We start from the raw sequence: 57,671 nt of genomic DNA, 5'->3' as shown, positions 1-57,671 counted from the left end.
CGCACCAGCCGCACCCTGCTCGCCTCGCTGCTGGCGGACCGCGGCCAGCTCGAGGCCGCCGTGCGCGAGTACACCCAGCTGCTCTCGCTCTACCCCTTCGACAACGGCTCGCGGTTGAAGCTCGCCGAGCTGCGCGCCGCCAATGGCCAGCTCGACGCGGCCACCACCGGCTTCGCCGAGGCGCGCGCCCTCTCCCCGGACGAGCCCGAGCTGTACGAGCGCGAGGGCCGCGCGCTGCTCGCCGCCAGCCACCGCGAGGAGGCCATGGCCGCCTTCGAGCGCTCGCTCGCGCTGCGCCCGCAGAACCCCACCCTCAAGGATGCCCTGCGCGCCCTCAAGGGCGAGGCCGCCAGCGCCGGCGCCCAGTACCTCCTGGACCCCAAGGCCCTGGTGCGCGAGGCCGACGGCTACACCAACGAGGACGCCGTCTACCTCACGGAGACCACCTTCGTGCGCGTGCAGAAGAGTGGCCTGTCCGGCCGGCTGCACCAGTTCGCCGTGAAGGTGCTCAACGCCCGCGGCGTGGACGCCTTCCGCACCTACCCCGTCACCTACTCGCCGGACCGGCAGGAGGTGCGAATTCTCCGCGCCCGCATCACCAAGCCGGACGGCTCCGTGGTGGACAGCTACGGCGAGAGCGACCGCAACATCAACGAGCCCTGGACGGGCATGTACTACGACGCGCGCGCCAAGATGCTCTCCTTCCCCGCGCTCGCCGCCGGGGACGTGCTGGAGTTGCAGTACCGCGTGGACGACACCGCCCAGGACAACCTCTTGTCCGACTACTGGGGCGACGTGGAGAGCGTGCAGGGCGTCTATCCCAAGGTGAGCTACCAGTTCCTCGTGGAGATGCCCCAGGAGCGGCCCCTCTACTGGAACGAGAAGAAGCTGCCCGGGGTGGCCTACGCCCACGAGCCCGCGGAGGGCGAGCGCGTGCTGCACCGCTGGAGCGCGAAGCACGTGGCCAAGGTGGTGCCCGAGCCCGGCATGCCCGGCTGGGCCGAGGTGGCCGCCAACCTCCACGTCTCCACCTACCGCACCTGGGACGAGGTGGGCCGCTACTGGTGGGGCCTCGTGAGGGATCAGCTCACGCCCAACGAGGAGCTGCGCCAGACGGTGGAGACGGTGCTCAAGGGCGTGGACCGCAAGGATCAGCAGGCGGTGATGCGCGCCATCTACAACTTCGTGGTGACGAACACGCGCTACGTGGCGCTGGAGTTCGGCATCCACGGCTTCAAGCCGTACCGGGTGGACCGGGTGCTGTCGCGGCGCTTCGGCGACTGCAAGGACAAGGCGAGCCTCATCCACGCCATGTTGAAGGTGGCGGGGGTGGACAGCCGGCTGGTGCTCCTGCGCATGCGCGACCTGGGCTCCATCGGCGAGGAGCCGGCGAGCCTGGCGGCCTTCAACCACGCCATCGTCTACGTGCCGCAGTTCGGCCTCTACCTGGACGGCACCGCCGAGTTCCACGGCGCGCGCGAGCTGCCCAGCGCGGACCGGGTGGCCAACGTGCTGGTGGTGGAGCCGGGTGGCAAGGCCTCGTTCCTCACCACCCCCGAGGCGAAGCCGGACGACAACGCCACGCGCCTGGCCATGGACGTGACGCTGCGTCCGGATGGCAGCGCCGAGGTGGGCGGCGCCACGACGGTGGGCGGGCAGATGGCGCCCGAGTACCGCCGCGCCTACAGCTCCGTGTCCTCGCGCAAGTCCACCTTCGAGCGCGCCTGGGCGCAGAGCTTCCCCGGCCTCACCGTGCGCGACGTGAAGCTCAACGACACCACGCGCCTGGACGACGACGTGAAGGTGGACTTCCGCATGGCCATCCCCCGCTTCGCCGAGGCGCTCCCCGGTCAGCTGCGCTTCCTGCCCTTCGGCACCGGGCGCGCCTACACCCAGACGTATGCCTCGCTCGCCGAGCGCCGCTTCGATCTGATGATGAGCGGCCCGTGGGTGAACCGCTTCACCTTCCGCTACACGCTGCCCGCGGGCTACTCCGTGGCCGAGCTGCCCCCCTCCCTCCAGGAGGAGACGCCCTTTGGCCGGGTGCGGCTCACCTACAAGCAGGAGGGCCAGCAACTGGTGTGTGATGGCGAGGTGGCGCTCACCTCCGCCCGGGTGAAGGCGGATGACTACGCCGCCTTCCGCGCCTTCCTCGGCCGGGTGGACCAAGGCTTCTCGCGCAAGGTCACCCTGCGCGGCCTCGCATCGCCCACCGCCCAACGCTGATCTCATCCCAGGGGGCCGCGTGTAACGCTCCCGGGGTTGGCGCATCCTGACCTCTTCGCGCGACCGCCTGGACGAGCACTCCAGGCCCGCGCAGGGGGGGCGCTCATGGTGAAGCTGGCGTTGTTGGGAGATAGCTATCCGTCCCAGGTCCGGGTCAATCCCCGGGCCCTCGACGAGCTGGAAGTCGTGTGGGTCGGACAGTCCCGTGAGTCCTTCCTCCGGGAGGTGCCCAGGCTCCGGCCCCAGGTGCTCGCACTGGACTTCATGGACCTGGGTCAGGTGCCCACCGAGCTGGTTCCCGGGATGATGGAGAGCACGGGCGCCCGCCACGCGCTCATCAGCTACCGCCTGCCCCACTCCCCCCTCATCGACGCGCTCCGCTCACCGCGCGTGAGCTTCCTCCGGGGGCCGGTGCCCCTGAGCCTGCTGCGCCTGCGCTTGCACCGGAGCCTCGACGACCTCGAACGCGCGGGCAGGCCCGCGAGTCAGGCCCCCGCCGCCCACGCCCCGCGCTTCAGCCCCGAGCAGCTCGGCCGGTTGATGGAGCTGTCCACCCAGGAGGGGTGCGAGTGCGCCCCCCAGCTCGCGCGGCTCGTCAGCGGCCTGCGCGGCTTCTGGGAGTACACGGCGGGCTGCGCGCAGCGCGACGAGAAGGACCAGCGCCTCCACGAGCTGCTCGACCGGCAGATGACCCGCGCCCGGCAAGCCCTGGAGGAGGGGCTCGTGGCGCTGCTGGAGCACGGGAACATCCGGCTCTGAGTCAGTCCAACAGCGCGGCGAGCAGCCGCCGCACCTCGGCGGGGCCATTCACCCGGTAGCCGGCGCGCGACTCCTTGCCTCCCGCGTGGATGGCGATGCCGTCCTCGGGGAGCGCGGCGAAGAGATCCTCGTCCGTGCGGTCATCGCCGATGGCCACCACCCGGGTGCCGGGAGCCATGCCCTCGGTGACACGCCCCACCACGCGGCCCTTGTTCACCCCGCGCGTGCGCACCTCCACCACCTTGTCGCCGGGCAACACCTCCAGCGGGCCCTGGGCGAAGACCTCGCCCAGGTGCAGGCGCAGCTCGCGAGCCAGGCGCGCCCCGAGCACCGGCTCCACCTGCCGGTAGTGCCAGGCGAGCGACGCGTACTTCTCCTCCACCAGGGCGCCGGGCACGCGCGCTGCGAAGGACTCGAGGATGGGACGCACCAGGCTCTTCCACTCCGTGGACACGCCTCCCAGCGACTCCCAGGTGGCGCCAGGCGTGGACCGGGACCACAGGCCGTGCTCGGCGTACAGGCCCACGTTCAGCCCGCCCACCCAGGCCTCCAGCACCTCGCGGCTGCGGCCACTGACGATGGCCACCCGGGTGTGGGGCCGCTCGGTGAGCCGCCGCAAGAGCGTGAGCAGCGCCTCGTCCGGAGCGGCCTGCTCGGGCCGCTGCGTGAAGGACACGAGCGTACCGTCGTAGTCGAGCAGGAGCAGCAGTTCGCGCGCCTCGCGCAGGAGGGGGAGCACCTCCTGAGCGCCCTGGGGCTTCACCCGGGGAGGCGCCGTGGGCGTCGCCTGGAGCGCCGACAGGAAGGAATTCACCCAGTGGTGCACGTCGCACTCGAGCACCCGGGTGCGCAGCGCGCGCATGCGCCGCTTGCGCTCCTCCTCGGGCATCTCCAGCGCGGCCTCCAGCGCGTCCGCCATGCCCTCCACGTCGTAGGGGTTGACCAGCAGCGCGTCGCCCAGCTCGTCCGCGGCCCCGGCCAGCTCGCTGAGCACGAGCACGCCGTCCTCGTCCGGGCGCGAGGCGCAGAACTCCTTGGCCACCAGGTTCATGCCGTCGCGGATGGGCGTGACGAGCATCACGTCCGCGGCGCGGTAGAGGGCCGCGAGCTGCTTCTGGTTCAACGAGCGGTAGAGGTAGTGGATGGGGACGTTGTGCACCGAGCCGTACAGGCTGTTGATGCGTCCCACCAGCTCGTTCACGCGCTCGCGGTAGGTGGCGTAATCCTCCACGGTGGTGCGGCTGGGGACGGCCACCTGGATGAAGCGCAGCTTGCCGCGCCAGGCGGGCTCGCGCTCGAGCAACCGCTGCACCGCCAGGAGCCGGCGGGGAATGCCCTTGGTGTAGTCCAGCCGGTCCACGCCCAGCACCAGGCGCTGCTCGGCGGCCTTCTCGCGGTGCCCGCGCACCTCCTCGAGCACCGCCGGCTGCTGCACCAGCTCCTCGAAGGCCCGGGCGTCGATGCCCATGGGGAAGGCGCCCAGCCGCACCCGCCGCCCATCCTGGTCGACGTGGTCTCCCACCTTCTCCAGCCCGAGCAGCTGCGTGAGGGTGCTGGCGAAGTGCCGCACATAGGAGCCCGTGTGGAAGCCGATGAGGTCGGCGCCCAGCAGCCCACGCACCAGCTCGATGCGCCGCGGCACGGTGCGGAAGATCTCGCTCGAGGGGAAGGGAATGTGGTGGAAGAAGCCGATGCGCGCCTGGGGCAGGCGCTCGCGCAGCAGGGCGGGCACCAGCATGAGCTGGTAGTCGTGCACCCAGATGGTGTCGCCGGGCTGGTAGTGGCGCACCACCAGGTCGGCGAAGCGCTCGTTCACCTTGCGGTAGACTTCCCAGTCCCGATCCTGGCGGGGCACGCGCTCGAGGAGGTAGTGGCACAGCGGCCAGAGGACCTGGTTGGAGTAGCCCTCGTAGAAGCGGCTCACCTCGCTCGAGCTCAGGTAGAGGGGCACGCAGCGCAGCTGGGCGAGCTGCTCCTCCACCGAGGCCTTCTGCGCCGGTGTCAGCCGCGAGACATCCCCGGGCCAGCCCACCCACAACCCGCCCGAGTTTTCATGCGGACCCTTCAGCCCGGTGGCGAGCCCTCCGGCACTGGGAACCACGGAGACCCCGTCCTTGTCCGCTTTGACGGTGACGGGGAGCCGATTGGAGACGAGCAGGAGTCTGGACATGACCCCCGCGTCTCTAGCTGGCCGGGCGCGGATGGGTCACCGAGGAATCTCGGGAGGTGCCTGCTTTAGAACCTTCAGCCGCCGCGCCCCGAGGGGCCCACCCCAGCCGCACGAGGAGGGCCGGCTCGCGGCCCGGCTTCCAGATGAACGCGTCCAGCAGGTAGTGCGTGGCCTGGGGCAGCGCGAGCAGAGGCACCACGAGCGCCAGCACGTCCGCGGGCAACACCAGGCCCGACTCGCCGAAGAGCCGGGGCCGCTCGTGCCACACGAGCCCGTCCCACAGCCACTCCTCGCCCAGGGCGAGCACCACCAGCACGCCCAGCACGGCGGGCGCTCCGGCACGCACCACGGGGGCGAGCGCGCCATAGCCCCCTTCCGCGAGCCGGCCCCGCGCGTAGCGCAGCAGCAGCGCGAAGTAGGGCACTCCGTGCAGGAGGACGTTCATCACCGTGAAGGAGAAGTCGTCCCGGGCGAGCACGATGCCGCCGAACCACGTCACCGCCGTGGCGAGCACGAGCAGCACCTTGCCCACCTGGAGCCCCTCGCCGCGCAGGGCCCGTGCGCCCTGGAAGCCCGCCCACGTGGCGAGCACCCCGCCCTGCACGGCGAGCGCCGCGGTGCCCACCCAGGCGGGAAGTCCGGCGAGGAAGTCCTCCTCGACGAACCACCAGAAGGCGCGAGGCAGGTGGGCGTGCCACCACACCACGGGGCCGAGCGTGGCGGCGTAGATGGCGGCGGCATCGAGGGCGCGCTCGGTGGAGGAGGCGCGGGCCTTGCGTCCGTAGAGGGCCACCCAGCCGTACTGCTGACGGATGAAGTGGAACAGGGCGGTGTACGCGAAGAGGCGCCAGAAGAGGCCGGGGGACTGGCTCCAGGCGAACACGCCCAGCAGGTACGCGGCGAGGGGCGCCGCCGTGTAGAGGCCGGGCCGGCGGCGCAACTCCTCCCCATCCGCGTAGGTGCGCAGGAGCGTGGACCAGACGTGGGCCACGTCCACGCCGACGACGAGCAGCACCCAGGCCCACAGGGGCGTCTCGCCCACCGCGCCCAGTCCCGGCGCGGCGAGCACGAGCCCCACCGACACGAGCGCGCTGCCCGCGAAGACGGCGAGGTCCACACCACGGCCGAAGAGCCACGCCTGGGAGGGAGCGAGGAGACGGGGCATGGGCGGCTCAGGGCCGGTAGTGCTGGATGCGAGAGCCTGGCACCCGCTGGGCCAGCCGCTCCATGCCGCTGGCCACCTCCGCGAGGACGCGCTCCTTGTCGATCGTGAGCAACCGGCGGTCGCGCAAGAGCAGTCGGCCATCCACCATGACGGTGTGCACGTCGCTGGCGCGGGCGCTGTAGACGAGGCCGGCCATCGGATCGTGGAGCGGCTGCCAGTGGGTGCCGCGGGTGTCCACGAGGACGATGTCGGCCTGGTAGCCGGGCGCGAGCGTGCCGAGCCGGTCTCCCATGCCCAGCGCGGCCGCGCTGCCCCGCGTGGCGATGTCGAGCACCTCGGCGAGGGGCATGACCTCGGAGTCGAGCGCGTCGTGCTTCTGCGACAGGGCGAGCAGGCGCAGGGCCTCGAAGAGGTCGAGCGTATTGCTGCTCACGGCGCCGTCGGTGGCCAGCCCCACGGGGACACCCGCCTTGCGCAGGGCGCGCACGGGGGCCAGGCCCATGCCCAGCTTGAGCGACGTCTTGGGCGCATGGGCGATGCCCACGTGCGCGCGGTGACGGGTGAGCAGCTCGATGTCCTGGGGCAGCAGGCCGCCGCCGTGGGCGATGAGCGTGGGCACGCCGAGCACGCCCGTGTCCTGGAGCACCTGGATGGGCGAGTGTCCCCGCCGGTTCACGCTGGCGAGCGTCTGGTTCATGTCCTCGGCGGCGTGGATGTGGATGCCCACCCCGAGCCGGTTGGCGTGCCCCACGCACGCGCGCAGCAGGCCGTCATCGCAGGTATAGGGCGCGTGGGGGGCCATGCACGTGGTGATGCGCCCCTCCGCTCCGCCCTTCCAGCGCTCCGCGAAGGAGGCGGTCCGCGCGAGCTCCTGGTAGCCCCGGCTGGAGAACGCCGTCCACCCCAGATGCGCCCGCGTCCCCGCGCCTTCGACGGCCCGGGCCACCTCGTCCATGGAGAAGTAGTGGTCGGCCACGGTGGTGATGCCGCCCTCGATCATCTCGATGAGGCCGAGCATCGCGCCCCAGTACACGTCCGCGTCGGTGAGGTTGTTCTCCAGGGGCCAGATGAAGTCGTTGAACCACCGCTCGATGGACACGTCCTCGGCCAGTCCGCGGAAGATGACCATGGACACGTGCGCATGGGTGTTGATGAGCCCGGGCATGGCGATCATCCGCTGGCCCTCGAGCACCTCCACCCCCGGCGCCAGCGGTGCTCCGGTGGGGCGGATCTCCGAGATCCGCGAGCCCTGGATCAGGATGTCCTGATGGCGTGCCAGGGTGAGCACACCACTCGCGTCCGGAACGAGGGCGTGACAGTCACGGATGCACGTCTGGCGTGCCTCGGGAGTGGGTGCGCTCATGGGGTGGTCTGGACGGGGCCGTACTGCGCGGGCACCCAGGTGTAGCCCTTGCCCTCGGCGCGCACATGTCCCAGGCCGGGGAACGGCAGGTGGGCACCGGCGATCCAGTGCTTGCTCTTGGCCGCCTCGGCGAACAGCCGCTTGCGGGTGGCGATCGCCTTGGGGCTGTCGACGTCGAACTCGACGGCGATCTCCGGCCTGGGGAACTGGAGCGCGAAGTTGTGCACGATGTCGCCCCAGACCAGCAGGCTCTGATCCTTCGAGGTGAACAGGTAGCCGCTGTGGCCGGGGGTGTGTCCCGGGGCGGGAGCGATGGAGACGCCCGTGGCCAGCGCCTCGCCCGGCTTGAAGGGCTTGAACCGGCCCGCGGCCACGTAGGGCGCGACCGCCTCGCGGGCCATCTGGAACATGGGTTTGGCGGCGTCGGGCGCCTCGCTGGCCCGCTTCTCATCGAGCCAGTAGTCCGCGTCCTCCTGGGCGGCCCGCACCACGGCGTTGGGGAAGAGGGGCTGGCCCTCGGGGGTGAGCAGCCCCCGGGCATGGTCCGGGTGCAGGTGGGTCAGCAGCACCAGGTCCACCTGCGCGGGATCGTACCCCGAGGCGCGGAGGTTGCCCGGGATGGCCCCCAGGGTGGGACCGAAAGCCGTGGCCGTGCCGGTATCCACCAGGATCAACTGCTCGCCCGTGTGCACCAGGAAGGCATTGAACGCGCCCAGAGCGGGGTTCGGCAGGAACATCCGCTCGTACAGCTTGTCCATGTCCTTGGCGCTCGCGCCCTTGTACATCTTCAGATCGATCGGGAGGAAACCGTCGTAGAGCGCGGTGACCTCGAACGCCCCGACCTGCATGCGGAAGTAGCCGGGCACCTGGCTCTGCTTCTGCGCGGGCGGGGCCGCGTCCGCCGCTCCGGGCGTCAGCGCGGAGAAGGCCGCGGCGCCGGTGAGCGACAGGGACACCAACGCGCGGTGGAGAGACAGACGCGAACGGCTCAGGAACTTCGTCTCGTGTTTCATGGCGGGAGTCTATCCGAGCCTCCGCCCGTGCGCGCCCCGAACCCCAGCCCGAGAGAAACCCCGGGTGCAAGCGGGCCCGGACGCGAAGTCCAGGCCAGCGGCTCACCGGCCTCGCGAGCCCGCCTCGCGGAAGGTGTCACACGCCTCCAGCGAGCCCTGTTCGAAGCCCCGGCGGAACCAGGAGACGCGCTGCGCCGAGGAGCCATGGGTGAAGGACTCGGGGACGACGTGGCCGCCCGCGCGCCTCTGCAGCGTGTCATCGCCAATGGCCGAGGCCGCCCGCAGTCCCTCCTCGATGTCCCCCTGCTCCAGCACCTGGCGCTGCTTCTGCGCGTGGTGGGCCCAGATGCCCGCGAAGCAGTCCGCTTGCAGTTCCTGGAGGACCGACAGGGCATTGGCATCCGCCCGGGACCGGGCGCGCATCGACTGGACGCGCTCGGAGACGCCCAGCAGGTTCTGCACGTGGTGGCCCACCTCGTGCGCCACCACGTAGGCCTGGGCGAAGTCCCCCGGCGCGCCGAAGCGCTCATCCAGCTCCTGGAAGAAGCCGAGGTCCAGGTACACGCGCTGATCCCCCGGACAATAGAAGGGCCCGACCGCGCTCTCCTGGAAGCCACAGGCCGACTCCACCGCGTCCGAGAAGAGCACGAGGCGGGGCTCGGCGTAGCGCACCCCGGCGGCGGACAGCAGCGCGGGCCAGGTGTCCTCGGTGTCGGCGAGGATGACGGACACGAAGTCCCGCAGCCGCGCCTCGGCGGGACTCTCCGCCTGGGCCCCCGCCCCTCCCGTGCCCACCTCCACCGAGGGGCCCTGGGAAGACGGCGGGAGGACGTCCTCGGGATTGCCCCCGAGCAGGTACACCAGCAGGGCCACCACCAGGGACACCGCCCCGCCTCCGTAGGCCAACGGGCGCCCCACGCCCTGACCGCGCCGATCCTCGACGTTCGAGCTGCGCCGTCCACCTTGCCATCTCATCCGCGTCCCCTCCTGACGACCCCCGTGACGCTGCAAGGTAGGCAGCCTGGCCCGTCCCATCGACCCTGTCCCGCCCCGAGCCTGGAGGTCAGGGGAGCGAGCGGGGAGGCAGCCCACGCGAGAGCCCCCAAGCGGGCGCTACCCGGGAGCGAGCTTGCGCACGAGCTCGGACCACTTCTCGTCCAGGAAGAAGGTGTGCTCCCGGACCTCGTCGAGCAGGGCTCGGCGGACCTCCTCGCCCCCCTCGCGCACCAACTCCTCGAGCCGCGCGTGGGCCTCTTCCCACCGGCCCTGGAGGAAGGCGAGGTAGGCGAGGTTGCCCCGGACGATGGGCTCGCGCGGTGCGTGCCGCAGGGAGGCCTCCAGCATCTCCTGGGCGTGACGCAGACAGTCCTCCACGGCGCTGGCGGCGCCCCGCTTCCAGCACTGCCTGGCCTCGCCGATCCACATCCGGCCCGCCTGGTTGAGCCCCACGGCCACTTCCTGGAGGACGGCCGCGTCGGTCGACTCGCCGAACCGGCGCACCAGCTCCGTGTAGAACGGCTGGGACTGCTCGGCGAGCCCCCGCGCGCCGAGCGCATGGCCCCGCGTGCGCAACGCCCGGGCCACCTGCTCCTGGAGGACCGGCTCGGACGACTCCCCGTAGCGGACCACCACCTCGTGCAGACACCGGTGGGCCTCCTCGAAGCGATCCTGCTTCACGTAGAACAACCCCAGGTTGGTGAGCGCGCGGCAGTGCTGCTCCCGGCACCGGGGCGAGGGAAGCGCGGCGTAGCGGCGGAGCGCCTCCTGGAAATGCGACTCGCTCTCCGCCCACCGTCCCTCGTTCCAGTCCAGGAGCGCCAGACCCTGGTGGGTGTCGGCGATCATCTCCTCGTCGAGCGAGTACATGGGCAGCTCGGCGCCCCCGCGCAGCACCTCCTCGTAGTGGGTCCGCGCCCGTCCGGCGTCCCGAGAGGATTGATACATCCACCCCAGGTCGAAGAGCGCCCGGAGCACCACGCCCCGCGTGGCGGTGTCCGTCGAGTCGCCATGGCGCCGCGACAACTCGACGAGACTGGCCAGGGCCTCCTCCATGCGGCCCTCCGCGTGGAAGACATGCGCCAGCCCCCGATGCGCCTGGACGGCCTGCACCCGCAGCCAGTCCTCGGGGGCCTGGCCATAGCGCAGCATCATCTCCTTGAAGGAGGCCCGGGCCCGGTCGAACCGGCCCTGGAAGCACAGCAGCCAGCCCATCCGGTATTGAGCGGCCGGCACCGCGTCGTACGGCGGGGGCCCCTGCCTCGAGCCGAAGCGATGAAGCACCTGCTCGTAATGGCCCCAGGCGTCGTCCCTCCGCCCCTGCTGCTCGGCGATCTCCCCCAGCTCCAGGAGCGCGCTCGCGATGTCGGACTCCCAGCGCTCCTCGCTCCCGCGCATGCGCCGGAGGAACTCCTCGTGACAGCCGCGCGCCTCCTCCCAGCGCCCCTCCGCCTTGAGCAGCTGCCCCATCCGCACCAGGAAGACCACCGACTCGGCGGCCTCGCTGTCTCCGGCGAGGGCATCATCGCGGCGGATGAGCTCCCGCCAGTCCGCCAGGGTCTGCTCCACCAGACGTACCCGCTCCACCCCCGGGGCGCTCCCGTCCGGGAGTTCCCGGGGTGCCGTCTCCGCGTCCCGCACCAGGTTGGATGGCTGTTCGGGAGGTGGCTGCTCGGGACCCATCCACCGAAGCGTGACGTGTCCGCCAGGGACGGGCAAGTCCTCTCCAGGTGCCTCGTGCCAGGGACGGGGCCACCCGAACATCCCTCATGGGCAGCCCTCGGCCAGGACCGGAACCGGCGGGCTGGAGGGCATCCGGGGGAGCGGCATCCCAGGCGGCGATGCATCAGGGCCGGCGGGAGCGCTCGTCCAGCTCGCGCAGGGGCAGCAGCCGCTCCAGCAGCGGGCCGCCGTGCTTGAACCGCGCGATGCGCTGCGCCGGGTAGATGCCCCGTTGCCCCGTGAGCAGATACGCGGTGACGGTGACGATGACCACGTGGGGTAGCACGCCCGCGCCGAGCAACTCCACCGCCATGAGGGACAGCGCCAGGGGCGTGTTGGCGGCGGCCCCGAAGAGCGCGGCGAGCCCCACGCCCACGGCCAGCTCCAGCGGCAGGCCCAGCAAGCGCGCCAGCAGATTGCCGAGCGTCGCGCCCACGACGAACAGCGGCGTCACCTCCCCGCCCAGGAAGCCCGTGCCGAGCGTGAGGACGGTGAAGAGCAGCTTGAGGGCGAAGGTCTCGGGCGGCAACGAGGGGTCCACGAAGGCCCGCTCCAGGAGGGGCACGCCCAGGCCGAGGTAGTCGCTCGTGCCCACCACCTTCCAGAGCCCCACCACGAGCGCGCCGCCCAGGGCCATGCGGAGCGCGAGCGACGGAACGGCCTTCTCCAGCCGCTTCTTGAGCAGGTGCACGCCCTCCACGAACACCACGGCCACCGCCGCCACCGCCGCGCCGAAGACGAGCCACCTGCCCATGACGCCCGGCGACAGCGCGAGCGAGGAAACCACTGGGAACTCCGTGTGGTGGATGCCCAGCGAGCGCGTGACGAAGTCGCCCACCAGGGCGGCCACCAGCGCGGGGACGAGCGCCTCGTAGTTGAGGCGGCCCACGCTGACGACCTCGAGGCCGAAGACGGTGCCCGCGATGGGGGTGCCGAAGACGGAGCCGAAGCCTCCGGCGATTCCCGCGGCGAGCAGCTCCCGGCGCGTCGTGGGCGAGACCTGGAGACGGTGGGCCACGGCGTCGGCGAGGCTCGCGCCCATCTGCACGGCCGTCCCCTCGCGGCCCGCGCTGCCGCCGAAGAGGTGGGTGAGCACCGTGCTCAGCAACACCATGGGCGCCATGCGCGCGGGAAGACGCTCACCCCCCTCGTGCACGGTGTCGATGACGAGGTTGTTGCCACCCCGGATGGACGCGCCCCACCGGTCATAGAGGGCGCCGATGACCAGACCCGCCACCGGCAGGAAGTAGACGATGACCTCGTGGCCGGTGCGCCAGTGCGTGGCTTCTCCCAGGAGGAAGAGGAAGAGCGCCGAGGCCACCCCACACACGAGGCCCACCAGGGAGCCCAGCACGAGCCATTGGCCCAGGGCCCGTGCGCGCTTGTCCAGGCTCATCTCCCGCCGTCTCCCCTCATTTCAAGGTCAGCAGGGCACCCGTTACCATGAGGACGACCCCGAGGCCGAGCCGCCAGTTCATGGGCTCCTTCAACAGGAGTACGGAGAGCATCACCGTCAGTGCGAGGCTGAGCTTGTCGAGGGGTGCCACCCGGGAGGCGGGGCCGAGTTGGAGCGCCCGGAAGTAGGCGAGCCAGGACAGGCCGGTGGCCACGCCGGAGAGCACCAGGAAGAGCAGCGTCTTGCGGCTCAGGGAAGGCAGGGCGTGGTGCTCGCCCCGGGCCAGGACGATGCCCCAGGCGAAGACGAGGATCACGACGGTGCGCAAGGCCGTGGCGAGCGTGGAGGGCACGCCTTCGACGCCCACCTTGGCGAGGATCGCGGTGAGCGCCGCGAACAGGGCCGACAGCAGGGCATAGGACCACCACGTCATGGCCGTGTCCCTCGGGAGCAACCTCTCTTGGAGGTGTTCTTCTTCATGTCCTACCCGGCCACCGAGGATTGCACACCACGCCCCACAGGGCGGGAGTGTTGAAAAAACACGAAAAATCACCAGCCGCGATGGTTTTGCCCGCGGATGACGTCTTTGAAGGAAGACGAGAGAGCCGCGCCTCGTCTTCCTGGAGGCGCTCGAAGGGGGAACCCATGTCGTGGGTGGATTTGAATGGCTGGTGGAGACGCACCCCGCGGGGATGGAGGGGGCTGCATCCGCCACCGCTCGGACCCGCGGAACTCTGGAGCGACCTGCGCTGGCACCGGGCACTGTATGTCGAGGATGGCTTGCCCTTGAGGCAACAGGCCATGTTCCTCGCGCTCCGGGTCGTCCAGCGCGTGTCCTACAACCTGGGCTGGCGAGCCGGAGGCCGACCATGAGCCCGCCGCCACCCGAAGCCCATGCCCTCGTCCTCGCCCAGCGCAACTTCGACGCGCTGAGCGAGGACGAGCGCCTCCACTGGAGCGGCCAGTTCCCGAAAGCGAAGCCCGCGCCCACGCTGCCCTATCCCGAGCGGGTCATCATCGAACTCGCCAATACCTGCAACCTGGATTGCCCCATGTGCCGCATCGGCGCCAATGGGGTGAACCTGGCGCGCGTCATGCCCCTGGCAGCCTTCCGCGAGCTGGCCACCCAGCTCTTTCCCCGCGTCCGGCAGGTCCGGCTCAACGGCCTGGGCGAGAGCACACTCATTCCGGAGTTCGGTGCATACCTCGACGTGCTCGCACGCCATCCCGTCCAGGTGGAACTCATCACCAACGCCACGGGAAGCGTGCCCATCTACACCCGCATGGTGGATGAAGGCGCCACCCTGCTCTTCTCCTGGGACGCCGCCCAACCCACGCTCTTCGAGCGGCTGCGGCGCCCCGCCCGCTGGGACGTGCTCTCGAGAACCGTCCAGGCCGTGGCGGAGCATGCCGGGCGAGCCCGGCGCGAGCGGCAGCTCTTCCTGCTCTTCACCCTTCAGGGCGCCAACCGCTCGGAGCTGCCCGAGCTGGTGGAACAAGCGGCGCGCTGGGGCATCCCCCACCTGCTCGTCAACGTGGTGAAGCAGCGCAGTGAGGCATGGATCCAACCGTGTCTGAAGGAGATCCTCGCCGTCTTCGCCGAAGCGGAGTCGCGGGCCCGGCGCACCGGGGTGCGGCTCTTCCTTCCGGACACCCTCGCCGGGCATCGCGTGGCCCTGGGCAGCGCGTCTCCCACCGCGGGCTCCGGATGTGATCGCCCCTGGAAGGAGGTCGTCATCCGGTGGGACCTGGATGTCCAGGTCTGCAACATGTTCAATCCCTACACCTATGGGAACCTGGCCCTGCGTCCCTTCGAACGAATCTGGAGGGGAGCCTTCGCGCAGCTCTTCCGGGAGAACATCAACGGCGCCCACTGCCACCCTTACTGCCGGGGCTGCTACTACCTGAAGGACGTCCATGTCCGACGGGACTGAGCTGCCCCCACCTCCGCGCAACCTGTTCATCGAGGTGACGACGGAGTGCAACCTGCGCTGCCGGCAGTGCCACATGTGGCGCTCCCAGGAGCCGTCCACGTCCCTGAGCACCCGGGAAAAGACGGCACTGCTTGCCCCCTTCGCCGCCTGGTCTCCCCAGGCCCTGGTGGTGCTCACCGGCGGCGAGCCCCTGCTCAAGCAGGAGGAGTTCTTCTCGTTGACGCGAACCTGCCGCCAGAACGCGCTGCGCGTCTCGGTGAACACCAACGCCACCCTCGTGGAGGAAGACACCCTGGAGCGGCTGATCACCGAAGGCCCCCACTATCTGGTGGTCTCCCTCGACTCGCATCGTCCCGCCCTGCACGACTGGGTACGCGGGAGACCCGGCACATACGCGCGGGTGCTCTCGCTGCTCCAGCGACTGCTGCACCGGCGCAACGCCTCGAGGAGTTCGGACCTGAGCATCCTCGTCAACACCATCATCTTCGAGGGGAACGTGGAGGAGCTCGACGCCCATGTAGCGTTCCTTCGGCGACTGGGCGTGGATGGGGTGAGCTTCCAGATGCTCGCGCGCACCTTCATGCGGGCGTCCCGCGAGGACGTCTTCTTCGCGAGACACTTTCCGCGAGAAGTCTCCCGCGTGGAGGCCGCCATCGAGCGGCTGCTCGAGCTGAAGGCCAGGGGCGCCCCCATCGTCACGACCGAGAACGACCTGCGCTGGATGAAGCTCTACGCCCGGGATCCGGACTTCCTGGGGGAGCAGGTGTGTGGCAGCGCGGAGCGCAACATGATGGTGGACCAGCAGGGAAATGTTCAGCTGTGTTTCTTCATGCGCGAGCTGCTCGATGGACGCGTGATTGGCAATGTCCGCGAGAAGAGCCTGCGCACGCTGTGGGAGTCGGACCTCGCCCGTCATGCCCGTGGCGTGATGGAGGGCTGCCGCAAGAACTGCGGAATGCTGAATTGCCACCGGAAGCAGGAGCTCTCATGAGTCAGAACCCCTTGCCCGCACTGCCCCTGTCCGTGGTCGTGCCTTGCTACGGCCGCGTGGAATTCACCCGGAAGCTGTTGTCCTCGTTCTCGGCCGCGCCAGATCGCTTCCAGGTGGTGTTGGTGGATGACGCATCCCCCGAGCCGCTCGGCCAGCTCGTGGACGAGTTCCGCGCGCACCTGGACATCGACTACATCCGGCAGCCGCGAACACGAGGCCCCGCCGCGGCCCGGAATCGAGGACTGTCCGCGGCCCGGCACCCCTTCGTGGCCTTCACGGACAATGACTGCATCGTGCAGCCGCACTGGGCCCGGGAGCTGACCACCCACCTTCGAGATGCCTCGCCCCAGGTCGCTGGCGTGGGCGGCCGTACGCTCGCGGTGGGCACGGACATCTTCAGCCGCTATTACAGCTACCACAAGCTCCTGGATCCCCATGCGCATCAGGGCCGCTACCTGTATGTCGTCACGGCCAACTGCGCGTTCAAGCGGAGCACCCTGGACGAGGTGGGTGGCTTCGATGAAGACCTCCGTCGGCCGGGAGGAGAAGACCCTGGATTGTGCTTCAAGCTCCTGCGGCGTGGCTACGTGTTGAACTACCGGCCCTCGGCGATCGTCCATCATCATTACCGGCCGGGCCTCGTCGACTTCGCGCGCACCTTGTTCCAGTACGGCAGGGGCTGCCGCATGCAGACCGACCGGTACATGCCCGATCTCGCAACAGCCCCCACGCCGGCTCCGGCGGGCCCCCCGATGAACGCGATGTGACCTCCAGGTCCGCCTGATGGCCGCCAGCCACGGACGTCCGGAGCAGCGCGCCCTCAGAGGTTGGCCTCCAGGGTCACGAAGACGCGCCGGCCCTCCATGCGGTAGTCGAAGGGATAGTCGTGCGTCTTCATGAGGTAGCTCTCCGTGTCCAACAGGTTGGACACCTTGAGCTCGGCGGCGGCCCATGTGGTGATCTGGTAGCGCACGTTGGCATCGAGCTGGAACCAGGCGGGCACCCGCTCCGGGCGTAGGGAGCGGAACAAGGGATCCACCCTGTCCTCCTCGCGGCGCAGCACGCTGCCCTGGTAGCGGCCCTGAAGCGCGAGGCTGAAGTGCTCGCGCTGGTAGCTCGCCCCCAGCTTGGCCAGACGCGCGGGCGCCCAGGCGAGGTCCCCCTCCCGGCCCACCTCCTCGAGCAGGTGCACGTAGGTGTAGTTGCCGAAGGCCGACAGACGGCCCATCCCTCCCAGGTCCACCTCCGCCAGCAGCTCGGACTCCACGCCCACGTTCGTCTGGGACAGGAGGTTGTCCAGCACGTTGCTGGCGGAGAAGCCGATGAGGTTCTCGTAGCGCGCGTGGAACAGGGTACTGCGCCAGCTCAGCTGTGGGCTGATGCTCCAGTCGGTGTTGAGCTCGAAGGTGGTGACCTGCTCGGGGCGTATCCTCTCGACGTTGGCTTCCAATATCCAGGTGTTGGAACCGAAGAGTTCCCCGGGCGCGGGAGCCCGGAAGGCCCGGCCGCCCTGGAGCTTGAGGCTGAACACGGGGCTCGGCGCGAACACCAACGAGAGCCGAGGGCTGACCTGCTCATAGGACTTGAAGCGGCGGGGCGTCCCGGGCTGCTCGAGGTCGCGGTAGTGGAAGAACTTCAAGTCGTAGCGCAGCCCCATGGTCAGCGAGAGGGGAAGCGACAGCAACCGGGTCCAGGCGAGCTGGGTATAGGCGCCCACGTTGCTCAAGGGCTCACCGAGCATGGACTCGTAGATGGGGCCGAGCCGCACCGGGGTCGGGGGGAAGGGAGGATCCCGCGACTCGTCGGAGAGGTCGGCGGTGGCGTAGTGCACGGAGTCCCCGCCATACAGCGTGGCGGAGTACTCCACGCCGCCCAGCAGGTTGAGCCCCTCGCCCGGGGAACCCGAGAGCTGGGCGCGCCCGAAGAGCTCGTCCAGCGCCGTCCCGAGCACCTCGGTCAATCCAAAGGGGTAGAGCCCGCCCTTGGCGCCGCTCGGATAGAAACGCACGTGGCTGTCGTACTCGTGCCGCTGGTACTTGAAGACGTATTCCTGCGCCAACGGGCTGCCCGGCCGCGAGCGGTAGCTGGCCACGGCGATGTGCCGCCGGTCCCTCATGGGGCCGTCGATATCGGGCACCCACTGCCGCCAGCCGTGGCCGCTGCCGTGGTTCCAGTCCTGCAGGTGGTACTGCAGGGACAGGCCGCGCAAGACACTCGAGGGCTCCAGCTTGACGAAGAGGTAGGAGCTGTCGCGGCGATCTCCCACCAGGAAGCGCTGGAGCGCTCCCGTGGCATCGGTACGTCCCGAGCCGTCATAGGAGAGATAGGAGAACCCGTTCGTGCGCTGGTGCTGGAAGCCGACCACCGCGGACAGGTGCCGGGTGCGGGTGACCGCCACCGCGTCCACCGCCGCCGTGCCCAGGTTGCCGGCACGCACCCGGGCCTCGTTGTTGATCTCCAGCCGCTGGTCATCCTCCAGGGTATGGGACGAGGAGAGCGTGTTGAGGGCGATGACGCCGTTGATGGCGCTGGAGCCATACAGGGCGGAGGCGGGGCCGCGGAGGATCTCCACGCTCTTGACGAGGAAGAGCGGGGAGATCTCCCAGGTGAACGCGGTGGCCAGGTCGTTGTCGTTCATGGGAACGCCATCCACCAGCAGCAGCAGGTGGTTGTTGTTCCACCCCTCCCAGAGGCCGCGGGCGCCCACCGTGGTGCGCTCGAAGTCATGCGAGGGGAAGAAGCCGGGCTGGCTGAAGAGGATGTCGTCGATCGTCGCCCAGCCGAAGCGGCGCATCTGCTCGCGCGTCACCACCGAGGCCACGCCAGGCGCCTCCCGCGCCAGTTCGAGACGCTTGGAGGGCGTGGACAGCTCCACCCGCAGCAACTCCTCCAGGGAGAGGGACTGGGTCCACTCCGGAGGGGACTCCTCCTCCTCGGGGACCTCGTGCGCGAGGGTGGAAGTGGAGCACAGGACGGAGGCCAGGAGCATCCCGCGGCGGCGGGACGCGAGGGAAGACGAACGGGGCATGAGGGTTCAACCCGAGACGGTGGGGTGGGAATGGAGGGCGGGAGACTCGACCAGGGCGCGCAGCCGCTCGCGCAGGGCGCGCATGTCGATGGGCTTGTCCAGCGCGCGCTCGTGGTGCTTCTCGATGAAGGCGCGCGTCACCTCGGTGAAGGCGCCTCCGGTGATGAAGAGCACCCCTTGGGCCTGCTCGGGGTTGGTGCGCTGGAGCTCCGTGAAGAACTCCATGCCGCTCATCTCCGGCATCATCAGATCGCACAGGATGAGATCGAAGGGCGGACCCTCGCGCACCCGGAACAAGGCCTCGTGCGCGCGCGTCGACACCAGCACCTCGTGCTCGCTGCCCAGGGCCCTGAGCAGCGCGGTGCCCACGAGGGGCTCGTCATCCACCACCAGGATGCGCGCGCGCCGTAGCGCCCTGGGCGAGGACTCCTCCCGGAGCCGTTGGCTCACCGGGGCGGAGCAGGCGGGGAGCACCACGGTGAAGGTGCTGCCGCGTCCCGGCTCGCTCTGCACCTCGATGCGCCCCCCCAGGTTGGTGATGATGCCCTGGCAGACGGACAACCCGAGCCCGGTCCCCACCCCCACCGGCTTGGTGGTGAAGAAGGGGGTGAAGAGGCGGGCACGCACCTCGGGCGCCATCCCGCTGCCCGTGTCGGTGATGGACACCCGCACCCGCCCATCCTCGCCCAGGCGCGTGAAGACACGGATCTCGTTGCGCTCCGAGGCGCCCGCCTCGATGGCATGCGCGGCGTTGATGAGCAGGTTGAGGAAGACCTGGGCGAGCCGCACCTCGTTGGCCTCGACGGAAGGCACGGCCTGGAAGTCGCGCACCAGCCGGGCCCGGTGGCGGATCTCGTTGCTGGCCATGTTGATGGCGCTCTCGAGCGTGCGCCGCAGATCCGTGGGCTCGCGCTTGCCATCATCCCCGGCCGAGAAGGACTTGAGGCTCTGGACGATGTGCTGCACGCGCCCGCAGCCCTCGCGCGCCTCGGACAGGGCGCTGAACACCTCGTTCCACTCCTCCTCCTGCGGGCAGGGCTGATCATCCGGGGTGCCCTGGCGGGAGAAGCGGCGCAGCTGGGGAATCTCCCGGAGCGCGAACTGGATGTTGGCGGTGACGTAGGCGAGCGGGTTGTTGATTTCATGCGCCACCCCCGCGGCGAGCGTGCCCAGGGAGGTGCGCCGGTCGGCGACGATGAGCTGATCCTGCGCGCTGCGCAGCTCGCGCACCTGGGACTCGATGAGGGAGCGCTGCTCGTACAGCCGGTCCAACATGCGCGAGAACGCCGCGGCCAGGGTGCCCATCTCATCGTGCCGGGAGAGGTCCAGCTCGCCCCGGGCCTCGTGCTCGCCCTCGGAGATGCGCAGGGCCACGCGGGTGACGCGCTTGAGCGGTCTCACCACCAGCGTGCCCACCACGAAGGCGGCCAGCACGCCACTGGCGAGGATGAGCGCGGAGATGCCCGCGGCGAGCTGCTGCGTGCGCAGGCTCTCCTGCTTGAGACGGGCGAGGTTGAAGCCCAGCAGCAGCATGCCCCGTTGGCCTCCGCGCGTGTGGATGTCCACCCGCGCGAACACCTCGTCCCCCCAGATGAAGGACTCCCGGGGATCCTCCAGGGAGTGACTCGGCACGCGTTCCGGATGCCACGCGGCCAGGGGCGAGCCGTCCTCGCGCAACAGCAGGCCGAAGAGCGCCTCCGGACTGGAGGCGAGGGTCTCCAGGTGACGCTGCCCGTTGGCCTCGTCCCCGAAGTCGAGCGCGGGCTCGGTGGCGCTGGCCAGCAGCCGGGCGATCTCCAGCGTCCGATCCATCATTCCCCGCCGCGCCTGGTCATTCATGCGCGCGGGGAAGAAGAGCAGGAAGAAGATGGAGAAGGACGCGAAGAGCAGCACCACCAGGGTGACCAACCGGGCCCTCAGGGAGGAAGGACGAAGTTGAAGCGTCATGGTGTGCTCCGTGCGGGTTCGACGAAGTGGGCGAGGCTGAGCAATCCCGCATCGAGGTCCGCGCCCTCCGCGCGGGCCGCCGCGCGTTGGATGAGGATGATGGGCGAGTTGCCCTGACGGCCGAGCCCGATGGCCAGACCCTGCTCCAGCTCGGTCCTGCTGCCGGCGAAGGAGAGGATGGACAACTGCCGCGTCACCCGGGCGATGCTCGTCGTGTCGGCCTCGAGTCCCTCGCACGCGTAGAGCGCCACCACGCGTGCCAGGGAGAGGTCATCCCTCAGTTGCGTCGGATCCCGGAAGCCCACGCGGATGATCCGCACCGGCCGGCCCAGCACACTCCTGCCCCGCGAGGCAGACTCCAGTGCACGGGTGAACTCCTGGCCCTGGCCTTCCGAATCCGCATTGCCCTCGCGATAGAGGACGGCGATGGTGAGAGGCGGAGGCCGCATCTCCATCCGCCGGTCATAGGCGAGGATTCGCACCAGCATCGAGGCGCGCAGGTTGGGCGGCAGTCCCTCGGCGTGCGAGGCCTCGCTGATGAGCAGCACGACCATCAGCCCCAGGGCCGTCAGCCACGCGCCGGGACTGCTCCCGCGGCGGCCCGTCCCTGACTTCGTGCCCGATGACCCCCGCTCGCGATGCATGCTCCCCCCCCGAGGGCAAGCCCAGTGATTGGTACTCAATGTCTCACGAGGACTCACGGAGGGCGTGATACCGGCGGCCTCCGCTGTTGCATTCCGGAATCAACGACAAGTGATGAAACGTGGGTCCATCGGTCTCCGGCCTGGAAGATATCGTTTTCCACGGCCAGGCGAACGACCGCTCGCCGTTCCGCCTACTCTCCACATTGCATGACATGGCCTTCTGGCGATTGCGCTGGAGGTCAATCTGTCCGCTCGTGGCAGACCCAGGCGGTGATGCCCATGCGCGATGTGTGCGATTTCATGTCTTCACGGGCCTGAGCGCGGGGTGTTCCTGCCACCCCAGCGCATGGGACGGGGAGTAGATGGCGATGGCCTGGCTCATCATTCTGTTGCTCATTGTGGGCGCGTATGGGCAAGCCACCGTCGCGCAAACCCGTGGCGGCGCACTCGGTGGCGGCGCTCGTCGTGCTCGTGCTGCTCACGGTGTTGCAGGTGCTCCTCGGGGAGAAGGAGCTGCTCCAGTTCGGACCCACCGGGGTAGAGCCCCGTCCAAGCCTCAGTGCAGGCCCGGCGTGGACTCCGCTTCGAACGCCTCGTCGCGTCGCGCCGTGGCCTCCCGGGTGGGCTGATAGAGCCGCGTCAACCAGAGCGACTTCCAGGACTCGTTCTTCTTCTTGGCCCACGGCATGGCGGCATCCCGGTCGAGCTCTGGCTCCAGGTTGGCGAGCCACTGCTTCAGCGCGGGGTCGGGTTCCGAGAAACCTTCCGCGTGATAGAGGTGCAGAGCATCCGCCCACCGCTTCTGCCAGGCGGCCGTGGCCTCGCGATCCACCTGCAGCCGCACCGCCAGCACGCTCCCCGGCTCCACGATGCCCGGCAAGACCGGTTCCTCGGTGATCAACCGCAAGAAGTCCTCGCCAATGCCCGCGCCCCCCAATCCGGGCGGCACGTAGAAGTCATCGCCCTGCCACAGCACCACCCGCCTCTCGGGTCCCCCGCCGCCGGACCAGAGCAGCGGCCGTGCCTCGCCCTCCCGGTCCTGGTGGGTGCGCACGAGGAGCTGTGCGGCCTGGATGTGGTACTCGGGCCGTCCCCCGTGGGGCAGATGGAGGATGTATGAGAGGAGGCGCTCGTGGGGCCTGGGCTTGCGTCCCCCCTGCGCCACCCAGCAAGACATCGCGAAGCCCTCCTGCCTCCCACTGAGCTGCCCGACATCCTCGCGCTCCATGGTGGGCAGGCTGAAGCGCTCCTCGAGGAAATGGGTGAAGCGTGGGGAGTACAGCGTCTTGAGCAGGGGCCACCACGTCCGCAAGAGCGGTGCATAGCCCCAGCGCGCGAAGTAGTTCACCACCCCGATGTAGGCCGGGTGGTTGTAATAGGTGGCCAGTTGCTCGGTGAGGAAGACCTCCTCCATGAAGAGCAGCGCGCGCCGGATCATGTGGAGCGCCTCGGTCAACTCCTCGGGCGTGGGCCTCGAGCTGGCCTCGAGCACCAGCGGGTGCGCGCCGGAGTCCGGTGACGGGGGGTTCGCCTTGGCCTGGCGATCCAGCTCGGTGATCTCCTTGAAGATCTCCCGGAACAGCTTCCGGGCTCCCGGGCCTTCCAGCAGTTGATCGAGCGCGGTGGCCCGCTCCACGAAGCGCGGGAAGCGCTCCTCGTACCCGGAGGGCACGGGCAGCCACTCGTGGCGCGCACGGGCGAAGAGCCTCGCGGTCGCGAGCATCCGCCCCGACTCCAGCTCCCCGCGGACGGACTGGAAGATCGTGAGCGCGGCGTGCTCGCCCAGCCGGCGGTACGCCTCCCACTGGGCCTCGTCGTAGAACTGGTCCCCGGTCGTCTCGTGTGGGAAGGCCGCGTTGCGCGTCTTGTATTGCAGGAGGTCCGGCGGCTCGTTGCCCAGCAGCGAGGGCTTGATCAGCAGCAACACGCCACTGCCGCCATCCGGGTACTCGATGTCCCCGGCGACGACGGTGCGGCGCGACAGGCCCGTGCCGCCGTCCGGATGCAGGGGGGAGAGATCGATGCGCAGTTCCACCCCGAAGTCCTCGCGGACGCGCCGCACGGCATTGGCGAAGTCATCGAACGAGGTCTCCGCGTCCATGCCGCAATCGGAGACGATGATGAAGCGGCACCTGCGGCGAACCAGCTCGTAGAGCGCCAGGTTCTCGAAGTGGGCGCCATCCGAGAGCAGCACGTCGCTGCCCTTGGCGCGCGAGCGGCCCAGCAGTTCCTTGTAGAAGGGAAGCCCGGCACACAACCGCTCATACCAACGCCGCCGGGCCCGGGTCGGGTGGGGCCACCACAGCCCCAGCCGGAGGTTGAAGGCGGTCATGAGGAAGGTGACGACCGGTCCCAGCCGCATGGACATGGAGCCCATGTGGGAATTGAAAGCCGCCGCGGAGGCGGTCATGGCCGAGGCGAGCGTGGGCGCGCTTCCGCGCTCCTGACGGATCTCCTCCCAGCTCTTCCATTCGGGGCCCACCGAGAAGCCCATGCTCGAGAGCACCGCGCTGTCCGCGCCCCGGTAGAGATTGGCCATGGGATCTATCGACGCGAGATCATTGGCCGCGCAGCAGATCAGGTGGAGCGGTCCGGGTTGGGGCTTGAGCTGATCGAGCGGCAGGTCATCCAGGGAGTGCAGCTCGGTCTGGCCGGGACCCTGTCCATGGGCCGCGCCAATGAAGGTGCGCGCGATGCGATCCCGGTAGAAGGCGTGCAGCCCCACGGAGTTGGCATCGAAGAAGAGCAAGGTGAGCCCCGTCAGGACGGTGGCCGTCGCCACGAGCTGGGGCAGCCACTTCCAATGCTCCGCCTGGAGCACGAGCAGCACCGCGCCGAGAAAGCCCAACGTCAGGACGGTGTACGCCAGGAGTTGGGGCAGGCGCGACCTGAGCCGGCTGCGCACGGTGGGGCTGACCGGCCGGGTCGCCCGCCGGCTGAAGAGCTGTTGCAGCCTGGCGAAGGCGGCCGAGAGCGCCATCACGGTGGCCGCCACTCCCGTGTGCAACAAGGTAGAGGCGTCCTTCAGGTCCGACATCAGGAAGAACACCCCGGCCAGCCAGAAGCTCGAGAGGACCAACCAGAAGCTCGAGAGGAGCAGCAGACGGCTGATGACCCGGCCGATCGTGCCCCGCTCCGTCCGCTGCATCCAGGCCGTGGCGAACCGGGAGAACAGCCATCGCAGCAGCACGAGGGCTCCGACCGCCCCCACCCAGGCGATGGCGGGGTCGAACACATGGAATCGCTCGCGCCAGGGAGGAGCGTCCTTCGCGTCATGCCACCACAGGGAGTGGAAGGTCTGGCCATTCGCATGGTGGGCGTGGACGAGCCATTGCCAGAAGAAGAACACGGCGCCCACCGCCAACAGTGAGGCGTAGAGGTAGTAGCCGAACCTGCTGCTCCCGCGCGCCTGGGTGCCTTCGGGATTCGCGCTTGGGTGACCGCGGTTGAGCATCACCCGGTCGTCCTGCTGGCACAGGAGCAGCTCCCAGGCGAACAGCACCCCACAGGTGACCCCGAGCATCAGGGCACACGAGACGGCCCGGGCCGCCCACGGAGGCGAGCCCTGCCATCCGAGCAACAACAGCCAGGCCAGCAGCAGCCAGAGCGACAGCGCCAGGATGAGGAACGAGAACGCCGCGAGGAGAGAGGGAAGGACGGCGCTCAGGGCCGCGGCGAGCAGCCGGCCCGTGTCGAGACTCAGCAATCCCAACCGGGGATTCAGGAAGTTGCTGAACTCGCGCAGGTGACGCACCTCCGCGAAGCGTGCTCCGCGAGAGCCCTGCTCCTGGGTCGTGGGGAAGAGCGCGACCTTGTCCTGGGAGGCGGGCTGCACCGGGTGGTAGTGACGCCACGCTGTCCAGAAGCCCCCGATGTACCCCCCGCCCGAGACGGTGGAGAGGTAGTCGAACATCTCCAGCAGCCCCAGTTGTTGCAGGCATTGCAGCAGACCCAGGTTGAAGGTCGCGCTGCGGATGCCGCCTCCGGACAAGGCGAGTCCGCACAGGTCACGCCGGGGACTGGTGATGCCGGGCTCCGCGGGGGCCGGGGCTCCGTCCGAGGAAGGCTCCCGCCGCGCCAACCGGCGAGCCTCGTCCAGGTACTGCCTTTCATGCGCCAGGAGTCGGTCGAGCCGCGAGGCATCGTCCTCGAGGGGAGCTGCAGGGGGGCCATCCATGAAGTGTCACGGTAGGCGTCTCGAGGACCCGGGCCGAGTGTACCGGAGGGCCGGAGAGCTTACGGCACCGAACGCTCACCCCGCCTCGAGAGGCCACCACGGCCTCGGCCACCGCGAGTCGGCGGCGACGCCTTCGTGACGGGAAGAACAGCGCCTCGCCAGAAGAGCGGTCACGCCGCCGTCACCGCGGGGTGGCACTTGGCGGTCACTGCTTGGGGAGCACTGATCTTCAGCATCCCTCCATGGCGGCTCAAAGGAAAAGAGATGTCGATGCTTGGCAAGGTAAGTGAATTGAATGGGCGGGTCCTGGCAACCGGAAACCGCTCGTTCCGCTCGAAGCTCGTGGGCATGCTGATGGTGGCACTCTGTGCCGCGCTCCCCACGCCCTCCTTCGCGCAAACGCAACTCCCACCGATCAGCGCCGAGGTGCCAAGGAGTCCGGACTGCCACGGGTGCTTGAGTTCCACGACGGGGACCGTGACCATCAACTACACGTGGAACTACACGCCCCCGGGCTCCGTCACCGTGACGGGCTCGGCACCCGATAACGCCAAGGTGGTTTCGGTGTATCTTGCCGGAGTTCCCACCGGACAGGGCGTCTCCATCAACAAGATCGAGCTTTCCCACGGGGGGTGGTATGACACCATCTTCCAGTCCTTTACGGATGGGACGGTCACGTATCCGACCGCGAGCTGGCCGAAGCTCTTCCCGTTCGCGGGTCAGTCCGTCAGTGGGGAATGGATCGCGACCCCCACGGTGATCGAGTCATTCCCCTCCGCGAAGCTGTTCATGAGTCTCGTCATCAAATGGCAGGTGCCGGATGACGGCGGCGGCACGGGTGGCACTCCTCCGAAGCGGATGCCCGACTTCAACGGCGACGGGAAGACGGATACCGCCGTCTTCACGCCTGGGAACGCCTGGCTGGTGAACCTCGCCACCTCCACCCCCGGCTCCTACGTCGCGCAGAGTTGGAGCAGCGGAGCGGCCGGGCTGTGGGGTGAGATTCCCCTCATCGGCGACTTCAACGGTGATGGGAAGACGGACACGGCCGTCTTCACGCCTGGGAGCAAGTGGCTGGTCAATCTTTCCACGGGCACGGGCTTCGTCGCGCATGACTGGACCACCAGCACGTCTGGGATGTGGGGCGGGCAGCCGCTCACCGGCGACTTCAACGGCGATGGAAAGACGGACACCGCGCTCTTCACCCCGGGCAATGCCTGGTTGGTGAACATCTCCACCGGCTCGGGCTTCGTCACCCAGAACTGGACCAACGGCTCGACCGGAACCTGGGGCGAGATCCCGCTCACCGGCGACTTCAACGGCGACGGGAAGACGGACATCGCCGTCTTCACGCCTGGGAACAAGTGGCTCGTCAACCGCTCCACCGGCTCGGGCTTCGCCTCGCTCGACTGGACCAGCGCGGCATCTGGCTTGTGGGGCGAGGTTCCGCTCGCCGGCGACTTCAACGGCGACGGGAAGACGGACACCGGTGTCTTCACGCCCGGGAACAAGTGGCTCGTCAACCGCTCCACCGGCTCGGGCTTCGCCTCGCTCGACTGGACCAGCGCGGCGTCCGGCCTGTGGGGCGAGATTCCGCTCGTCAGCGACTTCAACAACGATGGCAAGGCGGATACCGGTGTGTTCACCGGGGCGAACGCCTGGCTGGTCAACCTCTCCAACGGCTCGGGTTTCGCGGGGGTGGACTGGAGCACCGGTACGGCCGGAACGTGGGGCGAGATTCCGCTCAACGCGCCCCAGCACCTCATCAACAATCGCGTGTTGAAGGGCTCCTGGTATCCCTGAGTCCTCTCTTCCCTTCAGGCCAGGGTTGAAGCTGGCCTGAAGGGCGTCTCGTCCCACCCGTCCACGGCCCAGCGCTCGCGGAACCTTCACAGGCGGCCGGGGTGAGCGGTCACCGAGCCCGCCCCGTCACCACGCCCTCCACCACCGCGAAGTTGTGCGGCCCTCCGGGCACGAGGCTCTCGACCGCCAGCGTCAAGGTCGCCGCTGTCCCGGGCGACACGCTCCGGGGAATCTCCCAGTGCACGGTGAAGGTGCCTGTTTCTCCCGGGCCCAGCACCAGCGACGTGGGAGTCACGCGCGCGGGCAGGCGCGGATCCGCCAGGAGGACGGGACGGAAGGTATTCGATGCACCGGAGTTCTGGACCTGGAAGGACAGGGACGCTGGTGCACCGGGCGAGAGCGTCGGGGTCGGGGGCGCGAGGACCCGCACCGGCTGGAGCCGCGGCGTCTTGCCCAGGGCCCGTTGATAGGGCTCGCCCCGGTGCGTGGAGCCCACGGCGTAGACGACGAAGGGCTCGGAGGGCAGGTCCACGGACCCGAAGAACTCCAGCGACGAGCCCCCCTGCTCCGGAGCCAGCACGAGCGGCTGGAGGAGCGTGCCATTCCGGGAGCGCAGCTCGAACCGGGTGGACGCCAGGTCTCCGGAGAGCCGCGCCCGCGCGAGCGCGCTGGAAGTCAGGGGAAGACCCGCCAGCGGAACGTAGCCCTGATGTCCGGGACGGCCAGAGAGCTCGACGAGGTCGAAGCGTTCGAACCGCGCGGAGCTTTCACCCGAGACCCGGAAGGAATAGCCTCCCGAGGGATTCACCGCCGCGGTCCAGGTGCCGGGCGAGGGGTTCGACACCGTCACCAGGACGCCCGTCGAGAACGGGACGAGCCGCACACCGGGCTCGACGCCCAGGACGGGCGACCCATCGGGCCGGGTGAGGCGCAAGGACCGGCCGCCACTCAGGGAGAACGTCACCTGGGACAGCGAGGAATCGATGGGCACGGACAGGGTCCTGCTTCCCCCCTGGGAGTCCGCGACGGACAGGAGTTCCACCGCGTTGGCGCGAACCGTGGCGTCGAGGAAGTGGAGCAGGGAAGGAGCATCGAGCGTCTGGAGTTGGAAGAACTGTCCGCCCGTCTCCGAGGCGAGGCGGCGGTAGAGCGCGTCACCGCCACAGGAACCGAATTGGAGCACGTGAATCCGCGCGTCCCGCTTCTGGGCGAGGCCACTGACCGCGGAGGCCAGGGCCTCGTCCCGAGCGCTGGAGCGGGTGATGAGGAAGAGGTCTACGCCCTGGCCGGAGGTGCCGAGCACCTGGAGCGCCGCCATCATGGACGAGCCAGAGCAGGCCCCCTCCCCGCTCGTGCCGAGGGACGCGAGGGCGCGTTTGAACTCATGCGAGCGAAACAGGGAAGGAGCACATCCACGTCGAGAGCTCATGTACTGGCATGGGTAGGCCCTCGTCCCCGTGCCGTGCACGGACCGCCCCGTCGCCCGGGCCATTGAACGTTCAAGGCCCGACGCTCTCCTCCGAGCGCCGTCCGCCACGACACCTTCGGGAGTCCGAGGCCGTCATTTCAGCATCCTGTCTCGCAGCTCTGCTTTCATCCGCTCCAACGCGGCGTTGGGCCGCCCCATGAACGCATCCAGCAAGCGCTTCTCGACTCCATGCGGCTCCCAAACCGCCGAGGGCTCAAGCCCTATACACTCGTGAGGCTCCGCATCTCTCACATTGCCGAGGGTGTCGAAAATCGTGCAGCGGCCGAAGGGTCCCACTTCTTGCCTGTATTGGACGACAGGTTGAGTGAAACGCTCTTCAAGCGATCTCCACCCGATGAACTCCCATGAGTCCGGGTAGGGGCTGCGAACGACTATCCTGAAGAGGATTGGCTTTGATGCGATTCTGCCCAGATCCGACTCTGGAGTGGTGGTTCTGTAGTCATAGAAGGCATCGAACGGTGGTTCGAGCGTCCTCGCATGGCCGAATGAGCCATCTGGCAACGGAATCCTCAAGAACGACCCTGGCTTGTACTTGGATTTCATCCCTTAGTGTCCTGTGTAGGGGTGGAGTTGACCCCAGCGCATGGTAGCGGCGTCGTGGAATCGTCGGCTCCGCGGGTTGTCCTTCGCCACGGCGCGCACGACATTCTCGGTTCGATAGGGCTTGCCAGTGTCGGATTGGGCGCCCCCATGGAAATCAATCAACTGCTGCTCTCTTCCTCGGATACGCCAATATGATGAATCATCATATCTTTGCTCATAATTGATGGCAGCACCGACGTCGAACACGTCAAGCTGCGCGGAGTCGAGCGGGGCACCTGGTGGCTCCTCGCTCTCGTCGATGTGATGACTCATGTCTCGGATCTGAACGGCCAACTGTGCCTGGATTTCGAGGGGTGCGTTGAAGTCGACGACCATGCTGGTGCGACCTGAGTAGTAGCGTTGGGTTGCCGTGTTGAATTTCCTATAGGTCGCATAGAGGCGGCCCCGGTTGACTTTATCTTCCTTCCGGCGTTGCGAATCTGGCCATCCATTGGGAGCGACATGGGAGGAGGGCTCCTGCTCGGCCTGGGGCCCGGGTGCGCTGGTCGACACCGTCACCTCGCCGTCAGCGGAACGGTGAATGGAGACATGCAGCTCAATGGCTCTGGAGGGCCCGGTGTCCCTCGCCGCATATCGGCCCTGCATCCAACCCAGGGCATCGCCGAAGTGTGTCCCGTAGAACCTGTCCGCGATGTCGATGGGGGTCTCAGTCCCGTTGAGGGCCGCCGTGACGGTCAGGCAGACCAGAACCACGCTACCGGCTGCCGCGAGGGCGGCACCCCCCGTCACGAGGGCCTCCGTTGCCGCTGCGCCGGTTGCGGCCTCTCCTCCTGTGGTGCCGCCCTGTGGCACCAGCCGGAGAGCGCCGCGGGCAACGCCATTGCCCAGCCCCTCGCCAGCGACCCCTCGCAGCGGCGACGGGGGCGAAGGCGGGGTGAGCGGCACTGCGGGTGAACCCACTGCCCGCCCCCCCGACGCAAGCACGGCGGCCTGACCGCCGTTGCCTTCAGCCCGTGCAGCCGAGGCCTCAGGGTGCGGTACGTAGACGCAGAAACTCTGCTGGAGGGGGGCGGGGCGGACTGATTGCGTGGCGCCGCTACACCCCACGAGCAACAGGAAGAACAGCAGCGCCAACCAGCGTGGCATGCAACGGCTCCTGGAAGTAGCCCCCCTCGGAAGGGCCCCATTCGACATTACCAGTACCTCAGGGGACCCGCCTGCACGCTCGACAAGCTGCTGTAGGCGCTGGAGCGCGCGGAGGGGGCAGACGAACCAGGCCCGCGCTGGGAGTGCCGTACCTTTTCGCCAGCGGCTCCGAGCGGCGGGTTCGATTCCCGCCGCCGCCACACCCAGAAGCCCAGAGTCTCATCGGATTGCTGGGCTTTTTCTTTTCCGCAGTGGAGCCGCGACGGTGGCGGGCGTATGGAATCCCCGGCTTGGTCCGCGGCGGCCCCAGTGGGATGATGGGCCTCCCGCCGGTCTCACAGCGCCCTCATGAAACGCAAGCTCGTCGACTACTTCCGCCGGATCGCACCTCTGTCGGACGAGGAAGCCCAGGCCATCCTGGACAGCATGGTGGTGAGGACCTGTCCGAAGGGCACGCACCTGCTCATGGCGGGCCAGGTCAGCACCGAGGCCTACTTCGTCCTCCAGGGCTGCGTCCGCCAGTACTACGTCGTCGATGGTGAAGAGCGGAGCAACGGGTTCTTCACCGAGGACGATTGGGTCCTCTCGATTCACAGCATGATGAACGGGACCCCGGCGGATCACTTCCTGGTCTGCGCGGAGGACACCACGGTGGTGGTGGGCACCGAGCAGCGCGAGCAGGACCTGTATCGACGCTTCCCGCGCTTCGAGAGCATCTCCCGGATGGTGATGCAGAAGGTCCTGGCGGAACAGCAGGGGCGGTTCGCCGCCTATCTCACCGATGACCCGGAGCAGCGCTACCTCAAGCTCTCGAGGACGCGGCCGGACATCTTCCAGCGGATTCCCCAGTACCAGCTGGCCAGCTACATCGGCGTGAAGCCCGAGTCGCTGAGCCGGATCCGAAAGCGCATCGCCACGCGCGGCAAGCCGGTTACGCCGCGACGGAAGGCGTGACCGTCCGGAACCCCTTGGCGATGAGCCAGCCGCCGAGGAACAGCTCGAACAGGCCTCCAGGCCCGGAGAAGAGGACACCCCACGGCAGCCCGAAGAGCTCGAGCACGGACCCCAGCGCCAGAAGCCCGTAGCCCACCGCGCCCACCAGCGGGAGAAACGAGGGCAGAAGCCGGGACTGGTACAGCGAGAGGCAGAACGCCACGCTGCCGGCGCCCAGGATGATCATCGCGAGCTGGTACGCCCAGAAGTTCCCCCTCGAGAGAAGTTTGAACAGGAGCACCAGCTCCGGCGTCACCTGCCCTTGCGCGACTTCTCCGAGCTGCAGGATGGACAGCAGGAACACCACCCCGACGAGGAGGAGCAGCGCCTCCATCACCCGCGTGCACACGTACGCGACGGCGATGCTCGGGCTCCGCGCGTGGAGTATCGGAAAGAACAGCACGCCAATCCCGACGACGGTGATGGAGTTCAACAGGAGCAGCAGCGCGCCCCCGATGAACGGCGTCCTCTGACCGACCACCGAGGCCAGGAGCGACGGATCCTTCAGGACGGAGGTGACGAGCGCGGTGCCGATGCCGTAGGCGAAGAACGGAAGGAGAAAGAGAATTCCCAGGGAGCGGGAGTGAAGACGGGTGGTGTTCATCGCGAGGGTTCCAGAACGTTCAGCAACGTTGTGGCCTCGAAAGTAGAGAGGGGCGCCCTCGTCCGCATTGACGAGGGTTAATAAATGCGAGGCCCAAGGACAGCGCAGAGCCAGCTCGGGCTCTCGCGGCCGAGGCCCTTCAAGGCCCGCTCCGCCGCCTTCACGCCGAACCCGTTGGCCTCCTCGAAGAGCGCCAGTCCTCCCTGGTCCGAGTGCGCGAAGTGGAGATGCTCGCCCAGGCTCTCCCAGACAAGGTGTCAAGGATCTCGTCTGGCCTCAGTCATGTGGACCCCTCACCCCAAGGATTCTGTGCCTCAGATTGACGTGATGGGTTGAATCCGCTCCGCTGGGTGCCGGCCAGTGGGCGCTGGCCCCGCGCTCGCTGCCGGGCAGTGCTCTGCGCAAGGCGCTCGAGTACATGCTGAAACTGTGGCGCGGGCTGACCGTCTTCCTCTCCAACCCCTGGGGGCCGCTGGGTAGAGTCGAGCACTGGCGCGGTGAATCGGAAGGAGTGGGGAGTCGCTGGTGCCGGCCGCTTTCGCGTGCTGCCTACCGATGCCATCATACACGGCAGCCTATCGATGACGGACCTGCTTGTTTCATGCGGTTTTCGATGGGATCGATAGGGTGTCGCGGTTCATCCCGGCGCGCCACACGGGCGTCCCCGCGCGAACGGGGATCTGCGTCGACCACGGATGGAGCGGGAGGTAAACGGATGTCGTTGCTGCTGCGATTGCATTGGGGCGTGTGGGGACTGCTGTGCCTGTTGCTGGCCGTTGGTACGTGGGCCAACCACGTGGCGTCGCGCACCGAGATCGTTCCGGTGGTGCTGGAGCCCGGGCAGTCGTTGGCGATACCGGTGTACCGCTTCAAGCCTGGCTGGATCCAGCTGAGCCTGAAGTTCGACAAGGGCCCGGCTGGCGGCGAACGCCCGGAATTCGGGAGCTGGCATTCCCTGCGGCGCGCCGGGCAGCAGGGCGCCGGGCAGCAGGACGTGCTGGTCTTCGACGAGCCGGGGGCGCCGATCGTGCTCCGGGTAGAGAGCGGCGGCCACAGCGAAGTGTTCGAAGCCCTTCCGGATGGCACCGGCCATAACGGCTGGCGCGACCTGGTGCCCTATGTGGACGACGGCGACCCCGCGCGGTTCCGCTGGCGACAGGGCGGGCCGCCCCGGATCATCGCCGCCGGGCACTCGACCCTGCAGGTCACCGTGCTGGAAGTGGGCGCCTCCGTCCGCGGCGAGCATGCCGAGCTGTTGCTGCGCCCGCCGCTGGGTTTCAAGAACCTCGACCCGGGCTACAGCCTGTACAGCCTGCTCTGGTTCTTCTTCTTCTGGCCGTTCCTGGCCGGGCTGCTGGTGCTGCACGGGTTGGCGCTGCTGCTGTGGACCCAGTGGCAGCATCGTCGGCGCCGCCGGCGGCAGGCCTGAGCCGATCAAGAGGCGCCCTCGATGCGTCCGTGCCTCAGGGGTCGCCGACGAGCATAAGAAGTTGGAAAGAAGAGGGGCTCTGCCCGCGCAAGGGCCCGAGGACGCGCTGCGGGCATATCAGGCGCACTCGCTGCGGCAGCGGCTGCGCTGGACGGAGGCAACACTACCCCAATAGCGCCCCTCTCCTTCCTATGCTCCGACGATGTCCAACTATTTGCCGGACACTCCACTAGACTGCGGCCCGTGACCGCCGCGTCCCTGTCGTCTCCGCGCTCCGAGCTGGGGCACTTTCTCCGGACCCGCCGGGCGCGGCTGCGGCCGTGCGATGTGGGGCTGCCCGAGGGCGCGCGGCGGCGCACGCCGGGGCTGCGGCGCGAGGAGGTCGCGCAGCTCGCCGACGTGGGGGTGAGCTGGTACACGTGGCTCGAGCAGGGACGCGACATCCATGTGTCCGAGCCGCTCCTCGAGCGGCTGGCGCAGGCGCTGCGGCTGACTCCGACCGAGCGAGCGCACCTGTTTGCGCTCGCCCAGGGGCGGCCGGCGGCGAGCCCGCTGATCGCCCCGGCCGGCGTGAGCGAGACGCTGCAGCGGGTGATCGACGTGCACCCGTTCCCGGCGCTCGTGGCCACGATGCGCTGGGATTACCTCGCCTGGAACACGGCCGCGGTGAGGCTCTACGGAGATTTCTCAAAGCTCACGCCCGCGCTCCGCAACGGGCTCTGGAGACTGTTCACCGACCCGGACAGGCGCCGCATGATACCCGCCTGGGAGCAGAACGCGCGAGCCAGCGTGCAGCGCTTTCGCCTCGACGCGGCGCGCTCGGCCGACCGCTCGGCCTTCGACGAGCTGGCGGCCGCGCTGTCGCGGGTGAGCCCCGAGTTCGCCCGCTGGTGGGGCGACCATGACGTGGTCGAGGTGGGCGAGGGCTCGAAGGAGCTGATCCATTCGGACGTGGGGCTCGTGCGCTTCGAGTACGTGACGCTCACGCAGGCGGAGCCCGACGGGCGCGTGCTTCGTGTCACGTTCTACTCACCGCAGGCTGGCGAGAGCGAGGAGCGCACGAGGCGACTCTTCGGGCCGATCACAAGGTGAACGGCGCGCCGGTCCAGCGCTCGCTCACCGCCCAGAGCCGAATAGATTTCGGGATCCACCCTACCGAGGTCTCGGTCGCGAACGCGTCAACGTCGTCGAAGCCCACGAGGTCCGCGAGGACCGCGGGCTAAAGAAGCCCCAAGCAGCTACGCCTTCAGTCTGGTGGTGGCAGTCCCAGGATAAAATCTCCCTCTGGCAATCCTTTACGCCGGTCATATCGTGAGCGCCATGAGCAGGCCGACCGGGGCGTCCGGTGGCCTGCGTCAAGGAGAATTTCGCATGCGTTATAGACTGTTCGGCCGCACTGGCCTTTACGTCTCGGAACTCTGTTTCGGAGCGATGACATTCGGCGGGAAGGGCTTCTACGAGCCCATTGGTAAGACAGCCCAGGCCGAGGCCGACGAGCTCGTGTCAATCTCGCTCGAGAGCGGCATCAATTTCTTCGACACCGCTGACGTCTACTCCGAGGGCGAGTCCGAGAAGATCCTCGGCAAGGCCCTCGGCGCGCGCCGCAAAGACGTCGTGCTCGCCACGAAGGTGCGCGGCAAGGTCGGCACGGGTCCGAACCAGCAGGGCCTCTCCCGCGCTCACATCATGAGCGCCATCGAGGGCAGCCTGAAGCGCCTCGGGACCGACTGGGTCGATCTCTACCAGATTCACGGCTTCGACCCGGTGACCCCCTTCGACGAGACGCTGCGCGCCCTCGACGACGTTGTCCGTTCTGGCAAGGTGCGTTACGTCGGCTGCTCGAATCTCGCGGCATGGCAGCTCGCCAAGGCCAACGGCATCGCGGCGCGCCATGGTTGGGCTCGCTTCGAGTCATTGCAAGCCCACTACACGATCGCCACCCGCGATCTCGAACGCGAACTCGTGCCTCTCCTGAACGACGCGCAGATGGGCCTCATGGTATGGAGCCCGCTCTCCGGGGGCCTGCTGTCCGGAAAGCATGGTCGTGACGGCAAAAGCCCTGACGGCTCGCGCCGAGCCAGCTTCGACTTCCCGCCCGTCAACAAGGACCGCGCCTTCGACTGCATCGACGCGATGCGGAAGATTGGCGACGCCAAGGGCGCGAGCGTCGCATGCGTCGCGCTTGCGTGGCTGCTCGCAAAGCCCCACGTCTCCGCGATCATTGTCGGCGCGAAGAACGAGGAGCAGCTCAGGGACAACCTGAAGGCGAGCGACTTCGTGCTCGACCCCGCCGAGCTCGCCGAGCTCGACAAGGTGAGCGCACTGCCCGCCGAATACCCGGGCTGGATGATCGAGTTCCTACGCAACCAAGGCAGAGCGCCGAAGAACGCTCGCTAACGTCAACGTCCGTGTCCCTCACCTGGAAGCAGCGGGAAGCGAAGCCGCTACGGGCGGATCCGCATCCACTCGGGACCAGAGGCACATCCCCATTTTCCCTCTGAAAAGGAGAATCGTCAATGCAAAAGCGCAAACTTGGAGAACTCGAAGTCTCTGCCATGGGTTTGGGCTGCATGGGGATGAGCTTCTTTTATGGCTCGCCGCCCGACTCGACAGAGATGACACAGTTGCTGCGCGCTGCAGTCGATCGTGGCGTGACTTTCTTTGACACTGCCGAAGTCTACGGCCCATTCCTCAATGAGGAGTTACTCGGTTCGGCGCTAGCGCCTGTACGCAACCAGGTTGTGATCGCAACGAAGTTTGGTATCAAGCACGGCGAGCACGGGCCAAGCCCGCTCTCGGGCGTCGACAGCCGACCCGAACAGATCCGTCGAGTGACCGAAGCGTCGCTCAGGCGTCTTGGAACCGATTGCATCGACCTGCTTTACCAGCACCGTGTCGATCCGAACGTGCCTATCGAAGATGTAGCCGGGACAGTCAAAGACCTGATTACAGAGGGCAAGGTCAAGCACTTCGGTTTGTCAGAGGCCGGTGCAACGACCATTCGCCGCGCCCACGCCGTGCAACGTGTGACTGCGTTGCAGAGCGAATACTCGCTGTGGATGCGAGAGCACGAACTGGAAATCATTCCAACGCTTCAGGAGCTGGGTATTGGGTTTGTACCCTTCAGCCCGCTCGGCAAGGGTTTTCTTACTGGCAAAATGGACTTCACCACACCGTTGGCCGACAACGATCTACGCCGTCTGCTGCCCCGCTTCGCGCCCGAAGCCATGCGAGCCAACCAAGCGCTAGTCGACTTGCTCCAGCACATTGCTACCGCCAAACAGGCGACCCCGGCGCAAATCGCGCTTGCTTGGGTGCTGGCGCGGAAGCCGTGGTTCGTGCCGATCCCCGGCACCACCAAGCTGCATCGACTGGAAGAAAATCTGGGCGCTATCGACCTTGAGCTGACGTCTCGAGACCTGCAGAGCATCGAGGAAGCAGCCGCGCACATCCAGATCCAAGGAGCGCGCGTCCCAGAGAGCCTGCAGTCCCAATTCGGCCGATAGAGCGACAGAGCCATCTGCCAGTCCATACCCTGCGAACGCCGAGTTGTACTTCTTGTGAATCCGCGGCCCGCCCTCGCCCGGCGTTGGATGCGGCGGCGGCATCAGCTCCGGCGGCATCAGCGGACGCAAAGCGAGCCGCCCGCGCGCGGTCGATCGGCCGCGTCAGGGCGCCGCGCACTCGAACGATGCAGCGTCGTTCGGCTCTCCCGTCCCGCGATATCTCGCAAAGGTCGGATACCTGCAGAGCGGTCGAGTGCGCCCCGCCACGCCCGCCAGGTCCGTGACGACCTCGTCGTCACCAGGGTCCTTGCCGGTCTCGACCCACTTCTCGAGCGCGCCGAGACCATCCCACGACACCTGGAAGACGGTGCTGGCGGCGTGCTGGAACCCAGGAACCTCGTAGTAGCGCAGCATCGCGTCGGTGGCCGTCGCGCCAATCGACGCCTGCACTTCTTCCACGTAGCGCTCCGTCGTCCGCGGGCTCGTCAGCATGTCGCCCGTGCCATGAAGCAACAGAAGCTTTCCGCCCCGCGCGGCAAACCCACCCATATCGGCATCGCCCACGTCGAGCGCCGACAGCGCCTGCACGCGCGCGGCATAGGGGCCGAACGTCCGCACGTCGAAGGTCCGGTAGTCGAAGGACTGATCCTTGACGATGACGTGGCGCATGAAGCTGTCGACGAAGGCCGCCGCGAACGAATGGGTGAGCGGATCGACAGGAAAGCTCGGTGCGTGCGAGCCAAGGTCGACGGACTGTACGTGATGCTCCAGCGGCGAATCGGTCCCGACGCCCTGTGCAGCCGCGTACACGTTGTAACCAGCGAACTCGGTGTCGCCGTTGGCGAGCGGCGACGCCAGCTGTACGGGGGCATCGATGGTCGCGAAGGCGTGAATCTGCGCGTCAGACAGGCACGCGTCGCTGGTGTCCGCACCGCCCGCACACCGCAGCGCCGTCACATCGAACTGCTTGCTGCAGCTCACGACGTCGCCGACCACGCCGTCGGCCAGACCGTCGAGAGCATCGCATCTGGTCAGCACCGCGTCCCATACGAGCTTGCGTTTTGCCGCGTTCGGGAACGCCCCTGGAGCCGACAACGCCTCGACCATCGCGGTGAGGCCAAGCATCGTATTCATCACGTTGCGCGCCGGGTACAACACGAGCGCTCCATCCCAGTCGGTTGGAAAGCGCGCCGTCGCGAACAGCGCCTCGCGTCCGCCCGTCGAGCTTCCCACCGCGTAGAAATGCGCGGCGTCGCTCCCGTAATACGTCCGGATGATCTGGCCCGCGACGTCACGCACCTTCTTTGGGGCATCGGAGAGCCAGTTGCGGTATGCCTCCTCGTTTGCGAGCGCGGAGGCATCCGTGCCGGGCGAGGCGGCTGTCGATTGGTGTCCACCATCACTCGCGAACACGGCGTATCCGCGCGCGAGCGGCGCCGGTGCAAGCGTGTTGAGTGAGTTGCCCGTGACGTCGGGAATGACGCCGTCGAAACCACCACCACCGAGCCACACCGCCTTCTCGTTCCACTGAGTCGGTAGGGCTACTGCCAGGAGAATAGACGGTGCCCTCGAATCGACGGGGAACACCTCTGCGGAGACCAGGCAATGCTCCGGCTTCGTGACCTGCCCGTCGGTGCGCGCTGGAACCTCCACCGCCGATACGATTTTTGCGCCACTCGTGGGCAAGCCAATCTTGGCCGCTGTCAAACGCATCTTCGCGAGCCTGGCGCAACTTCTGGACTGGTCGTTTTCTCCAGACTGGTCGTCTCCGCATCCCAGGAGCTTGCCCGTTGTCATCCATACAGCGCACAGCACATGAATCCCGCGTCCGATCTTCATGCCGCCACTATTGCTTTGGAGCCAGTGGCCCTCAATGCGCATTCATGGTAATCTGCTTTTCATCCATGAAAACCGAACAGGCTGAACCGCGTGTCTTGATCGACATGATGCGCGCGGCTGCCCTGGCGCTCGCGGCGCCGCTCGAGGCGGTTCGGCCGTGACGCTTCAGCCGAGATGACGGCGAAGCTCGGCCTCAAGCTCGCGCACCACCACGCGCACCCGCGGCGTCTTCTTGGCGTCACGGTGAAAGACCAGATAGACCTCGACTGAAGTGAACCCTGGTCCATGAGGAAGATCACCGGATGGAGACCGACCCGGCGGCGTCTCATGACCGGGGGACGGGGGTGATATCCACTCCCTCCCAGGGAGGGGCGCCAGGGAGCCTGGGCCACATGGCTGTCTACGGCAGTACGACGACAGGACCTTCCACCACCCTCGGTTCCAAGGACTCCGGCTCTTCAGGGGTGGGATAAGAGAATGGCAACTGGACGCGAATCCCGTAGCGCCCCGGCGGCAGGGCGCCAGCGAGATGACTGACGCACCCGTCCCCTTTCTTGTCCCACCGGGAGACACGAGCGGCAAGGCTGAGGTTCGCCCTCAGGGTGCCTTGTGGCTCCAGGGTGACCCGGACAGGAAGAACCGGGCCACAGATCCCGCCCATGCCCAGGCACTCCTCCACATACTCCTGATCCACGCGTGCCTCCTGGCCCTCGCGATACACCTCGATATCGAAATCCATACAGCCCAATGGAATGTCGAGCTCCATGGGGGCACTCGTGAGGTTGGTCATCTTCACCGTCACGGGCGTCTCCGCACCCGAGCGTACCGAGACTCTCGTTGGAGAGAGTTCGACGCGCATGGCGGAGGCTGGAGGCGGCGGCTTCGGTCGCTCCCGGACGCTGCAGGCATCCACGATTTGATTGAGCTCGAGATCGGCCCCACGGCAGGGTCCCCGCTCCCCGGCGTCTCCCGACGCGACGCGCGGTGCTTCGCGTACGGACTGACTGCAGGCCATGCCGGAGAGGGACAGCAGCGCCGCACACAGCACGCTGAACACGGAGGGGGAATCCCAGACACCGGACAGTGGGATGGAGCTTGGACTGCGGGTCATCGACATGCATGCCTCCGGGTACTGCCCCTCGAATGGGGCGAGGAGGGAGGAGTACCCGACTGGTCTGACATGCGCTTGCTGTCCCTTCCTGTTCGTCAAGGCTCGCTCCGTGTCGCCGACGCATGGGTCCGGCCACGGAATCGGGACAGGCCCAGTGCCCTGGCGAGGCGGAGCTCCGGGAAGGTGTCAAAGGACTCGTGCCGACAACCTCACTCCCTACGAGTCGCCTGACACCCCACCCGCCAGAACGTGGACTGCGTGAGTCGATGGGACCAGCCACGCCTCCATCGTCGTCTGCATGCATGTGCCGATCACGGAGACGAGTTGGCCGTAGAAGAAGAGGCAGTAGTTGGCATTGGTCAAACGCCCTGAGATTCAGCCATTTCACTTCTTGTTAGCGTCCCATTTGGATTCCATGTCTTCCCGCGTGAGGATCTCGAACTGAACGCCGCCCGGCGTCCGTCCGAAGAAACGAGAGCCGCGTCCCATACGGTTGAACACTCCGGTTTCGAGTTTCACGCCAGCGCGCTTCAGTTGCTCATAGAGAGCGTCGACTTCGCGCCTGGTCTCGAATTCGAACCCGAAGTGGAAGTCCCTGTGCCAAGGAACCGTGTCCTTCATGGCTTCCAGTACGATGTCGTTCTCCCCGTGCTTCAGGAGAGCGCTTCCCGTGGCGGCGTCGACGAATTCGATCCTCGCGCCGAAATGCTCTTCGAAGAACTTCGCCTCCGTCGTGACGTCCACGGTGGGGAAGCTCATGTGGTTCAGTTTCATCTTGGATTGCAGATTCATCGTGTCCTCCGTAGGCGCGAAGTTTCCCGGTTCATCCGAGTTCGATGGCATCCCGCGCGCCCACACCGGGCGCGGGTTTCGCGACACGAATTGCAGGTGGAGCCGCGTCGGGTATGGCGGCGGCATGGGCAGTCAGGGTGGTCATGTAGGTCTCTGGTTGAGTTCAGCGCGTCCTTGCGCCCGAGTAGAAATACGACTAATCATTCAGGTTCGCGATTCGCATTGGGTTCGCCCGCCATGACTGAACGACGAAGTCCTCGAATTTCCTCGAGAAAAGAGCCCAAGCAGGCCCGCTCGACGGGACTCGTCGCCGCGGTTCTGGAGGCCGCAGTTCAGGTTTTGGCGAAGGAGGGGGCGCAGCGCTTCACCATGGCGCGGGTGGCCGAGAAGGCTGGCGTCAGTGTCGGGTCGCTCTACCAGTACTTCCCGAACAAGGCGGCGCTCCTGTTCCGGCTCCAGAGCGACGAATGGCGGGAGACGACCGAGTTGCTGCGCGTCATCCTCGAGGACGTCGAGAGACCTCCGCTCGAACGATTGCGCACCCTGGTCCACGCCTTCATCCGCTCAGAATGTGCGGAGGCCGAGGCGCGCGTGGCCCTCAATGACGCCGCCCCGCTCTATCGCGATGCGCCCGAGGCACAGGAGGCGAGAGCGTCGGGAGGCCGCACGATCCAGGTCTTCATGCAGGAGGCACTACCCAACGCATCCGAAGCGACGCGTGCCTTGGCCGGCGACCTGCTCACATCGACGCTGAGAGCGGTGGGGAAGCACTTCTCGGAAAGTCCTCGAACCCCTGCCGAGATCGAGGCCTACGCCGACGCCATGGCCGACATGTTTTGCGCCTACCTACGAGGCATCGAGAATGGATGAGATCGCCGCCCTCCGTCGGCACGAAAACACCGTCCGGCACCAGCGAGTGGAAGTGAGGCGTCACTTGCAAGGGAGCCGTTGGCCAGCACGCAGGCAACTACGAACGTTGTCAACCGCAGGCCGGGGTGCTTTGGTCGGGGCCTGCACAGCCCCTGCACCCGCGCCCGCAAGGGCAGCGGTGTAGGCCCGCCCCCCCCCCACGACTCCCGCGACCTTGACCCACGACGGCTCAGGAGGCCGACCGATGCGCTTCGAACCGCCACACCCCACGGCACCGCGACGCTCCCGAGCCGGCGCCCGCAGGCTCCTCGTCGCCGTGGGCATCGTGGGCATCGCGGCCCTCGTCGCCCCCCTCGCCGCATGCCGGCCCGCGGACCCGACCGGCCCGACCGGCCCGACCGACCCGACCGACCCGACCGACCCGACCGGCCCGACCGGCTCGGCGTGGACCCTGAGCACCACGGACCCGACCCGCGACTACTCCCCCACGTTCGTCGGCAACGGCTACCTCGCGGCGCGCGTACCGGCCGAGGGTGCCGGCTGGTCCAGCGCGCCGGTCCCCACCCAGGCGCAGGTGGCCGGGTTCTACGCCCACCCGCGGGGCGACGTCGAGATCCGGGCCAGCCTGCCCATGTGGACCTCGCTCGGCTTCTCCGACGGCAGCGGCAGCTACGGCGGCGGCCCGCACGCGGCCCTGTGCCGCTACGGCCTGGTCTGCGAGGCCGAGAGCGGGGAGCTCGCAGGCGGCGCGACCCGCGCGACCGACCACTCCGGCGCCTCGGGCGGCGCGTTCGTCGCCGGCTACGGCGACCAGGGCCACCCGGTCGTCGGCGCGCGCATGACGCTGCAGGTCACCGACGTGCCGACGACCGGAACCTCGACCCTGTGGGTGCGCTACGCCAACAGCGACGGCGGGGACGGGGTGCGTACGCGCAGCCTCAGCGTGTGGGTGGGCGGCACGAAGCAGGGCACGGTGGCGCTGCCGCCGACCGACGGCTGGGACAGCTGGTCCACCGCGACCGTGCAGGTCCCGCTGAGCGCGGGGACCGACACCGTCGCGCTGTCCTGCGAGGCCGGCGACGGGTGCATGGTCAACGTCGACTCCCTCGCCCTCACCACCGACGGCACACCTGCTCCTGCCCCTGGCAGCGGCAAGATCAGCGACTACCGGCAGACCCTGGACCTGTGGCGCGGCGTCCTCACGACCTCGCTGACCTGGACCTCCCCCGCCGGCCGCGTCACCGACCTGCGCTACGACGTCGTCGCCGACCGGGCGCGGGCGCACGTGGGAGCCGTGCGCCTCACCGTGCGGCCGCACTGGAGCGGGACCGCGAGCGTCACCGACGCCTTCGACGGGCGGGCGGTCCACGCGGCGGCGGTCTCCGGGACGGGGCTCGACCCCGCCCGCGGCCAGCTGCGGGAGACCGTGACGGCCGTGGGCACCGGAGCTGTGGCAGGCCTCGTGTCCACCCTCCGCGTCGGGGATGCGGTCACCCCGACCGCGCTCGTCGACGGGCTCGCGAGCTCGAGCGCCGCGCAGCGGGCCAGCTTCGAGGTGCGCGACGGGAGCACGTACACCGTCACGAAGTACGTGGGGATCGCGACCAGCGTCGACACCGACCGCGTCGACGGGCTGGCGCCCGTGGCGGCCGCGGCCCAGGCGTCCGGCGACGCCGCCACCGCCGGCTGGGACTCGCTGCTGCGCGGCCACGAGGCGGCGTGGGCCGACCTCTGGGCCTCCGACATCCGCGTCCCCGGCGACGACGCCCTGACGCTGCAGGCCCGCGCCAGCATGTTCTACCTGCTCGAAAGTGTCCGGTCCGGCGTCGACTGGAGCACCTCGCCGGGAGGCCTGTCCTCCGACGGCTACTCCGGCCACGTGTTCTGGGACATGGAGACCTGGATGTACCCCGCGCTGCTCGCCCAGCATCCGGACCTCGCGGAGGGTGCCACCGCGTACCGGCAGCGGCTGCTGCCGGGGGCCGAGGCGTACGCGACGGCAGGCGGCTGGCAGGGCGCGCGCTTCCCGTGGGAGAGCGCCTCGACCGGTGACGAGCAGACGCCGACGTGGGCCGACACCGGCAAGTACGAGATCCACGTGACGGCCGACGTCGCCCTGGCCCAGTGGCAGTACTACCAGGCGACCGGCGACGAGCAGTGGCTCGCCGACAAGGCTTGGCCGGTCCTCGAGGCCGCCGCGGACTTCTGGGCCAGCCGCGCCACCCGCGCCGACGACGGCAGCTACCACATCGACGACGTGATCGCGCCGGACGAGTACGCGGTGCGCGTCGACGACAACGTCTACACCAACGTCGCGGCCGCCTCCACGCTGCGCATCGCGACCGCCGCCGCGAAGACCCTGGGCCGGACGCCCGACGCGCGCTGGTCCACCGTCGCCGACGGCATCGTCGTGCCCTTCGACTCCGCGCTCGGCATCCACCCGGAGTACGACGGCTACCGCGGGCAGACCATCAAGCAGGCCGACGTGGTCATGCTGCAGTACCCCTGGGGCTACCCGATGCCGAAGTCGGTCGCGCAGGCCAACCTCGACTACTACGTGGGGCGCACGGACCTCGGCGGTCCGTCGATGACGGACGCGATCCACGCGATCGACACCGCCGAGCTGGGGACGCCGGGCTGCGCCTCGTACACGTTCCTCAAGCGCAGCGTGGACCCGTTCATGCGGGCACCGTTCGCCCAGTTCAGCGAGACCCGCGGCGGGGGCGCCTTCACCTTCACCACGGGCGCGGGCGGGTTCCTGCAGGAGTTCCTGTACGGGTTCCCCGGCCTGCGCTGGGATGCCGACGCCCTGCGGCTGGACCCGATGCTGCCGCCGCAGCTGCCGGGGCTCGAGCTGACCGGGCTCGCCTGGCAGGGACGCCGGTTCGACGTGAGCGTCGGGCCGAGGACGACCACCGTCACGCTGGTATCGGGGGCTCCGCTGCCCGTCGCCGTCGCCGGTGCCGCGGCGCGCACCGTCCAGACGGGCGGCTCGCTGACGGTCCCGACCCGTCGGCCGGACCTCGAGCCCACCTTCGACACCGCCCGCTGCGCAGCGGTGTCCGCGAGCTCCGCCGACGCCAGCTTCCCCGCGGTGGCAGCGGTCGACGGCAGCGTGACCACGCAGTGGCGACCGAGGACCGCCGGGGCGTCGCTGACCGTCGACCTCGGCAGCGCGAGGACGGTCCGCCGGGTGCGCGTGGTCTCGGCCACGGGGCGCACCACCGCATACAACCTCGCTGTCTCCGCCGACGGCAGCACGTGGACGCCCCTGGGCACGGTGGGCACCGCCGCCGACGCCACCAGCAGCGTCGTCACGGCACCCACGACCGCGCGCTACGTCCGCTACACGGCGGTGTCCGGCGTCACGCCCGAGGTCGCGAGCCTCGAGGTCAACGACACCTCGGTGCCCGACGCACCGACCGGTGTGACCGGCGTCCCCGGTGACGGGCAGGCGACGGTCTCGTGGACCGCACCGCGGTGGGACGGCGCCGAGCCGGTCGACCACTCCACCATCACCGCGTACGTCGGCGGCTCGGCGGCGGCGTCGGTGACCACGAGGGACGCGTCGACGTCGGCGGTGGTGCCCGGGCTGGTGAACGGCGTCGCCTACACGTTCGTCGTCACCGCCCACAACCGCCTCGGCGACGGGGCTGCCTCGGTCGCCTCGGCACCCGTGCAGCCCCGGGTGGCGCTGGCAGGCATCGACGCCGCCGTCGACCGGCTGGCCGCCTCCGGGCATGTGGCCGCGGGCACCGCCCGGAGCCTGCACGAGCTGCTCGCCGCGGCGATGACCGCCGACGCAGCAGGCGATGCCGCGACGACGCTGCAGCGCCTGCGGGCCGTGCGGACCGCGGTCGACACCGCGCCGGAGAGCGAGCTCGACGGGACCGCCCAGGCGCAGTTGGAGGACCTGCTCTTCCAGTGGCTGCACTCGCCGGCCGGGCTGGACGCGGTCGTGCACGAGCTCGCCGCCCTGACCCGCGGCGGGGAGGTGGCCTCGGCCACGGCCCGCGACCTGCAGGCGCAGCTGGCCTCGGCCACGGCAGCCCAGCAGGCAGGGGACTCCGCGCAGGTCCGCGCGGCGCTCTGGTCCGTGCGCGGCGTGCTGGCGGCGGCGAAGCCGAGCAATGTCAGCACGCACGCCCGCTCGGTCCTGCTCGCGCTGGTCGAGCCGCTGCTGGACCGGACCCTGGAGGCCGAGGACGCCGTGCTCGGCGGCGGGGCGTGCACGGCCACCGACCACGGGGGCTACACCGGCAGTTCCTTCGCCGCGTGCTTCGACCGGAAGGGCGCCGCCGTCGGGTTCCAGGTCGAGGCCGCCCAGGCGGGCACGTACGAGCTCTCCCTGCGCTACGCCAACGGGACGGGGTCGGACAAGGCACTGACCCTCACCGTGGGCGCAGCGCCGGCACAACAGGTCACTCTGCCGTCCACCGGCGTCTGGGACACCTGGGGCCTGCAGACGGTGCGGGTGGCGCTGCCCGCGGGAGTGACCACGGTGTCGTACGCGTACGGGCCCGAGGACAGCGGCCACGTCAACATCGACAGCCTCACCGTGCAGCCGCGCTCGGCGTCCTGAGCAGGACGGGCGGGCCGCGGGGACCGCTCCCCCAGCAGCTGCACCGGTTCTTCGGCAGCCAGGGCGGGCGCAAGGAGCGCTACGCGACGCTGCTCGTCGAGGCCCTCGCCCCGTCGGCACTGCCGGCACCGCTGCTGCACGCACTCGCCGGAGCATAGGAAGGACAGGAGCCCTCTTGGGCGTAGCGGGCGGGAGCAGAGCGGGAGGTGAGGGACGGTGACGGGGAGCCCATGAGCCGCACGCCGGGCCAGCGCAGAAGCCTTTCATCTCCAGCAGACACACGCCTGCCCAGCCCAGCCGCATTCCCACGAGGGGCGAGGCAGGGGCCTGGCTCTCTTTGCTGGCTGGGGCGGCTTGAGCTTCAACACCACACGCTCTGGGGCGGCCCTCGCGCAGGGGCCAGGTGCGCACTCGCCTTCGGCTACCCCAGGTGCTCCACAATCGCTCTCACCCCTGCTGCTCCCTTCACCTCCGCCAACACCCGCCGCCTGCCTCCACACATCTCTCAGGCGAACACTTCCACCGCGAAGGTCCTGCGCAGTCGTTCTGCCTGGTCCACTCGCAGCGTCCTCTCCCTCCTCGCTTCCTTCCTCGTCGCTGCCTCAAGCGCCACTCTCGCCTTCTCTCCTGCTTGGGGGACCTCGACGAGCTGTGTCTCCAGCGGCGTGCGCGGCGCGACGTAGCCGCCGAGGGCCGCCGCATCAAGCGCGTGGACTTGGCGGCGGCGTGTGGCCTGGGACGTCGTGCGGCGACGCTGTGTGGGTGGTGTGGAACACGCTGGCACTGTGCTGGGACTGATGCCCTGGCTCGGCAAGGCGGCGAGACCGCATGGATGAGAACATGGACAGATTTGTCCAGTAGGCAGGGTCACTGTTGACCAGGGGGACTGGTCTCACATGGCCAAATAAGAACGAGAACTTGAATAACATTGAACCTTAGGCCCCATGAGCCCAAGGATGCCCCTAACGGGTAGACACCGCTGTCCACGTTCCACCGCTTGGAAGGCGTCCCCCTGAGGACTATCAAGGGACCTGTTGGCGCACCACTCGCGCCGGCAGAGAGCTTTCGAGGAGCGAGATGGGAATGCCGAAGGAGAAGTTGACCAGGAAGAGGACGATGCCCACGCGCAAGGTCGTGGCTCCCGAGGCGGAGGCGAAGGCGGAGGCCTCCGCGCCCCAGAGCGCTGCGGAGGCCAAGACCCCCGCACCGACGGAACCTGCCCCCTCTACCGGCAAGGGCCGCGACAAGCGGAACATCGAAAAGTGGGGCCCGACCGCGTGGAAGAGCGGGTGGATGGGCGTGCCGAGCATTCTCATCACGCACCAAGCGCGCCTCGGGCTCGAGCCCAGCGACCTGAACGTCCTGCTCCACCTCATCGTGCACTGGTGGGAGCCCACCCGAAAGCCCTTCCTGGGCAAGAAGGAGATGGCCAAGGCAATGGGAGGCGTGAGCCTGCGCACCGTGCAGCGGGCGCTCTCGCGCTTGCGCAAGGCGAACTACATCGTCCAGCGCCCCCGGATGCGCGCCGACGGTTCGCACACCACCCCGGAGTACGACCTGACCGGGCTCGTCACGCGCGTAAGCGAGCTCGCCGAGGAAGAGATCAATCGGCGCACGGCGGAGGCCAACAACGCGCAGGGCGCACGGACGCGCCGAGGTCTGCGCAACAAGGCGTCCTCCAGCGCCCGGAGTGAAGACGCAGTCGCCGCATGATGTGAACAGGCCAGCGAGAGAGGGCTGTCCGGCCCGTTGAACCCTACGCGCTCACGGAGCCAAGCCTGAGCGGTTCAGCGCCAGGACGGACTGAACATGGAGAAGCGCAGGCGCCCGGCCGGAACGCGTCCCACGCAGGCTGGCGCTCACCTGCAAATTACCTCGCGGGAGTGGTGACTCGACGAGACCCGCAGACAGGTGAGCACCCATTCCAGAAAGGTGGTCAGCGAACGGCACCGCATCGGGAGCCGTGCGCCTTGAAGTCGCTTCATGGACACGCAGTCGACGAGTCGAAGACGTAGGACGGAAAGAGTCTTCCACGAAAGGGCAACGCAATGACGAAGAAGAAAGAGCGTGCGGTGACCGCGGCATCGATGAAGGTGAAGACGACCGCGCAGCAGGAAGGCGCCATCGGGTGGGCGAAGACGGCGAAGACGGTGTTCTGTCGGCTGACGCGACTGGTCCCGTGGGGGCTCGCTTTTGGAGCCATCCTCTACGGTGGAGTGACGTGCTCCGGCAGGGGAACCAAGAATCCGGATGGCCACCTCTCGTGGGAGTTCCTGGCGAAGGTGTCCGCTGGCGCGGAGGTTCATGGCGCCGCCGAATCACAGCCGCCTCAGGCGTCGAAGGAGCCGTGAACCGGGTGGAGGGCGGGCCCTGCTGAGCCCGCCCGTGCACGGCGTGCCGTGCTCAGCTGCTCAGAATCATCTGGATGTAGTCGACGGAGGAGTCGTCCCGAGGAAGGGTGTCCGAGGAAGGGTGTCCGAGGAAGGGTGTCAGACGATTCGTAGGAGACGAGGTGTCGGATCGAGTCCTTTGACACCTTCCCGGGAGCACTGAGCGAGTTCAGCCTCCAGCACCTCCGGGGAGCGTTGTATGCGTGCAACGTCCACCCGGGTGTCCACCACCGTGGGGTGGGAGACGAGCGCGAAGACGGCGAATGCGGGGGAGACTCCGTCCTTGTAGCGCACCCGCACGCCCAGCCGCTCTCCGTCCCCTGGAGGAACGAGGGGCTTGAGGAAGAGGGTGCGCTCGCCCACGTCCACCAGCCGGAAGCGCGTCCGCTGCCCCTCTACCTCCACTGAGGCCCTGTCGATGGGGACGTTGAAGACGAGGGTGGTGGCGATGCCGGCCGCCACCCTCACCTCCGGCACCGGCTCGTCAGGGCTGCTGGAGACGACAACTTGCCGCTCTTGGCGCTCGCGGGCCGGGGGGGCTGGGCCGCCGCGACCTCGTGGACGGCCAGGGTAAGTAGAGCCAGGAGATGAGCGGGCGATAGTAGTGCCAGGGCGGATGACCTCTGGAGTCGCACCGTAGCAGATACTCCCCCAGGACAGTGCTCACCAGAAACGCCTCTGGCCCTACGAAGATGCCGCGAAGCGGCTCACCGCTGCTCACCGAGCACATCCCCTTCCCGGGAGCTCTGGAGAAAAAGTCAAGACCAAACGATGATTGGACTTGACAGATATCTTCAGACATGAGAAGGTGCGCGCCCCCAAAAGGAGGGGACACAGTGCAACAAAAACCAGCTGTAAGGCTGGCTTCCGCGGCGCGGCAACGCCGCGGAAGCCTAATTAATCGGGAACCTTCACATACCAGGGACGGATGTGGATCGAGCCGATTTCGGACTAGTTATACACACGATTGGGGTACCGTCAAGCACCCCGACGGTATCGGGTGGTGGCTCCTTTCGCAGGCACGAAAGGACGGCCCCTGAATGCCACCGAAGAATCTCGCCGGTAAGCGCCTACGTCAGACGCGGGCGCGGGCCTTCATCGCCTGCATGGAGGCCTGCGGCTACGCCCCCATCCCCTACCGCGGCTGGACTAGGCGATTCAGGGCAGAGGGCGTCCGCGTCAAGCATGGGCCCATCTCCATCACGCACACCGGAAATTGGGCGCCCAAGCTGTACGTCGAGTCGCTCATCGCGAACCGCCGCCACGCGGGGTTCCGGAAGATCCCCTTTCACCTCCAGGTGAAGGCGGTGGTGTTGGATGTGATGATGGAGGAGCTGCTTACCCAAGCGCCCTGAGCTGCTGACCGGCGACGTCCACCGTGGCGTCGCCGGTCCCTCACGACCAAACGCCCCGTCCCGGCGCCTGGATGGGGCCTTCCTTCGCGTCCCATGGGCTTCCTACGGGACGCTTCATGCCCTTCCTAATCCCCTTAGGGGAATGGGTGGGCCCACCCTTTCGAATTCATCAACCGTTGGCGTTGACCGGTACGATAGATGACCCAGCCCACCGCACCCCGAATCCGCGACACCCTCAAGCGCTTCTTTCAGGAACTAGGCTTGCCTGCCATCCCCGCAGCGCTGTGGACCCTCGCCAACTGGTTCACGGCCACACCGCGCCCAGCTGTTACGACCGTCATCGGGCAGTTCGTAAGCGCTTTGTTCATCGTGTCGTGGTTCTCGGGCCACTTCCTTCGAATCCACAAGCAGCTTCGGGTCGACAACTCCCTGAAAGAGATTCTGAGCGGGGTGGACCAGATTCGGGACGTCGACAACTCCCTGAAGGAACTCCGAAGCGGGGTGGACCAGATTCGGGACAAAGTGCTGTCCCAGGAAGCAATCCCCACGAAGGAACTCCCGGCGACGGCAGCGACGACAGGTGCAGCAGCGATGACCGCCCGGGCCAGCATGACTACGGCGCCAGCGACGACGGAACCAGGACTGACGTCTTCGGCGGGCACACTACCGGTTCCGCCCCAGCCCGTACCAAGCGACGGCAAGCAGACTCAGCGGAATGTGGTCGTGACGTCTGCCCGTGGCCCGTCCACCGCTGACGAAATCATCGAACGGACTCTGCTCGCGGAAGCTGAGCAAACGATGATGTCGGGGCACGTTCGGTCGGCGTTGGTCATGGCGGGTGCGGCACTCGAGCAGGCGCTTCACACGTTCGCCGAAGCTCATAGGATTCCCGTCGGGAGGACCGATAGCGTCCCGGTGCTCCTCGACAAGGCTCGGAACCTCCTCGCTCCAGGCATGCGCGAGAAACTGAGGCAGGTCTGGCAGTTGCGGAACGCCGCCGCACATGGCTTCGAAAGGATCAGCCTCTCGCCGGTAGAGGTTTCTGAGCTCCTGCAGATCATCAAGAGCTTGTCGGGAACATTGATGTCGGCATCAGCCGAAAAGAACGAACGGTTCACCGGCGTCCCCTGCTTCCGATGCAAGCAGCCCACGATGGGATCCGGAATGGGTTCGAATCAGTGTGGGAACTGCGGGGCCGTCTCCGATGACGACTAAGCCCCCGGACATGGTTTCTGCCCACGTCGGAGTAGGCGCTGGCAGTTGCGCGCTAAAGCACATCGCCCACACCCAGCGGCCTCATGGCGGGGGTGGACAATATCTATGTCCGGGAGCTTAAACGCTCTCAGCATCGCTCCGTCTTACCTTGCGGCGCTCGCCTCCGACCTTGGGCGAGCGCCATTTTCTTGGCGGGTGGCGCTTCGGAGACCTCTTTGGTCGCGAGCCCTTACTCAACCAAACATGGTGGGGTGGACCGGCGAAGTCCCGTCGGGATGCGTACTTACGGTGTTGAATAATTATCTTTCCGTGAACGATTGTCCTTCTCGTTCACGGTCTGGGCCTGCCGCCTCGGGCCGGCGAAAAAATGGGTAAGGTCGAACTTCGAGTCCTTTGACACCGTCTCCGGACACCTCAGCGGGGACACCTCAGCGGGGCTTCGAGTCCTTTGACACCGTCTCCGGAAGCTCCGTCAGGGCGAGTGTCGGGGAAAGAACCCGGACCACGTGCTCAAGCTTGTGCTGGGGTCAGCGCGCGCCGGTAGTGCATGGCGACCGCGCCGCAGCGGAGCCAGAGAAGGTGTCAAAGAACTCGTCGGCCTGCCCACGTCGAGGGCGTGCTTGGCTCCAGCGCAGGGGCTCGCCCGGCGCGCGGGGTGTTGAGGCTTACACCACCCCAGAGCCAACAGGCCCATTCCTCTACCGCGCCCCCGTGCGGGTTTCACATCGTTCGGCGCCGAAGGCCCTCGAGTGCGGTCCGGAGGATTGGCTCCACGTAGCGGGTGTCGCCGTGGATTGTCGCGATGGCGTGGATCATGTCGAGGATCTGCTCAAGGGAGAGGTCGTCGCGGAGCTCGTTGGCGTGTTGTGCTGCGGCGAGCAGTGGATGGCCGTCGGCAATCACATCTGTCTACTCGCCCACGCTGGTGGGCGCGCGCTTCTTCTCGACGATGGGCACGTAGCACCGGCCCTCGGACTCGTAGAAGTCGCCGCAAGGCGGAGGCTGCTCGAGTCGCGCCCAGCAGGCGTCGTTGAGCGCTACGTTGGGCACCTCGCACGGTGGCGCCGCCTGGCCCTTCATCCGCTTGCTGGGCATCTTCTTGGCCACCACCCCGGCGTCGCCCTGGCCGGTGAGGATCCACTCCGGCACCGCCGTGTCCTCCACCTCCATCTCCGCGCGCGGGGCCGGGTCCTCGCTGAGCGTGAGCACGCCCCAGAGGGCGAGGCCCACGGCGATCGCCCCTACAGCGCGCGGGCCCCGCGTTGGAGGCACGTGCCACGCCGCGCGCACCACGCGGCCTCGAGTGGGTGCAACCCGTGGCACGACACGCACGGCCACGAGGAAGGGCACCAGGGTGCCCAGCTGACTCGCGCACTCGACCGAGACGAGGATGAGTCTCAGCCCGCTAAGCCCCTGCCGCCTGGCACTGATAAAGACGCGGGCCCACTCCCGCCTTTTCTTTGGAGTCATGTTGGCGAGGTGACTTAGCTCGTCGTGCGCGCCGGCGTCCACGGTCCACGCCCGCGGACACCGGCATTCAACAGGAGGGAGATGGGCCTCCGTGCGTCTCTCCGCTCCACGATGTCCGAGAACACCACGGAAGAACTGGCCGGAGACTCCAACTCCGAGAATCCGGAAGGGTGTCAGACGATTCGTAGGGCGGCCGCGAGGCCAACCTGGGGCGGGAGACCGGCGACGTCCGCAAGCTCCTGAAGCAACTGGCCCCCATCGACGCCAGCCTCCGCGCGCGGGAGGTGCCGAGGTTCACCACGAGCGACGAGGCCTGCTGGACGCGGTTCGGGCAGGGACTGTCGGCGGCGGAGCGGGCGCAGTTGCGGGGGGTGTTGGGGCGGTGAGTGAGGACGTAAACGCCGCGTGCTCCGCTCAGGGCGCCGGCGCGCTGAATTTCGGCAGTGCGAGAACGACCTCCGCCGGCAGGCCCGTCATGTCCCCCGTTCGGAGGTAGTCGAGAAACCGATCCAGCAGGTCCGGATTCTGGTCGGCCAGATCGTAGATCGCCCCATGGCCGCCGCGCCGGACGACGACCAGGCGGCTGTTCGGGAAGTAGGGCTGAATCTCCCGCGAATTTTCGATAGGCGTGGAGGTGTCCCAGTCCCCGTGAAGGAAGACTACGGGGATCGGGCTCTCTGCCGGAAGTCGAAGCGCGTCCCCGACGTCGGGCGTGGGCCACAGGGAAGCGGCGGCCATCGACGGAGCGAAACCCCAGGTTCCCAGGTATCGGACCGCAGGGTCATTGGCAAGGAGCCGACCACGGGTCTCCGAAACGTTCAAACTGGTGTCGATCAACGGACCGATCAGCGCGGACGGCGTGGCCTTCAGGGGCCGCCGACTGGCCGCGACCTCCTCGGCCCACGCCTCATACCGCCCCCGATGGATGTCGATGATGCGCGCCGGCCACTCCGACGGGCGGGCGACGAGGCTCAATCGGAAGTCCTCCGGGCCGAGCACGACCTGTTCGCCGGACTTCAGCCGGACGGTGACCGCCGCTTTCTCGAGGCGGGCCAGGATTTCGTCGACGGCTTGCCGGAAGCCGCCCCGCGGAAGCGACGCCCGAAGGCGTGGATCGGCCTCCGCCTCCGCGGCGATCCGCATCAGGGCTGCCCAGACGTGGGACGGCATGTCGTAGCCGTTGTCGAGCGGCTCGACGCCCGACAGGAGCACGCGGCTCACCGTCTCCGGATGAAGCCGCATGACCGCGAAGCTCCACTGCGATCCGTAGCTGAGCCCGAAGAGGTTGATTTTGGCGTAGCCGAGCGCCCGGCGCAGGTCGTTCAGGTCCTCGACGCACTGGATGACGGTGTAGCCGGCGAGGTCATGATCCGGATAGCGGGCCAGCGCCCGGCGAACCACGGATGGAGCGGCCTCGAGTTCATCACCCAGACGCGCCGGCCGATCCAGCGGCTGCCCATCGGGGTTGTAGTTGAAGCCCAGCCGCTCCGAGGGGCCCGACGCGCCCCGTTGGTCCATGACGACCACGTCGCCCGCGCGCCGGAAGCGAAGGACGTCGCCGCGTTGCCTGCCCGCGCCGAACCAGTCCAGCCCGGACTTCGTGAAGGCTTCGATATAGCTGTCGCCCGGACCGCCCGGCAGCATGAACACCGGCGGCGTTCCCCAGGGGGCCGTTCCCTTGATCCGCATGTAGCGGACCGCGATCAGCCGGCTGCCCGGCCGGGCGCGGTTCTCTGGCACATAGATGTGGCCCAGCTCATAGCGGACGATCGACAGGCCGGAGAGCAGATAGCGGGTGCTCGTGATGATCAGCATCGCCGCCAAGGCCAAGGCCATCGGCCACCGCCTGGTCCTCACGCTCTCATTCATGCAAGCCCCCACGGCGCAGGTTCGGCGCCGCCATCACACGGAATCGGACGACACGCCCGAGCTTCGCCAGCCTACAGCGCGGGATAGGTGTCAAAGAAGTTGAAAGACTCAACCCGGCACCACTCGAGGAGGGAAGGCGAACCGAGGGAAATGAGCCAAAAAATCCCCCCGTCTCCACCGAGCCGCTGCCTCGCGGAACACCGCGACGAAGGCACGGTACTGCTCACGCAACTCTCTCAGCGCCTGTCGCGTGGAGGCATGCCCCAGTGGCCGCGGGCTGCGTTTGAGTCGCTCAGGCCGGGTATGCGGGTGCTGCGCCTGCACGGCCTGAGCCCCCAGGGCCGGCTTGCCTCGCGCACGCGCTTCGGCTTCCACCTCCTGGAGCAATTCCCGCACCGCGCCCTGCCTCTCTTCTTCACTCTTCCCCACCCAACACGGCAGCGGCGCTACCTCCAACTCCACCGGCTCGGCCCACTGCTCGGCGAACCGCCCCTCCCCCTCCTCCCTGCTCCCACTGCCGCGTTTGCTCCAGCGCTTCGTCCAGTTGAACCCATGGAAGAGCCGCCGCGCCGCTCCCTGCAACTGCGGCAGGCACGTGAGGCCCGGCCACTGGGCGCACTTCTCCACCCATCCTTCCTTCACTCCATGGGCGAGCACGTAGCGCAGCCGGCCCACCAGCGCCGTGTCGTCCAGTACCGGCTCGGCCGAGTAGCGCCTCTCCCAGAAGCCTCCACTCCAGTCCACCCACCGCCCCACCTTCTTGGAGAGATTGGCTCTCAGGTACTGCATGAAGGAGGCGAGGGACGCACCACGAGCCCACACCAGCAGGTGGAAGTGATTGGAGGCGAAGGTGAAAGCGTGTAGCCGCACGCCGCCCGCACTGTGTTGCACCGCTTTGGCCAACACGCCTCCCACCACCTCGTTCACCTCCAGGCTGGGGCGCAGCAGCATTCGCCCCTGGAAACACCTGGACGTGACGAAATAGTAGCCTTCCTCCTGGAACATCCTCAGCGGCCAACCCATCCCCTCCCCCGCAAGACCTCGGAAAGACTTGGAAGGCCGTCGTTTGCCCCGTCCAAGCCGAGTCTCATTCCCCACTCGAGTCCCGGTTTCGAATCCCTTGACACCTCAGCGGCGCGAGAATCGCGGCCTTGCGACAGGGCGGTTCGAAGCGTGGCCGGGATGGCGCTCAAGCCAGCGGGCAATGGCCTGACCGATGTCGTCGGGCAGATCCTCGCTGGCGTGGTGGCCAGCCGGGCCGAGCGCCACCACCTCGAGCACGGCGAACGTGTTGCGAGCCCACTCGACGGTGGCGGGGGAGCCGAGCGGCGTCGGGCTGTCGAAGGTGAGTAGCAGTTTGGGCACCGACCGCGACGCCGCCATCCAGTCGACGTAGCGGTTCAGCACCGCCATCATCTCCGCCGGCTGTCCCTCGATGGGGAGTTCGCGCGGCCACGCCAGCAGTGGGCGCCGCGAAGCCGGGTCGGGATAGGGCGCGTAGTACACCGCGACCTCGGCATCGGTGAGGCCACGCTTGACGCCCGCGCCCAGCGAGCGGGCCAGGAATTGGTTCTGCTCCAGCACCAGGGTCTCTCCCACGCCGGCAGTGCGCAGGTTCTTGAACAGCTCGGCGCCCCGCGGCGGGTAGTCGCTCCACTCGAGCGAGCGCAAGAAGGTCTCGAACACGACCAGGCCGCGCACCCGCTCGGGGTGGCGGGTGGCCCAGTCCATGGCCAGAGAGCCGCCCCAGTCGTAGCCGACCAGCACGACGTCGTGCAACTCGAGGGCGTCGAACCAGGCGTCGAGGTAGCGGGCATGGTCGGCGAAGCGGTAGGCGATGTCGGGCTTGCCTGAGTCGCCCATGCCGATCAGGTCGGGTGCCAGCACGCGCTGGCGCCCGGCGAGGTGGGGGATGACGTTACGCCAGACATAGGACGAGGTCGGGTTGCCGTGGAGCAGGACCACGGTGGGGCCGTGGCCGGCTTCGCGGTAGGACATGTGGGAATCGAGGACGTTGACGTCACGCATGGTGGTCTCCGGAGGCGGGGAAGCGGGCGAGGTCGCCGCACGCAGACAAGCCGTGAGGGCGACCAGGAGGAGCAGGGGGAACAGCTGCATTTCGCGCATGACCACACCCTGGGGCCGCTCGTTATTTTCGACCAGTGATGATTCGTGACGTCTATCCTCACCAACCGTGAGCCTTTCCGCCCTCGACCTCAACCTGCTCCTGGTGCTCGACACCGTGCTCGCGGAACGCAGCGTGGTGCGCGCCGCCCGCCGCCTCCACGTCACGCCCTCGGCGATCAGCAACTCGCTGGCCCGCCTGCGTGCCGCGCTCGGCGATCCGCTGATCGCCCGCAGCGGCCGCGGCATCGTGCCCACCCCTCGCGCCGCCGAGCTGGCGCCAGCGCTGGCCCGCGCCCTCCGCGACCTCGAACAGGCCGTGCACGGCGCCACCTTCGAGCCCGCCACCACTACCCGCCAGTTCTCGCTCGCCATCGCCGACGCCGGCCAGGTGGTGCGGCTGCCCCGCCTCGCCACGCTGATGGCCGCCGAGATGCCGCGCGCCAGCCTGCGGGTGGTCGGCATCGACACACTGCTCTCTGGCGGCGGCCTGGCCAGCACCGAGGTCGACGTCGCCGTCGCGGTCGGCGAAAAGGGCCCCGGCATGCACCTCGAGCCGCTGTACCGCGAGCGCACCGTGCTGGTGGCGCGCCGCGATCATCCCCAGGCCGGCGACCGCGTCTCCAAGAGCGTGCTGGCCGGCCTGCGCCACGTCGAGGTGCAGGTGGCGCCCGGCAAGGGCTACCGCGAGCTGCCCGGTGCCTATGCTCGCCTCGGCATCGCCCGCGACGTCGCGCTGATCGTACCGAACTTCACCGCCGCCGCGGCGGTGATCGCTGGCAGCGATCTGGTTGCCACTCTTCCCGCCTCACTCGTCGCCCGCCTCGGCCCACGCCTTGGCCTGCGCACCGTGCAGAGCCCGGTGCCGCCGCTCACCCTCACCCTCAACCTGTGGTGGCACGAGCGCACCCACACCGACCCGGCCATGATCGCCTTCCGCGACCTCATCCGGCGCGCCGGACCAGGAACGCCGTGAACGTCCCACAATCTCTATTTGAGCATAGGAAGGA

General features: G+C 68.3%; 44 protein-coding genes (1 of these 44 running past the window's edge). 19 read left to right on the top strand and 25 right to left on the bottom strand.

Annotated elements, in window-relative coordinates:
- Positions 1–2,226 carry the 3' portion of a DUF3857 domain-containing protein gene (locus F0U63_RS08375; RefSeq protein ID WP_395845357.1) on the top strand. Its footprint begins 1,461 nt before the window's first position, so 2,226 of the gene's 3,687 nt are visible here — the last part of the coding sequence; its start codon lies beyond the left edge, outside the window; it ends in the stop codon at positions 2,224–2,226.
- Positions 2,227–2,331: 105 nt separating this feature from the next.
- Positions 2,332–2,985, top strand: a complete 654-nt coding sequence (locus F0U63_RS08370) for a hypothetical protein (RefSeq protein WP_395845356.1) — start codon at positions 2,332–2,334, stop codon at positions 2,983–2,985.
- Position 2,986: 1 nt separating this feature from the next.
- On the opposite strand, the gene F0U63_RS08365 is transcribed toward F0U63_RS08370, so the two are convergent.
- The 8 genes from F0U63_RS08365 to F0U63_RS08330 all read right to left on the bottom strand — a co-directional run bounded on the left by F0U63_RS08365 (position 2,987) and on the right by F0U63_RS08330 (position 13,243).
- Positions 2,987–5,155, bottom strand: coding sequence for a bifunctional alpha,alpha-trehalose-phosphate synthase (UDP-forming)/trehalose-phosphatase (locus F0U63_RS08365; RefSeq protein ID WP_395845355.1), 2,169 nt, complete (start codon positions 5,153–5,155; stop codon positions 2,987–2,989).
- A gap of 13 nt (positions 5,156–5,168) precedes the next feature.
- Positions 5,169–6,320, bottom strand: coding sequence for a hypothetical protein (locus tag F0U63_RS08360; protein WP_395845354.1), 1,152 nt, complete (start codon positions 6,318–6,320; stop codon positions 5,169–5,171).
- Between the two features lie 7 nt (positions 6,321–6,327).
- On the bottom strand, positions 6,328–7,683 hold the full coding sequence (locus tag F0U63_RS08355) for an amidohydrolase (RefSeq protein WP_395845353.1): 1,356 nt from the start codon (positions 7,681–7,683) through the stop codon (positions 6,328–6,330).
- A complete protein-coding gene (locus F0U63_RS08350) occupies positions 7,680–8,696 on the bottom strand; it encodes an MBL fold metallo-hydrolase (RefSeq protein WP_395845352.1) in 1,017 nt (338 codons plus the stop codon). The genes F0U63_RS08355 and F0U63_RS08350 overlap by 4 nt, the downstream gene beginning before the upstream one ends.
- 102 nt (positions 8,697–8,798) lie before the next feature.
- The gene (locus F0U63_RS08345) at positions 8,799–9,671 is read right to left on the bottom strand and encodes a neutral zinc metallopeptidase (RefSeq protein WP_395845351.1); all 873 of its coding nucleotides are present in this window, start codon (positions 9,669–9,671) and stop codon (positions 8,799–8,801) included.
- Between the two features lie 138 nt (positions 9,672–9,809).
- A complete protein-coding gene (locus F0U63_RS08340; RefSeq protein WP_395845350.1) occupies positions 9,810–11,411 on the bottom strand; it encodes a tetratricopeptide repeat protein in 1,602 nt (533 codons plus the stop codon).
- A gap of 127 nt (positions 11,412–11,538) precedes the next feature.
- Complete coding sequence (locus tag F0U63_RS08335; RefSeq protein WP_395845349.1) at positions 11,539–12,810, bottom strand: chloride channel protein; 1,272 nt, start codon at positions 12,808–12,810, stop codon at positions 11,539–11,541.
- Positions 12,811–12,826: 16 nt separating this feature from the next.
- The gene (locus tag F0U63_RS08330; protein ID WP_395845348.1) at positions 12,827–13,243 is read right to left on the bottom strand and encodes an EamA family transporter; all 417 of its coding nucleotides are present in this window, start codon (positions 13,241–13,243) and stop codon (positions 12,827–12,829) included.
- A gap of 212 nt (positions 13,244–13,455) precedes the next feature.
- On the opposite strand from F0U63_RS08330, the gene F0U63_RS08325 reads away from it, so the two are divergent.
- The 4 genes from F0U63_RS08325 to F0U63_RS08310 are packed head-to-tail and all read left to right on the top strand — an operon-like array spanning position 13,456 to position 16,502.
- The gene (locus F0U63_RS08325; protein ID WP_395845347.1) at positions 13,456–13,683 is read left to right on the top strand and encodes a hypothetical protein; all 228 of its coding nucleotides are present in this window, start codon (positions 13,456–13,458) and stop codon (positions 13,681–13,683) included.
- The gene (locus F0U63_RS08320; RefSeq protein ID WP_395845346.1) at positions 13,680–14,744 is read left to right on the top strand and encodes an SPASM domain-containing protein; all 1,065 of its coding nucleotides are present in this window, start codon (positions 13,680–13,682) and stop codon (positions 14,742–14,744) included. The genes F0U63_RS08325 and F0U63_RS08320 overlap by 4 nt, the downstream gene beginning before the upstream one ends.
- The gene (locus tag F0U63_RS08315; RefSeq protein WP_395845345.1) at positions 14,728–15,735 is read left to right on the top strand and encodes a radical SAM/SPASM domain-containing protein; all 1,008 of its coding nucleotides are present in this window, start codon (positions 14,728–14,730) and stop codon (positions 15,733–15,735) included. Before F0U63_RS08320 ends, F0U63_RS08315 begins: the two co-directional genes overlap by 17 nt.
- Positions 15,732–16,502, top strand: coding sequence for a glycosyltransferase (locus F0U63_RS08310; protein ID WP_395845344.1), 771 nt, complete (start codon positions 15,732–15,734; stop codon positions 16,500–16,502). The genes F0U63_RS08315 and F0U63_RS08310 overlap by 4 nt, the downstream gene beginning before the upstream one ends.
- A gap of 53 nt (positions 16,503–16,555) precedes the next feature.
- Here F0U63_RS08310 and F0U63_RS08305 read toward each other — a convergent pair whose 3' ends face one another.
- The 4 genes from F0U63_RS08305 to F0U63_RS08290 all read right to left on the bottom strand — a co-directional run bounded on the left by F0U63_RS08305 (position 16,556) and on the right by F0U63_RS08290 (position 25,531).
- Positions 16,556–18,763, bottom strand: a complete 2,208-nt coding sequence (locus F0U63_RS08305) for a TonB-dependent receptor plug domain-containing protein (RefSeq protein WP_395845343.1) — start codon at positions 18,761–18,763, stop codon at positions 16,556–16,558.
- A gap of 6 nt (positions 18,764–18,769) precedes the next feature.
- Positions 18,770–20,710, bottom strand: coding sequence for an ATP-binding protein (locus F0U63_RS08300; protein WP_395845342.1), 1,941 nt, complete (start codon positions 20,708–20,710; stop codon positions 18,770–18,772).
- A complete protein-coding gene (locus tag F0U63_RS08295; RefSeq protein ID WP_395845341.1) occupies positions 20,707–21,354 on the bottom strand; it encodes a YfiR family protein in 648 nt (215 codons plus the stop codon). Before F0U63_RS08295 ends, F0U63_RS08300 begins: the two co-directional genes overlap by 4 nt.
- A gap of 556 nt (positions 21,355–21,910) precedes the next feature.
- Positions 21,911–25,531, bottom strand: a complete 3,621-nt coding sequence (locus tag F0U63_RS08290) for a patatin-like phospholipase family protein (protein WP_395845340.1) — start codon at positions 25,529–25,531, stop codon at positions 21,911–21,913.
- A 270-nt stretch (positions 25,532–25,801) separates the two neighbouring features.
- Between F0U63_RS08290 and F0U63_RS08285 the strand changes: the two genes are divergently transcribed.
- On the top strand, positions 25,802–27,334 hold the full coding sequence (locus F0U63_RS08285) for an FG-GAP repeat domain-containing protein (RefSeq protein WP_395845339.1): 1,533 nt from the start codon (positions 25,802–25,804) through the stop codon (positions 27,332–27,334).
- A gap of 109 nt (positions 27,335–27,443) precedes the next feature.
- Here the strand turns inward: F0U63_RS08285 and F0U63_RS08280 are convergent, their stop codons facing one another.
- The 3 genes from F0U63_RS08280 to F0U63_RS08270 all read right to left on the bottom strand — a co-directional run bounded on the left by F0U63_RS08280 (position 27,444) and on the right by F0U63_RS08270 (position 30,512).
- A complete protein-coding gene (locus F0U63_RS08280; RefSeq protein ID WP_395845338.1) occupies positions 27,444–28,655 on the bottom strand; it encodes a hypothetical protein in 1,212 nt (403 codons plus the stop codon).
- Between the two features lie 240 nt (positions 28,656–28,895).
- Positions 28,896–29,366 (bottom strand): Imm26 family immunity protein, encoded by a 471-nt coding sequence (locus F0U63_RS08275; protein WP_395845337.1) that lies wholly within the window; start codon positions 29,364–29,366, stop codon positions 28,896–28,898.
- A 3-nt stretch (positions 29,367–29,369) separates the two neighbouring features.
- Positions 29,370–30,512, bottom strand: a complete 1,143-nt coding sequence (locus F0U63_RS08270) for a hypothetical protein (protein WP_395845336.1) — start codon at positions 30,510–30,512, stop codon at positions 29,370–29,372.
- A 348-nt stretch (positions 30,513–30,860) separates the two neighbouring features.
- On the opposite strand from F0U63_RS08270, the gene F0U63_RS08265 reads away from it, so the two are divergent.
- On the top strand, positions 30,861–31,466 hold the full coding sequence (locus F0U63_RS08265) for a Crp/Fnr family transcriptional regulator (protein WP_395845335.1): 606 nt from the start codon (positions 30,861–30,863) through the stop codon (positions 31,464–31,466).
- Here the strand turns inward: F0U63_RS08265 and F0U63_RS08260 are convergent.
- Positions 31,444–32,109, bottom strand: coding sequence for a DUF4386 domain-containing protein (locus F0U63_RS08260; RefSeq protein ID WP_395845334.1), 666 nt, complete (start codon positions 32,107–32,109; stop codon positions 31,444–31,446). The two genes, F0U63_RS08265 and F0U63_RS08260, sit on opposite strands and share 23 nt — an antisense overlap.
- Positions 32,110–32,824: 715 nt before the next feature.
- Here F0U63_RS08260 and F0U63_RS08255 point away from each other — a divergent pair.
- The 4 genes from F0U63_RS08255 (at position 32,825) to F0U63_RS08240 (ending at position 37,044) form a co-directional block, all read left to right on the top strand.
- Positions 32,825–33,538 carry a hypothetical protein gene (locus F0U63_RS08255; protein WP_395845333.1) on the top strand — a complete coding sequence of 238 codons (714 nt, stop codon included), beginning with the start codon at positions 32,825–32,827 and terminating at the stop codon, positions 33,536–33,538.
- A 243-nt stretch (positions 33,539–33,781) separates the two neighbouring features.
- Positions 33,782–34,630, top strand: coding sequence for a helix-turn-helix transcriptional regulator (locus F0U63_RS08250; RefSeq protein WP_395845332.1), 849 nt, complete (start codon positions 33,782–33,784; stop codon positions 34,628–34,630).
- A gap of 279 nt (positions 34,631–34,909) precedes the next feature.
- Positions 34,910–35,935 carry an aldo/keto reductase gene (locus F0U63_RS08245; protein ID WP_395845331.1) on the top strand — a complete coding sequence of 342 codons (1,026 nt, stop codon included), beginning with the start codon at positions 34,910–34,912 and terminating at the stop codon, positions 35,933–35,935.
- Between the two features lie 119 nt (positions 35,936–36,054).
- The gene (locus F0U63_RS08240) at positions 36,055–37,044 is read left to right on the top strand and encodes an aldo/keto reductase (protein ID WP_395845330.1); all 990 of its coding nucleotides are present in this window, start codon (positions 36,055–36,057) and stop codon (positions 37,042–37,044) included.
- A 162-nt stretch (positions 37,045–37,206) separates the two neighbouring features.
- Here the strand turns inward: F0U63_RS08240 and F0U63_RS08235 are convergent, their stop codons facing one another.
- From F0U63_RS08235 to F0U63_RS08225, 3 genes are all read right to left on the bottom strand, one after another.
- Positions 37,207–38,883, bottom strand: coding sequence for a tannase/feruloyl esterase family alpha/beta hydrolase (locus F0U63_RS08235; protein WP_395845329.1), 1,677 nt, complete (start codon positions 38,881–38,883; stop codon positions 37,207–37,209).
- A gap of 400 nt (positions 38,884–39,283) precedes the next feature.
- Positions 39,284–39,685, bottom strand: coding sequence for a hypothetical protein (locus F0U63_RS08230; protein ID WP_395845328.1), 402 nt, complete (start codon positions 39,683–39,685; stop codon positions 39,284–39,286).
- Between the two features lie 693 nt (positions 39,686–40,378).
- On the bottom strand, positions 40,379–40,786 hold the full coding sequence (locus F0U63_RS08225) for a VOC family protein (protein WP_395845327.1): 408 nt from the start codon (positions 40,784–40,786) through the stop codon (positions 40,379–40,381).
- Between the two features lie 237 nt (positions 40,787–41,023).
- Here F0U63_RS08225 and F0U63_RS08220 point away from each other — a divergent pair, with 237 nt between their 5' ends.
- From F0U63_RS08220 to F0U63_RS08205, 4 genes are all read left to right on the top strand, one after another.
- Complete coding sequence (locus tag F0U63_RS08220) at positions 41,024–41,656, top strand: TetR family transcriptional regulator (RefSeq protein ID WP_395845326.1); 633 nt, start codon at positions 41,024–41,026, stop codon at positions 41,654–41,656.
- A gap of 244 nt (positions 41,657–41,900) precedes the next feature.
- A complete protein-coding gene (locus tag F0U63_RS08215; RefSeq protein ID WP_395845325.1) occupies positions 41,901–46,238 on the top strand; it encodes a carbohydrate-binding protein in 4,338 nt (1,445 codons plus the stop codon).
- A 1,083-nt stretch (positions 46,239–47,321) separates the two neighbouring features.
- The gene (locus tag F0U63_RS08210; protein ID WP_395845324.1) at positions 47,322–47,951 is read left to right on the top strand and encodes a helix-turn-helix domain-containing protein; all 630 of its coding nucleotides are present in this window, start codon (positions 47,322–47,324) and stop codon (positions 47,949–47,951) included.
- Positions 47,952–48,286: 335 nt separating this feature from the next.
- Positions 48,287–48,589, top strand: a complete 303-nt coding sequence (locus F0U63_RS08205) for a hypothetical protein (RefSeq protein ID WP_395845323.1) — start codon at positions 48,287–48,289, stop codon at positions 48,587–48,589.
- Positions 48,590–48,727: 138 nt separating this feature from the next.
- On the opposite strand, the gene F0U63_RS08200 is transcribed toward F0U63_RS08205, so the two are convergent.
- Complete coding sequence (locus tag F0U63_RS08200; RefSeq protein ID WP_395848338.1) at positions 48,728–49,228, bottom strand: DUF2381 family protein; 501 nt, start codon at positions 49,226–49,228, stop codon at positions 48,728–48,730.
- 440 nt (positions 49,229–49,668) lie between these two features.
- On the opposite strand from F0U63_RS08200, the gene F0U63_RS08195 reads away from it, so the two are divergent.
- Both F0U63_RS08195 and F0U63_RS08190 read left to right on the top strand, forming a co-directional pair.
- Positions 49,669–49,983, top strand: coding sequence for a hypothetical protein (locus F0U63_RS08195; protein WP_395845322.1), 315 nt, complete (start codon positions 49,669–49,671; stop codon positions 49,981–49,983).
- 198 nt (positions 49,984–50,181) lie between these two features.
- Positions 50,182–51,198: a hypothetical protein gene (locus F0U63_RS08190; protein ID WP_395845321.1), complete on the top strand. Its 1,017-nt coding sequence runs from the start codon at positions 50,182–50,184 to the stop codon at positions 51,196–51,198.
- A gap of 720 nt (positions 51,199–51,918) precedes the next feature.
- On the opposite strand, the gene F0U63_RS08185 is transcribed toward F0U63_RS08190, so the two are convergent.
- The 5 genes from F0U63_RS08185 to F0U63_RS08165 form a co-directional block, all read right to left on the bottom strand.
- Positions 51,919–52,101: a hypothetical protein gene (locus F0U63_RS08185; RefSeq protein ID WP_395845320.1), complete on the bottom strand. Its 183-nt coding sequence runs from the start codon at positions 52,099–52,101 to the stop codon at positions 51,919–51,921.
- Between the two features lie 6 nt (positions 52,102–52,107).
- On the bottom strand, positions 52,108–52,668 hold the full coding sequence (locus F0U63_RS08180; protein WP_395845319.1) for a hypothetical protein: 561 nt from the start codon (positions 52,666–52,668) through the stop codon (positions 52,108–52,110).
- Positions 52,669–53,082: 414 nt separating this feature from the next.
- The gene (locus F0U63_RS08175; protein ID WP_395845318.1) at positions 53,083–54,504 is read right to left on the bottom strand and encodes an alpha/beta hydrolase; all 1,422 of its coding nucleotides are present in this window, start codon (positions 54,502–54,504) and stop codon (positions 53,083–53,085) included.
- Positions 54,505–54,645: 141 nt separating this feature from the next.
- Positions 54,646–55,488, bottom strand: a complete 843-nt coding sequence (locus F0U63_RS08170; protein WP_395845317.1) for a transposase — start codon at positions 55,486–55,488, stop codon at positions 54,646–54,648.
- 177 nt (positions 55,489–55,665) lie between these two features.
- Entirely contained in the window at positions 55,666–56,565 is a 900-nt protein-coding gene (locus F0U63_RS08165; protein WP_395845316.1) for a haloalkane dehalogenase, read from the bottom strand.
- Positions 56,566–56,731: 166 nt separating this feature from the next.
- On the opposite strand from F0U63_RS08165, the gene F0U63_RS08160 reads away from it, so the two are divergent.
- Positions 56,732–57,637 (top strand): LysR family transcriptional regulator, encoded by a 906-nt coding sequence (locus F0U63_RS08160; RefSeq protein ID WP_395845315.1) that lies wholly within the window; start codon positions 56,732–56,734, stop codon positions 57,635–57,637.
- The last annotated feature ends 34 nt before the right edge of the window (positions 57,638–57,671 follow it).

The organism is Cystobacter fuscus (assembly GCF_044360685.1).
GTDB lineage: Bacteria > Myxococcota > Myxococcia > Myxococcales > Myxococcaceae > Cystobacter > Cystobacter fuscus_C.
This window is presented reverse-complemented; position numbering and strand designations above follow the sequence as displayed.

What these genes read in the sequence shown, in the direction of transcription:
- F0U63_RS08285 (WP_395845339.1), top strand. Translation starts at nt 25,802, where the DNA reads ATGCTTGGCAAGGTAAGTGAATTGAATGGGCGGGTCCTGGCAACCGGA.
- F0U63_RS08300 (WP_395845342.1), bottom strand. Translation starts at nt 20,710, where the DNA reads ATGACGCTTCAACTTCGTCCTTCCTCCCTGAGGGCCCGGTTGGTCACC.
- F0U63_RS08235 (WP_395845329.1), bottom strand. Translation starts at nt 38,883, where the DNA reads ATGAAGATCGGACGCGGGATTCATGTGCTGTGCGCTGTATGGATGACA.
- F0U63_RS08355 (WP_395845353.1), bottom strand. Translation starts at nt 7,683, where the DNA reads ATGAGCGCACCCACTCCCGAGGCACGCCAGACGTGCATCCGTGACTGT.
- F0U63_RS08335 (WP_395845349.1), bottom strand. Translation starts at nt 12,810, where the DNA reads ATGAGCCTGGACAAGCGCGCACGGGCCCTGGGCCAATGGCTCGTGCTG.
- F0U63_RS08360 (WP_395845354.1), bottom strand. Translation starts at nt 6,320, where the DNA reads ATGCCCCGTCTCCTCGCTCCCTCCCAGGCGTGGCTCTTCGGCCGTGGT.
- F0U63_RS08270 (WP_395845336.1), bottom strand. Translation starts at nt 30,512, where the DNA reads ATGCCACGCTGGTTGGCGCTGCTGTTCTTCCTGTTGCTCGTGGGGTGT.
- F0U63_RS08330 (WP_395845348.1), bottom strand. Translation starts at nt 13,243, where the DNA reads ATGACGTGGTGGTCCTATGCCCTGCTGTCGGCCCTGTTCGCGGCGCTC.
- F0U63_RS08365 (WP_395845355.1), bottom strand. Translation starts at nt 5,155, where the DNA reads ATGTCCAGACTCCTGCTCGTCTCCAATCGGCTCCCCGTCACCGTCAAA.
- F0U63_RS08345 (WP_395845351.1), bottom strand. Translation starts at nt 9,671, where the DNA reads ATGAGATGGCAAGGTGGACGGCGCAGCTCGAACGTCGAGGATCGGCGC.
- F0U63_RS08315 (WP_395845345.1), top strand. Translation starts at nt 14,728, where the DNA reads ATGTCCGACGGGACTGAGCTGCCCCCACCTCCGCGCAACCTGTTCATC.
- F0U63_RS08205 (WP_395845323.1), top strand. Translation starts at nt 48,287, where the DNA reads ATGACGAAGAAGAAAGAGCGTGCGGTGACCGCGGCATCGATGAAGGTG.
- F0U63_RS08275 (WP_395845337.1), bottom strand. Translation starts at nt 29,366, where the DNA reads ATGAAATCCAAGTACAAGCCAGGGTCGTTCTTGAGGATTCCGTTGCCA.
- F0U63_RS08370 (WP_395845356.1), top strand. Translation starts at nt 2,332, where the DNA reads ATGGTGAAGCTGGCGTTGTTGGGAGATAGCTATCCGTCCCAGGTCCGG.
- F0U63_RS08220 (WP_395845326.1), top strand. Translation starts at nt 41,024, where the DNA reads ATGACTGAACGACGAAGTCCTCGAATTTCCTCGAGAAAAGAGCCCAAG.
- F0U63_RS08305 (WP_395845343.1), bottom strand. Translation starts at nt 18,763, where the DNA reads ATGCCCCGTTCGTCTTCCCTCGCGTCCCGCCGCCGCGGGATGCTCCTG.
- F0U63_RS08265 (WP_395845335.1), top strand. Translation starts at nt 30,861, where the DNA reads ATGAAACGCAAGCTCGTCGACTACTTCCGCCGGATCGCACCTCTGTCG.
- F0U63_RS08295 (WP_395845341.1), bottom strand. Translation starts at nt 21,354, where the DNA reads ATGCATCGCGAGCGGGGGTCATCGGGCACGAAGTCAGGGACGGGCCGC.
- F0U63_RS08190 (WP_395845321.1), top strand. Translation starts at nt 50,182, where the DNA reads ATGACCCAGCCCACCGCACCCCGAATCCGCGACACCCTCAAGCGCTTC.
- F0U63_RS08310 (WP_395845344.1), top strand. Translation starts at nt 15,732, where the DNA reads ATGAGTCAGAACCCCTTGCCCGCACTGCCCCTGTCCGTGGTCGTGCCT.
- F0U63_RS08255 (WP_395845333.1), top strand. Translation starts at nt 32,825, where the DNA reads ATGTCGTTGCTGCTGCGATTGCATTGGGGCGTGTGGGGACTGCTGTGC.
- F0U63_RS08180 (WP_395845319.1), bottom strand. Translation starts at nt 52,668, where the DNA reads ATGACTCCAAAGAAAAGGCGGGAGTGGGCCCGCGTCTTTATCAGTGCC.
- F0U63_RS08245 (WP_395845331.1), top strand. Translation starts at nt 34,910, where the DNA reads ATGCGTTATAGACTGTTCGGCCGCACTGGCCTTTACGTCTCGGAACTC.
- F0U63_RS08325 (WP_395845347.1), top strand. Translation starts at nt 13,456, where the DNA reads ATGTCGTGGGTGGATTTGAATGGCTGGTGGAGACGCACCCCGCGGGGA.
- F0U63_RS08260 (WP_395845334.1), bottom strand. Translation starts at nt 32,109, where the DNA reads ATGAACACCACCCGTCTTCACTCCCGCTCCCTGGGAATTCTCTTTCTC.
- F0U63_RS08225 (WP_395845327.1), bottom strand. Translation starts at nt 40,786, where the DNA reads ATGAATCTGCAATCCAAGATGAAACTGAACCACATGAGCTTCCCCACC.
- F0U63_RS08170 (WP_395845317.1), bottom strand. Translation starts at nt 55,488, where the DNA reads ATGCTGCTGCGCCCCAGCCTGGAGGTGAACGAGGTGGTGGGAGGCGTG.
- F0U63_RS08210 (WP_395845324.1), top strand. Translation starts at nt 47,322, where the DNA reads ATGCCGAAGGAGAAGTTGACCAGGAAGAGGACGATGCCCACGCGCAAG.
- F0U63_RS08350 (WP_395845352.1), bottom strand. Translation starts at nt 8,696, where the DNA reads ATGAAACACGAGACGAAGTTCCTGAGCCGTTCGCGTCTGTCTCTCCAC.
- F0U63_RS08320 (WP_395845346.1), top strand. Translation starts at nt 13,680, where the DNA reads ATGAGCCCGCCGCCACCCGAAGCCCATGCCCTCGTCCTCGCCCAGCGC.
- F0U63_RS08290 (WP_395845340.1), bottom strand. Translation starts at nt 25,531, where the DNA reads ATGGATGGCCCCCCTGCAGCTCCCCTCGAGGACGATGCCTCGCGGCTC.
- F0U63_RS08280 (WP_395845338.1), bottom strand. Translation starts at nt 28,655, where the DNA reads ATGATGGCGGCGCTCCAGGTGCTCGGCACCTCCGGCCAGGGCGTAGAC.
- F0U63_RS08240 (WP_395845330.1), top strand. Translation starts at nt 36,055, where the DNA reads ATGCAAAAGCGCAAACTTGGAGAACTCGAAGTCTCTGCCATGGGTTTG.
- F0U63_RS08175 (WP_395845318.1), bottom strand. Translation starts at nt 54,504, where the DNA reads ATGGCCTTGGCCTTGGCGGCGATGCTGATCATCACGAGCACCCGCTAT.
- F0U63_RS08165 (WP_395845316.1), bottom strand. Translation starts at nt 56,565, where the DNA reads ATGCGTGACGTCAACGTCCTCGATTCCCACATGTCCTACCGCGAAGCC.
- F0U63_RS08215 (WP_395845325.1), top strand. Translation starts at nt 41,901, where the DNA reads ATGCGCTTCGAACCGCCACACCCCACGGCACCGCGACGCTCCCGAGCC.
- F0U63_RS08195 (WP_395845322.1), top strand. Translation starts at nt 49,669, where the DNA reads ATGCCACCGAAGAATCTCGCCGGTAAGCGCCTACGTCAGACGCGGGCG.